Genomic DNA, 56753 nt, shown 5'->3' with positions numbered 1-56753 from the left:
GCTTCTTCAGAAGCGCACGATACATTGGGGGAACGCTACCGGCAGCGAGTGATGGCGGTGCCGTCGCGCATTCGATCGACGTGCGTTTCGCGGACCGGCAGACCCACTAGTTCGTGCACTAACTGTTGGGTATTCTCGATGAAATGAGCTCCGACACCGCCGCCCCGTACACCCCGACCCGCGCCGACGACCCGCTCGCGCTCGAGCGACAGGTGTGTTTCGCACTCGCCGTGGCCAATCGTGCCGTGCTCGCGGTCTACCGGCCGATCCTCGAACCACTCGGCCTGACCCACCCGCAATACCTGGTGATGCTCGTGTTGTGGGAGCGGGCACCGCTGTCCGTCAAGGAAATCGGCCAGGTCCTGCAACTGGATTCACCGACCTTGTCGCCGCTGCTCAAGCGCCTGCAGGCACTGGACCTGCTCACCCGCACCCGCAGCACCACCGACGAACGGCAACTGGTGGTCGACCTCACCGACAAGGGGCGTGCACTGCGGACCCGCGCAGAAGCCGTGCCCGGCACCGTCGTCGACACGCTCGGCGTGGACATCTCCGAACTCGAGGAACTGCACGACGTGCTGAGCCGCGTCAACGCGGCCGCGCTCGCGGCCGGAGCGCCGTCGCACCGCTGACGTCGGCGCCGCCACGTATCAGGCAGAACGCAGCGCGACGGACGCCTCGCCCGTGTACACGAGGAAGGTCAACGATTCCTGGAAGTACAACTGGACGGTCTCACTGTCGTGCGACAGGTATCCGATGGACAGGTCCTGACCGATCTGCAGATCGAAGTCACCACCGCGGGTGCTGAGCACACACGCGCCGTCGATCGCGGGCGCCCAGATGATGTCACCGTCGATGAGCCGGCGGATCTGCTCCCTGATCGAATAGCCGTGATCGGCGGTTTCGCTGACTTTGGTGAACTCGTCGGCGCCGAGCAGCACCGAGTACGGGCCGCCGACACCGGCGAGACGCAGCGCGGACAATGCCTGGCTGATCGCCTCCGGAATGTCGCGCGGATCCTCGGGCAGTTCCAGCGGCGGATTCGACGAGCTCGTCCGGATCCCGTCGATATCGGCTGCCGCGTAGCCCTCGAAGATCGCACGATCCTCGGCGAACGCGATCTTCTTCGCCGCCTCTTTCACCGGATCCCAATCGGAGTCCTGCGCACCGCGCTCGACATTGTCGATCTCTTCCCGCGACAGGGTGAACGGAACCCGCAACTCGACGAGCGGAGCAACTCGGTGCCGGCGGGACTGCACACCGTCGGCGGGTGCGGCGATCGCCTCGGTGCGCCCCAGCCCGACGGCCGCGAAATCGGCGCCGTGTGGCCCGGAGAAGTCCACGACCGTACGTCCGGCGACGTGCCGTTTGAACGTGCGGATCGCTTCCTCCTCGATCGACGCCCACGCGGCATCGGTGATCGGGGCGAGGTCGCGGTAGAGATTGTTCATGACGTCGAACTCCTTCTCAAGGTGCCGATGCCGAGCGATCCGTCGTCGACGGGTTCCGGCTCCGTTGCGGAATCGGCGGTCGGGGGCGGTACGGGAAGATCGTCCAGGAACTCGGCGGCCGGACAGAAGAACAGGCTTCCGGTGACCGCCGTGGAAAAATCGAGGATGCGATCGTAGTTGCCCGGCGGGTCGCCGAGGAACATGTTGCGCAGCATCTGCTCGGTGACGTCCGGCGACGCCGCGTATCCGATGAAATAGGTCCCGAATTCGCCGCTGCCGATGCTCCCGAACGCCATGTTGGCGCGGACGATCTGCCGTTCGTTCCCGTCCGCATCCGTGATGGTGTTCAGCGCGACATGCGAGTTCGACGGTTTGACCTCGTCGTCGAGTTCGATGTCGTCGAGTTTCGTCCGGCCGATGACGCGTTCCTGATCCTCGACCGTCAACGCGTTCCAGGAACCGACGTCGTGCAAATACTTCTGCACGATCACGTAACTGCCACCGGCGAAATCGGAGTCTTCGTCGCTCACGATGGTCGCGGTGACCGCGTCGTCGTCTTCGGGATTCTCCGTGCCGTCGACGAACCCGAGCAGGTCACGCCGATCGAAGTAGCGGAAGCCGTGCACCTCGTCGACGAACGTCACGACACCCCGCACGCGATCGTTGATCTTCGCCGAGAGTTCGAAACACAGGTCCTGCGACGAGGCCCGGATGTGGAACAACAGATCGCCGGGAGTGGACGGGGCGTGATGCTCGCCTCCGTCGAGTTCGACGAACTCGTGCAGTTCGGCCGGCCGTGGGCCGTCGAAGAGCCGATCCCACAGCCCGGAGCCGATGCCGACGACGCAGGACAGGCCGCCGTCGGGAATCCGGAATCCCACAGCCCGCCGGAGATCGGCGAGATCCGCGAGCAGGTCACGAACCTCGGATTCGCCACCCTCGTCGACGGTCGCGACGAGGAAGATCGCCGCTTCGGTGAGCGGCGTCAGAATCGGTTGCGCACGGGCCACAAGATCACCGTAGAGCACGGGAAGGTCGCGTCTACCCAAACCCACCCCGCCGGTGCGGCGCGTCGCACACTATCGCGCGAGCGCGTCCCGGATCCACTATCGCGCGAGCGCGTCCCGGATCGCAGCGGCTGTGCCGTCGAGAACCGTCCGGTTCGCGGACCGCGGCAGCGCGCGCAACCCGAATCCGTCACCGCGTCGGCGCGGAATCACATGCAGGTGCACGTGGAAGACCTCCTGGCCCGCGGCGGCACCGTCGGCCAAGAAGAGATTGACACCATCGGCGGGCACGACGCCGGAGCGCAGCGCGACGGCGATGCGCCTGCCCGCATCGAAGACGCGCGCCCCGTCCTCCGATGCGAGTCCGCCCAGCCCCGCCGCGTGACGCTTCGGGACGACGAGCAGATGCCCTGCGGTGAACGGACGGATGTCCATGAACGCGATCACATCGGGTTCGTCGAGCACCACGCTGGCCGGTGCCTCGCCCGCCACGATCGTGCAGAAGACGCAGTCGGTCACCGCGACGGATCGTCGGTCCGCGGGCCCGGCCCGCTCACGCGATGCCCTGCATCGTCAACGGAGGACGAACAACGCCGAGCAGACGAATGAGCTGAGCTTCGACCTCCGGACGATCCCGTAACGGGTCGTCGCTGTGCGCGAGATACAGCATCGCTTCCTCGATCGCAGCGAGCAGCAGGTGCGCGAGTACCGGCGAGGACGGTGGCGCAGAGCCGTCCGCGCGCGCGATCGCCGCCAGGGACCGCTCGACACGGGCGATCGTCGACTTGCGGTGCACCTCGCGCACCTCGGCCCACCCCAGCACCGCCGGGGCCTCGATCAACAGCAGCCTGCGGGTCGCCTGGTCGTACACCGTGTCCAGCGACGCGAACACCGCGTGGAGGAACATCTCCCACGGTGTGGCGTCGATCGCGGGTGTCCCCAGCGTCGCCTCCGCCTCGAGCTGAATCCTCTCGATGACACCGCGGAAGAGTTCCCGCTTGTTCGCGAAGTGGTGGTACAGCGCACCTCGGGTGACCCCGGCATGCACCACGATCTCCTCGGTCGCGGCGGCCGCATAGCCGTCCCTCAGGAAAATCTCCTGAGCGGCGTCGAGCAGTGCCGCGCGGGTACGCGCGGCGTCTCGAATCCGCCCGGATTGCTCATGTTTGTCGGACATCTTCTTTCCCCTGCTTCATTTCCGTTACCCGATCGAACATCCCCCCGGGGCGTGCGACGCGACGGCTCAGAGAATCGGAGCCGGCCTGTACTTCGCCGCCTCCGGATACCGCGCCACTACGCTCTCCACGGCGTCCACCACGGACGCCACCTGCGCTTCGGCCGCACCGACGAATGCGGAGCGGTCGGCCAACGCGACCTCGAGTGCCGCCCGGTCGAGCGGCAACCGGTCGTCGCCGGCGAGCCGGTCCAGCAGGTCCGGTTCGCGGCCCTGCTCGCGCATCGCAAGCGCCACCGCCACCGCGTGTTCCTTGATGACCTCATGGGCGGTTTCCCGCCCGACACCGGCCCGCACCGCTGCCATCAGCACCTTCGTGGTGGCGAGGAACGGCAGGTAGCGGTTCAGTTCCTTCTCGATCACCGCCGGGTAGGCACCGAACTCGGCGAGCACCGTCAGGAACGTCTCCATCTGACCGTCGATCGCGAAGAACGCATCGGGCAATGCGACACGACGCACCACCGAACAGAACACGTCACCTTCGTTCCACTGCGCCCCGGCCAGCTCGGCAGCCATCGACGCATAGCCGCGCAGCACCACCTGCAATCCGTTCACGCGCTCACACGAACGGGTGTTCATCTTGTGCGGCATCGCCGACGAACCGACCTGGCCGGGCTGGAAACCCTCGGTGACCAGCTCGTGCCCGGCCATCAGGCGGACGGTGTGCGCCAGCGACGACGGGCCCGCACCGACCTGCACGAGCGCGGACACCACGTCATGATCCAGCGACCGCGGATAGACCTGCCCGACACTGGTGAACACATGCGCGAAACCGAGATGCTCGGCGACCTTCTGCTCGAGTTGTGCGAGCTTGCCCGCGTCACCGTCGAGTAGATCGAGCATGTCCTGTGCGGTACCCATCGGGCCCTTGATGCCGCGCAGCGGATAGCGGTCGATGAGTTCGCGCAGCCGGGTCAGCGCGATGAGCAGCTCGTCGGCCGTCGACGCGAACCGCTTGCCGAGGGTGGTGGCCTGCGCCGCAACGTTGTGGGAACGCCCGGCCATCACCACCGTCGAGTACTCGGCGGCACGCTCGGCCAGGCGGGCCGCGATCGCGACACCGTGCGCGTGAATATGCTCGAGCGACCGCAGTATCTGCAGTTGCTCCACGTTCTCGGTGAGGTCGCGGCTGGTCATGCCCTTGTGCACGTGCTCATGTCCGGCGAGCGCGTTGAATTCTTCGATGCGGGCCTTCACGTCGTGGCGGGTGACGCGCTCGCGAGCCGCGATCGACTCGAGATCCACGTTCCCGAGAACCCGTTCGTAGTCGGCGAGGGCCTCGGCCGGAACGTTGATGCCCAGCTCCGCCTGCGCGGTCAGCACCGCGAGCCACAACTGCCGTTCGAGCACGATCTTGTGCTCCGGCGACCACAGTTCCCGAAGATCGGGGCTGGCATATCGGGTGGCAAGGACATTCGGAATAGCGGTCACAACCGCACAGTTTACGGGTCCGGCATTACGGATCGTGCTCGGTGGGCGGCGCGACACTCCCGACGACGTCGAGCAGGATGCCGCGTGCCAATCCACGCGGATCGGGGTCGAGCTCGCCCAGGGCACCGAGAACGGACCCGTCGACGGCCGCGACCAACCGGCGGATACCGGTCGGCTCAATCCGGCGGCCGCATCGCTCCAGTAGGTCGGCGAGCAGGTCGTCGACCGTCCGGCGGGCGTGCAACTGGACGTCGCGCAGCTCGGGGTGACGGGCGGTGGCGACGCAGCGCTCGTATCGGGAAATCAGTTGCTCACGCTCGAGCTCACCGGCGCGGCGTGGCCCCACCAGCAGGTCGACGATCAGCTCCGCGGTCGATTCGAGGCTGCGCTGGAGCGGAGCGACTTCCTCGACGCGCGCGCGCATCGAGTCCAGCTCCTGATGCGAGTTGTGCTCGAATGCACACACCACGAGCTCGTCCAGGGATTCGAAATAGTATGTCGTCGACGCGAGCGGCAGGCCCGCGCGGTTCGCGACCGCGCGGTGACGAACCGCGTCGATACCGCCCTCGAGGATGAGCTCGGCTGCCGATTCGACCAGCGCCTGCCGGCGCCGTTCGCCCTTCGGTGTGGCAGCGGTCGTCATCCTCACATCGTGACAGTCCGGCCGGTGCGGCTGGTGAAAACGGCCGGACGCACCACCACGCCACGCTGCAGGCGTACCGTCAGGCGGCGCGCAACCAGGCGCGCAGGCGTTCCAGGGCCACCTCGATGTCGGTGGTCGCGCCGGCGAACGACAACCGGACCGTCTCGTCGCCGCGGACTGTGTCGAAGTCGATGCCGGGGGCGAGCGCGACACCGGTGTCGTGCAGCAGTAGCGAACACCACTCGGTGGACGTCTCACCGGCGCGCAGCAGATGCGCGATGTCCGCGTACACGTAGAACGCGCCGTCGGCAGGGGCAAGTTTCGTGATGCCGAGAGCCGGGAGCCCGCGCAACAACACCTCCCGGTTCACGGCATAGCGCGCGACGTGCCCGTCGAGTTCGGTACGCGCCTCGGCACCGAATGCTTCGATCGCCGCGTATTGGGAGATCGCCGGTGGGCACACCGTCATGTTCGACGCGAGCCGCTGCAACGGCGGTTGCAGCGACCGCGGCACCAGGATCCAGCCGAGTCGCCACCCGGTCATCGAGAAGTACTTGGAGACCGATCCGACCACCACCGCGTCGCGGGACGTCGACCATGCGGTCGACGTGACCGGAGTGCCGGGAGTCGCGAATTCGATGCCGTGATAGATCTCGTCGGAGATGAGCAACGCGCCGTGGTCGTCGCACCATCGGGCGAGCGCGGCCAGCTCGTCCGGTTCGATCATGGTGCCGGTCGGGTTGGCGGGACTCGCGACGATCAGACCTGCCGGTGGACGATCGAGAGCGTCGAGCATCGCGACGGTCGGCTGGTAGCGGGTGTCCGGGCCGCAGTCCAACTCGACCACTGTGCATCCGAGTGCGGCGAGCGTGTTTCGGTAGGCCGGATAGCCGGGCCGTGCGACGACGACGGTGTCGCCGGGATCGAACGCGGCGAGGAACAGCAACGTGAACGCGCCCGACGATCCGGTGGTGACCACGACGTCGTCGGCGTCGACGTCGATCCCGTAGCGGTCGCGGTGGTAGCCGGCGATCGCCTCGCGCAGCGGCAGAATCCCGAAGGTTTCGGTGTAGCCGAGCAACTCCTCGTCGATCGCGCGGTGCGTCGCGCGCAGCACCGGCGCCGGTGCCGGCGTCGACGGTTGCCCGGCGGCGAGCGACAGGACGTCACCGTGCGTGCGCCGACGTTCGGCCGCGGCCTTCCACACGTCCATGACGTGAAAGGTTTCGATGTTCGATCGGCTGGATTCGTTGCGCATCCTGCCGACGGTAGTACGCGCCCGCCGGGTGGTGGCCCCGAGGTCAGACGGTGATCCGGCCCTCGACGGCGGCGAGCCCGATGTCGGTGCGGAAATGCCCGCCGGGCAACTTGATTCCGGCGAGCGTCGCGTACGCCTGATCGCGGGCCGCGCTCAGGTCGGCACCCACACCGACGACGCTGAGCACGCGGCCACCGGCCGAGAGCACCGCGTCACCGGCACCGAGCTTGGTTCCGGCGTGCAGCACACCGTCGGCGTTCGCTCCGGTGACGACATCACCCGTGCGGGGGCTGGCCGGGTAGTGCTCGGCGGCGAGCACCACCGTCACCGCGGCGCCGTCCCGCCACCGCAGCGGCGGCAGATCCGCGAGGGTGCCGGTGGCCGTCGCGTCCAGTGCCGCACCGAGCGGGGATTCGAGCAGGGCGAGCACGGCCTGCGTTTCGGGGTCGCCGAAACGACAGTTGAACTCGACGACGGCCGGACCGTCCGTGCCGATGGCCAGACCGGCGTACAGCAGGCCGGAGAAACCACAGCCGCGGTTCACCAATTCGGCGGCGACCGGTGCGACGACCTCCTCGACGATGGCGTCGACGGTCTCGGCGGGCAACCACGGCAGCGGCGTGTACGCGCCCATCCCACCGGTGTTGGGGCCGGTGTCACCGTCGCCGACCCGCTTGTGGTCCTGCGCCGGCAGCAGCGGTACGACGGTGTCGCCGTCGACGAGACAGAACAGCGATACCTCGGGTCCGTCGAGGAACGATTCGAGCAGGACCGGATGCCCGTTCTCGAGGATCTCGGCGGCGTGATCGCGCGCGGCGGCCCGGTCGGTGGTGACGACGACACCCTTGCCCGCGGCCAAGCCGTCGTCCTTGACGACCCAGGTCGGGCCGAAGCGGTCCAGCGCCGCGTCGAGCACGCCGGGTGAATCGACGACCTCGCTGTGCGCGGTCCGCACACCCGCGGTGTTCATGACGTCCTTGGCGAACGCCTTCGACCCCTCGATGCGGGCGGCGGCGGCGGACGGGCCGAAGCAGGCGATGCCTGCGGCACGCACGGCGTCCGCGACTCCGAGAACCAGGGGCACCTCGGGGCCGATGACCACGAGGTCGGCATTCTGTTCCCTCGCGAGGGCGACGACCTGGTCGCCGGAGGCCGCATCGACCGGGAACTGTTCGGCGATCCTGCCGATGCCGGCGTTGCCGGGCGCTGCGAGCACCGCGGTCACTCCGGGGTCTCGGGACAGAGCCAGGACGAGGGCATGTTCACGGGCACCGGAACCGATAACGAGTACGCGCACGCCGCACAGACTACGGGACCGCTCGGCGTCGCCGTCGGTGACCACGTCCGCATATCCTCCCGGTATGGCATCCGTGTTCAGCATGATCATCGCCGGCGATCTGCCGGGCCGCTTCGTGTGGCAGGACGACGACGTCGTCGCCTTCCTCACCATCAACCCGCTCAATCCGGGGCACGTGCTCGTCGTCCCCCGCGACGAGGTGGATCACTGGCAGAACGTCGACGACGCGCTCTGGGCGAAGGTCAACGACGTCGCCCGCATCATGGGCCGAGCCGTGTGCGCCGCGTACGAGTCCCCGCGCGCGGGTCTGCTCATCGCCGGCCTTGAAGTGCCGCACCTGCACCTGCATGTCTTCCCCGCCTACGACCTGGGTGACTTCGACATCTCGAAGGCCGAGCAGAACCCGTCGCCGGAGGCATTGGACGAGGCCCGCGACAAGGTGCGCACGGCACTTCGGGAGCTGGGCTACGGCACCAACGTCCCGGACTGAGGCCCCGAGATCGCGGATTCGAGAGTGCTCACAGGGCCGGGGGACTCCTCGTGCGGGTCGGCCAGGAACCGGGTCAGGTGCGCCCACGAGGTGGTGCGCGCAGCGGGTCCGGTGAGCAGGCCGAGATGACTGCCCGGCACGGTCTCGAATCGGACCGCGGCGTTCGGCAGGACGCCGCCGATCGCGCGGACCGCCGGAACCGGTGCGAGGACGTCCTCGGTACCGGCGAGGGCCAGCACCGGCACGGTGACCGCCGCGAGGTCGATGGTGCGGTCGCCGAACTGTGCCTTCCCGGAGGCCAGATCGTTGGCGACGGTCAGGCGCAGGCCCATCTCGCGGAACAACTGTCCGGGGTAGCCGTACATGCCCGACTGGAACCGATCGATCGATTCCATGCGGGCCAGCCGGTCCGCGTCGGTGATGTTGCGGGCGATGAACCACGGCCGCAACAGTTCCCGTTCCAGGGCGGTGGCCCGGTAGCCGATCTGCACGAGCGGCGCCGGGACACCGCCGAGGATCCGTGACAACCCACCCAGGAGCGGCTCTCCGATATACGGTCCGGCGATTCGCGCGAGCGCGATCAGCGGGATCTGCGCGTAGTCGATCGGGGTGCCGAACGCAGTGATCGACCGGATCGGGAGTTCCGGGTGCGCGGCGGCGGCGAGCAGGCCGATCGTGCCGCCGAGGCTCCACGCGACCAGATCGACGTCGCGATTGCCGCTGAGTTCGGCTACCCGGTGGATCGCTTCGGGCACGATGTCGTCGATCCACACCTCGAATCCGAGCACCCGGTCGTCGTAGTTCATCGGCCCGTAGTCGAGCACGTAGACGCTGCGGCCCTGATCCAGGAGGAACTGCACCAGACTTTGGTCGGCCATCAGGTCGTAGCAGCTCGACGGGGCGGCGAGGGGCGTGACGAGCAGGACCGGTTCGCCGCCGCGTTCCGGACCGAATCGTCGCAGGGTTCGGTGCGGGCCGTCGCCGACGATCACCGACGGGGTGCGGTGCTGCGGCGCGATCCCGCCGGACGCGAACAACGACCAGGTGTTGCGGGCCGCGTCGACCGCAATCCCGGTCGCACGGAAGGCCGTGTCGGTGATTCCCATTCTCGTTTCCTCCAGCGTGGTGCGACTGTGTCCGGAAACACCGTAGCCGAGAAACTTACCGGTGAGTCAGTTTGGTATTCGGGGCAGCAGCACCCGGAAGGTCGCGCTCCGGCCGACGTCGCTGTCCACCTCGACGGTGCCGCCGTGCGCCGCGACCAGCGCCGCAACGATCGACAGGCCGAGGCCACTGCCGCCGGACGCGCGGGCGCGCGAGCTGTCCACCCGGTAGAACCGTTCGAACACCCGTTCCCGATCCTGTTCGGAGAGGCCGGGTCCGGTGTCCACTACTTCGAGCACCGCGTCGTCGCCGACGGTGCCCACCCGCACAGTGACCGACGCATCCGCCGGTGTGTGGGTGATCGCGTTGGCGACGAGATTGTCGACGACCTGCCGGAGCCGCACCGCGTCACCGAGTACCTCGGGCGTCCCCGGACCGTCGATGATCTCGAGGCCGATCGTGCGTTCCGTCGCGACCGCTCGGGCGCCGTGCACCGCATCGGCCGCGAGCGTGAGAAGATCCACCACGGTCTGTTCGAGCGGCCGCTGCGCATCGAGCCGGGCCAGCATGAGCAGATCCTCGACGAGGATTCCCATCCGGCGCGACTCGTTCTCGATCCGGCTCATCAGCAGGTCCGTGTCGCGGCTGGCACCCTGCCGGTACAGCTCCGCGAAACCGCGGATCGTGGTCAGCGGAGTGCGCAGTTCGTGCCCGGCGTCGGCGACGAAACGACGCATCTTCTCTTCCGAGCGTCGCGCCGCATCCTCCGACGCGGCGCTCGCCGCGAACGCCGACTGAATCTGCGTGAGCATCGTGTTCAGAGCCACCGACAGTCGTCCCACCTCGGTCCGCGGATCCCGCTCCGGCACCCGTTCGTGCAGATCACCGTCCGCGATCGTGACCGCGGTACGCTCCACTTCCCGTAGCGGGCGGAGACTGCGTCGGACCACGAAATACCCGGCGACACCGAGCAGCACCAGCACACCGGCGCCGATCCCCAACTGCAGCACGACAAGTCGCGCCACGATGTCGTTCGTCTCGTCGAGACTCACTGCGACGGTGGTGGTGCCCCCGTCCGGGTTGCCGGTGGTCAGCAACCTCCACCGGGTGGCGGGGTCGTCGACGGAACCGACGGTCACCGGGCCCGACGTCGGGCCCGCCGGCACCGCCGGCGAGTCCGACCGGTCGTTGATCGTCACCCGCGCTGTTCCGTCCGGCTCCGCGATCCTGACGTAGAACGGGCTCGGTGGCCGGTCCGGCCCCGCCTCCGGTGGCGGCATCTCCGGGCGGGCACCGAGCGGTTTGGCCCAGCCGTGCGCCGCGTCGTGCAGGTCCCGGTCGATCCGGCTGAACAACGACCCCTGCAGCGCGGACGTCACCGCGATCCCGGATGCCAGCAGGCCGAGACCCGACAACGTCAGCAGCGCGGCGACGAGGGTGAACCGCAGCGGCAGAGCGGGCAGGCGGCGCATCTACTTCGGCTCACGCATCACGTACCCGACGCCGCGCAGCGTGTGGATCAGTGGTGTGTCGCCGGTGTCGACCTTGCGCCGCAGATAGGACACATACGATTCGACGACACCCACCTCGCCCCCGAAGTCGTAGTTCCAGACGTGATCGAGGATGCGCGGCTTGCTGAGCACCGTGCCCGCGTTGACCATGAAGTACCGCAACAGCGTGAACTCGGTGGGCGAGAGCGCTACCGGATTCCCGGATTTCCACACCTCGTGGGTGTCGTCGTCGAGTTCGATGTCGGCGAAGGTGATCCGCGACGAACGTTCCGCAGTGGACAGTTTCCCCGCGCGACGCAGGATCGTCCGGAGCCGCGCGATGACCTCCTCGAGGCTGAACGGTTTGGTGACATAGTCGTCGGCACCGAGCGTCAACCCCGACACCTTGTCGTCGACGGTGTCCTTCGCGGTGAGGAACAGCACCGGTGCATCTGAGCCGTCCGCGCGCAGACGGCGCAGCATCCCGAACCCGTCCATGCCGGGCATCATCACGTCGAGTATCACCGCGTCGGGACGGAAGGCCCGGGCACGATCGAGACCCTCGGCGCCGTCGGAGGCGGTCGCGACGTCGAATCCCTGGAACTTCAGGCTCACCGACAACAATTCGACGATGTTCGGCTCGTCGTCGACGATGAGCACGCGTGCTTCGGGAACAGTCACGTCGACCATTGTCTCGGTACCGGCTGGACTGTCGCTGGTTGTTTCCTGTGAAGTCGCTGGCAGTCGGCGGATCGGGTCGGCGGCGCACTCCCAGAAAGTTCGCTAACCTACATACCGTCGATCGACACCCGGACGAGCGCACCGTACCCGGCCAGGACAAGACGGTGCACAGGAGTTCGTGATGGCATGGATCGTTCTCGTAATCTCCGGCGTCCTCGAGGCGGTGTGGGCGACCGCGCTCGGCCGCTCGGCCGGATTCAGCAGGCTCGGGCCGTCCGTCCTCTTCGTCGTCGCGCTGCTGCTGAGCATGGCCGGGCTCGCCTACGCGATGCGTACCTTGCCGGTGGGTACGTCGTACGCGGTGTGGGTGGGGATCGGCGCCGCGCTGACCGTCGGATTCGCGATGGTCACCGGCGCCGAACCCGCATCGCTCGTCAAGGTGCTGCTCATCATCGGCATCGTCGCGTGCGTCATCGGGCTGAAAGTTCTCCATTAGTCCGTCCGCGGGTGGTCGGCAGCTTCTCGTGTGTCGCACGGTTACAGTGAGCCCATGAATCTGGCGTCCGCGCTCGCATTCCCGATCCGGGTCGGCCTGACCGCGGCGGACACCGCCCTCGGGATCGCGGAGTCCGTCATCGGCACGGTCCGCGTGGCGGTCTCCCCCACCACCTATTCGACGCTCGGCGCGGTCGGTCTCACCGACACCCGCGGAACGCTCGGCCTGCTGCAACAGGTGTCGGCGCTGGCATCCGACGATCGGCCGCTCGGGCATGCGTTGCGCGAGGGTGGCCCCCTCGACCGGTTGCTCGCGCCCGGCGGCGCCGTCGACCGGCTCACCGCGCCCGGCGGCCCACTCGAACGGCTTCTCGAGCCGGGCGGAGCACTCGACCGCGTGACCGCGCCGGGTGGCCCGCTGGACCGGGTCCTCGCCGACGACGGCGCGCTGGACCGGTTACTCTCCGAAGGCGGCCTGCTCGATCGGCTCACCGCAACGGACGGTCCGCTCGAGCGACTGCTCGCCCAGGAAGGTGCGGTCGAACGACTGACGGCGCCGGGCGGCATCGTCGACGTCGCGATCAAACCCGGTGGCGTTGTGGAACGCGCGCTCGCCGAGGGCGGAGTCCTCGACACGCTGTTGTCCGAACGCGGAGCACTCGAACGGCTGCTCGCGGAGGGCGGCCCGCTCGACCAGATCGTGTCACTGTCGGAGACTCTCGCCCATTTGGCCCCCAACATCCAGCAGATGGGGACGAGCATCGACCTGCTGCAGGAAACGGCCGAACTGCTCCGCGGCGCGGTGGGACCGCTCGGCGATCTCGCCGGAAGACTGCCGGGCCGCTGGTTGCGCAGCGGCGGCAAGGGCGAATTGCCCCCGCCTCTCTGACCATCCCGATCGAGGTACTCGAGTGACACCGGAGGATCGCACCGTGCCGAAGGCTCTTCTGATCACCGCCCTGGCCGTCCTTCTCGCCGTGGCCGTGGCCGTGTTCCGAATCCGGTCCGGCGCTGGTGTCGGCACCGACGCCTGGCGATCCGATCCGATCGGCCCCGACGACCTCGCCGGCTGAGACCGCGGGCGGCGCGCCGTGGAGCCCCCTGTCGGGATTGAACCGACGACCTTTCGCTTACAAGGCGAGTGCTCTACCACTGAGCTAAGGAGGCAGTGAAGCGCGCTCATCATATGGCATCGGCAGATCCCACGCGTCACCGCCCGGTGTGGTTACGGTGGGGATCATGATCTACCCCGCGCACCTTCTTCCACGACGCACCGGAGACGCGCGCCGGTGAGTGTGCTGAGTACGGTTCTCGGAAAACTTGTTCTGGATCGCCGCGCGACGGTCGACTCCGTCACCGAAGCGCCTGCGCCGCTGCAGCCGATCGATCTGACCGACGATGCGACGGTCGCCGAGGCCCTCGATGTGGCAGTGCGGGTCGGTGAGGTGCTGCTCGCCGCCGGTACCGGCGCGATCGACACTTCGGATCAGGTGCAGTTCGTTGCCGCGACGTACGGGCTGGCGCGGTGCGACGTCGACGTGACGTACAACTCGATCGTGCTGTCCGCGTATCGGGGGCCGACGATGCCGCCTGCGAGCACGATGCGGATCGTCCACTACCGGTCGATGGACTTCACCCGTCTCGCGGCGGTGGACCGGCTGACCCGCAGGATCCGCCGGGACGCGATCTCCCCCGCCCAGGCACGCGAGGAATTGCTCGCGATCACGTCGGCGCCACACCCCTACCACCGGTGGGTCGCGACGTTGGCGTGGTCGGGGATGGCCGCGTCCATCGCGGTACTGCTCGGCGGTGGAGTGATCGTCGCGTCGGTCGCGTTCGCATCGACCCTGGTGATCGACCGGGTGAACCGCCATCTCAACGGGCTCGGCCTGCCGTTCTTCTTTCAGCACCTGATCGGCGGCATCATCGCTACCGCCCCGGCGATCACGCTCTACGGATTTCGGGAACAGCTGGGGGTGTCGGTGTCGCCGGGACTGATCATCGCGGCCGGGGTGACGGTGCTGTTGTCCGGTCTCTCGCTCGTCGGTTCGGTGCAGGATGCGATCACGGGGGCACCCATCACCGCGTCTGCCCGCTTCTTCGAATTGGTCATGATGACCGGCGGGATCATCGCGGGCGTTGCGACGACGATGCGGATCGCCGCGGTGCTGGGTTCGGAGTTGCCCGTCATCAGCTATGTCGCGCCGCCGGATCTGACCCAGTTGCCGACGAAGGTCGCCGCGGGTGCCGCTGCGTCGGTGTTCTTCGCGCTGGCCTGCTACGCCGAGCGTCGGGCACTGACCGCGGCTGCGCTGGGCGGCGCGACCGGCGCCCTCGTGTTCCAGCTCGCGTTGGAGCTGAGCGTGGGGCCGATCATCGCGTCGGCGATCGCGGCGACGGTTGTCGGCTTCGCCGGTGGTCTGATGGCCCGCCGGGCCTACACGCCGCCGTTGGTGGTTGCCGTCGCGGGTATCACGCCGTTGCTGCCCGGCTTGGCGTTGTACCGCGGCCTGTACGCGATCCTGCAGTCCGAACTGCTGGTCGGGCTGACCGCACTGTTCGCCGCGTTCGGGATAGGTTGCGGCTTGGCCGCCGGGGTCACCCTCGGCGAATGGATGGCGCGGACCGCGCGCTACCCGCGTAGCATGCGGCGATCGAACGCGCCGCATCGGCCGTCGCTGCGCCGTCCTTCACTTCGCCGGACGGGACCACGACAGGAGGACCCGGCTGCGCCGGAGACGACGTCGGCACCGGAAGCGACGTCTACACCGGAAGCGACGTCTGCACCGGGAAAAGAGAAAGTCACGCCGCGCTTCGTTCGTTTGCGGCGTGACTTCCGTAGACGCTGAAGGTCCGGGACGCTGAGGATCAGGCGTTGCCCTGACGAGCCTTCTCGTCGGCTTCCATGGCGTCGCGCAGGCTCTTCGGACGCATATCGGTCCAGTTCTGTTCGACGTACTCGACGCACGCGGGGCGCGATTCCTCGCCGAACACGACCCGCCATCCCTGCGGGACCTCAGCGAAGGTCGGCCACAGCGAGTACTGCTCCTCGTCGTTCACGAGGACGTAGAAACGGCCGTCTTCGTCGTCAAATGGATTCGTGCTCATCTCGCCTCACTTGTTGCGTAGGTGTGCTGGTCGGAAATCCTACCAAGGAGAGGCGCCTGCCCCTGCGCACCGGGCGCGTTCGCGGTGCGCCGGTCCAGTACCGCGGCGAGGATCTCGCCGGCCCGGACAGCCGAGTTCGACAGCAGTGACGCTGTGATGCCGTGGGTCTTCTCGGTGCCGCCTTGCAGATAAATTCCGCCGCCCACGTCGGCGGATGTGGGCAGCCGGTAGTCGCGGTCGACGTGCCGCAGCGGCGTGTCGGCGGGCGCGAGGTCGCCGAGCAACGGCGCCACAGGTGCCGCCGCGAATCCGGTGGCGAGGACGACCGCGTCGCACACGAGGGTGTCGGTGAGTCCGTCGAGCCCGCTCCGGACCTGCACCTCGATCCCGGTCGCCGTCTCGTCGACGCCGACTACCTCCGACGCTCGACGCATGAACAGCCGACGCCTGCCCGTGACGCGCTCTCGGTATTCGGTGGCGTAGATTTCGGCGATCAGGTCGGGGTCGACAACCGAGTAGTTCGTGCCGCGGTGCAGTTCGAGGAGCCGCTCGCGTTCCTCCCGGGGAGCGGCATGGAGTTCGTCGACCGTGCCCGGATCGAAAATCCTGTTCGCGTACGGACTGTCGTCTGCGGGGCTGTATCCGAACCGGCCGAAGACGTTGTGTACCTCGGCGGCCGGGTACTTGCCGTGCAGATACTGCACGACTTCGGCGGCGGACTGACCGGCACCGACCACGACGAATCGCTGGTGTGTCGGCGCGGGCATCTCGGCGAGATGGAACAGGAACTGGTGATTGTGGAAGCACCGCACGGATTCGGTGGCCCATTCGGGGATCCGGGCTTGCAGGCCGATGCCGAGCACGATGTTGCGGGCATAGACCACGTCGCCGTCGGCGGTACGGACCGCGAACAAGTCCGCGGGGCCGATCCCGTCGCGCACGGCGTCGACCTTGGCGATCTCGGTGCCGTACCGGACGTCGGCCTCGACGCGTCCGGCTGCCCACTGCAGGTAGTCCTGGAATTCGTGCCGGGTCGGGAAGAAGGTCTGATGATTGACGAAATCGACGAGACGACCGCGATCGTGAAGGTAGGAGAAGAAGCTGTAGCTGCTGGTCGGATTCCGGAACGTGACAAGGTCTTTCGGGAAGGCAATCTGCATGGTGGCACCTTCGAGGAGCATCCCCGGGTGCCAGGAGAACGACTGCTGCTTCTCGAAGAAGCGCGCCCGGACCGGTGAACCCGGCTCAGCCGCATTGTGCTCTTCGATCGCGATGCTCAACGCCAGGTTGGCCGGACCGAACCCGATGCCGACGATGTCGAGGACATCGCCGGGCACGATGTCCGGAACCCCCGAAGCTTCGGGGGCGGTGCTGAATCGATCGGTCATCTGATGTTCGGCGCGGATGCTCCCGCGTTCCCGAGGGAGCACAAGCGCCGTCCTCCTTCCGGGGCGGTGTCGGCGAGATGTCGGTGGGATCGGTTTCGGTGCCGGGTATGGGACCGGGTGGTGCGCTACAACTACTGGAGAGGCGTCGACGCTCACCTCTCGTGCTCGGGGCCACAGACGCAGGCGGGTTCGACCGGTTCACAAAGATAGCTCAGGCTACCCTTGGTTCGGTGAGCCTACCAATACTTGTGCGTGCGATGTGACGCTCCGGTCCGCGACCGGTCCGCCGCGGTACCCACCCCGAAAACGAGTCGAGCGCGGCAGGATCCGTTCGATCCCACCGCGCCCGGTCTCCGACGCTGTGCTCAGTCGGCCAGAAAGTCCAGCACGACCTTGTTCACAGCCTCCGGCCGCTCGAGGTATCCGTAGTGTCCGACATCCGGGACTTCCTCGTAGGCTGCTCCCGGGATCGCGTCGGCGACCTCCTTCGACAGGTAGGCCGGGATCATCCGGTCGTCGGCGAATCCGACGGCCAAGCACGGCACGGTCACGGACCGATATGCCGCCCGCCGATCGAACTCACGGTCCATCGACAGTTGTGCCCGCACACCGGCCGAGGTCTTGCCGCCGGTGAACTCGAAGACGTCGAGCCAATCGCGTGCGGTGTTCACATCCGCGAGCGAGGCCGGCGACAGGTTCATCACCGCGGTGACCGCGGCACGGTACTTGGCGGGCAGTTCGACACCGCTGTCGAACAACTGACGTTCGCCCTCGGTCAGCGTGAGCTGAAACTGATCCATCCGCGCGTGGCCGGCGAGGAACACGGCCTTGCGCACGAGATCCGGCCGGGCCAGCGCGAGTTCCTGCGCGACCCGGGCACCCATCGACGTGCCGACGACGTGCGCCGGCCCGCCGAGAAATTCGATCAGACCGGCCGTGTCGGCGACGAGATCGTCGATCGTCATCCCCTCGAGGCCCTCCCCCGACGGCGCGATTCCGCGATTGTCGAAGGTGGCAACCCGGTAGCCTGCGTTGACCAGCGCCGGCACCTGATGCAGGTCCCACACACGACCAGGGCTTCCCGTACCCATGACGAGTACCACGAGGTCACCGGTCCCCTTGACCTGGTAATTCAGCGGGATTCCGTTGATCGTCGCGATGGGCATGAAGACCTTCCTCGAAAAGTGTCACCGTGAGACGGCCTCGTCGGCACAAGCGCGCGGGCCCCGTCCACCGTACCGCGCAACCGCCAACCCCGAACACGCCGCGAAGCGCATACCGAAGGCCCGCAGGTGGGCGTCCCCTGATCGATACAGACGCCGTACCGGTGCCCACCTACAGGTCGTGGCTGGCGTGCGACTGTTCCGTTCTCCTAGAGTCGAACTACGAATGACCTGCTCGAGCCGAGCAGAACCCCTGGGAGGAACATCATGGCCGCCGACGTGACCACCGACAACGATATCGCCGACGAGGACCTCGAGCCCGTAGCCGAGCAGACCGCCCGACAGGCGCAGCGGGTCGTCGCGGCCTATGCCGAGGACGCCGACGAGTGCCGCATGCTGCTGTCGATGCTCGGCATCGGGCCGACCGTCAAATCACACTGACCGTCAAATCACACTGACCGTCAACTCACGCTGACCGTCCGATCCGGCAAACGCTGATCGTCCGATCCGACAACCACACAGGAGGACACGTGCCCGCAGCCGATCCGACGACCTTCACCGAATCCGACTTCGTTGTGGTCGCCAATCGGCTGCCCGTCGACCTCGAACGCCTTCCGGACGGCACGACCCGATGGAAGCGCAGTCCCGGTGGCCTCGTCACCGCACTCGAGCCGATCCTGCGCACCCACCGCGGTGCATGGGTCGGCTGGGCCGGGGTACCCGACGCCGATCTCGACCCGCTGGTCGACGACGACCTGGTGATGCATCCCGTGCCGCTCAGCGCCCAGGAGATCGCCGACTACTACGAAGGCTTCTCCAATGCCACGTTGTGGCCGCTGTACCACGACGTCATCGTTCGTCCCGAGTACCGCCGCGAATGGTGGAACGCGTATGTCGAGGTGAACCGCCGGTTCGCCGAGGCGGCGGCGAAGGCGTCCGCGAAGGGCGCGACCGTCTGGATCCAGGACTATCAACTGCAGCTCGTGCCGAAGATGCTGAGGATGCTCCGCCCGGACCTGACGATCGGCTTCTTCCTGCACATTCCGTTTCCTCCGGTCGAACTGTTCATGCAGATGCCGTGGCGCACCGAGATCGTCGACGGTTTGCTCGGCGCCGATCTCATCGGCTTCCATCTGCCCGGCGGGGCCCAGAACTTCCTGTACCTCGCGCGGCGGCTGGCCGGGCATCAGACCTCCCGCGGTACCGTCGGTATCCGATCGAAACTCGGTGTCGTGCAGGTCGGGTTCCGTTCTGTCCGGGTCGGTGCGTTCCCCATCTCGATCGCCTCGGGTGAGCTCGACGAGCAGTCGCGCCGCAGGTCGATCCGCGACCGCGCCAAGCAGATCCGGAAAGAGCTCGGAAACCCGAAGCGGATCATGCTCGGAGTCGACCGGCTCGACTACACCAAGGGCATCGACGTTCGGCTCGACGCGCTGCGCGAGCTGATCGGCGAGGGTCGGGTCGACCCGACCGAGACGGTGATGGTGCAGCTCGCGACACCCAGTCGCGAACGAGTCGAGTCGTACGTCCATATGCGCGGCGAGATCGAGAAGGTGGTCAGCCGCATCAACGGCGAGTACGCCGAGGTCGGCAAACCGGTGGTGCACTACATTCACCGCCCGGTCCCCCGCGACGAACTCATCGCGTTCTTCGTCGCCGCGGACGTCATGCTGGTGACCCCGCTGCGCGACGGCATGAACCTCGTCGCCAAGGAGTACGTGGCGTGCCGCAGCGATCTGGGTGGTGCCCTGGTTCTCAGCGAATTCACTGGCGCCGCAGCCGAATTGCGTCAGTCGTTCCTGTGCAATCCGCACGATCTGGACAACGTGAAGGACCAGATGGAAGCCGCGTTGTCACAGTCCCGCGAGGACGGCAGGCGGCACATGCGAGCCTTACGGAGGCAGGTTCTCACACACGACGTGGACCGGTGGGCCCGTGCCTTCCTCGACGCGCTTGCGCACGGCGGTGCCGCCGGTCCCGCATTGCTGGCCCCCGCCGAGAGCACCGAAATGTAGCAACGGCAGGGCGAACCGTGGCGACGCAGGGCGCGGTCGTTGCGCCGGGCGGTCAGATCGGCGTCAGCCGGCTCACCAGCCAGCGACCGTCCTGGTTCTCCAGTTCGACCCGAACCCGGCTGCCGCTGCTGACCGCTTCCGGGTTCTCCGAACTGGTGGTGATCTGATTGAGGAAGAGCAGCGCCACCACCCGGTCGGGTTCGGCCGAGACGACCGACGACCCCTGAACCGCGACCTGGACACTGATCTGCTTCTCTTTCGCACCCGGCGCAATGATGTTGTTCATCAGACTCAGGTATTCCTCGCGGAAGTCGCCGGTCAGGCCGTCCGCGGCGGACGCGAGTTGTTCGTCGACGCTGCCGTAGTCGTAGGCGAGCATCGCGACGGACTGCTCCTCGGCGACCTTCAGCGCATCGGTGCGGGCCGCCTCCGAGGCGCTGTCCTGCATCTTTCCGTATGCCAGCGAGCCGACGAGAACAACAAGGACGGCGGCGACGGCCACGAGTGCACCCGCGACGACCGGCGGAATTCCCTTCTTCCCGGCAGGTGAAGGCACGCTTGCGCCCACCTCCGGCGTCGGCTTGTTGTCAGCTGTGCCTGCCTCGGCCGTGCCTGCATCGGCCGTACCTGCCTCGGTCGTACCCGCCCCGGTCGCGTCCACTCCGGGCGCGTCCGCCGCTTGCTCACCGCCGGGCTTCTCGAGGTTCACGGCCCCATCCGTGCTGTCGTTCTTCGCGGTCCGGTTCTCGTCGCTCACGGTACGAACTCCACCTTCGATGCCAGCAATTGGCCGTTCTCGTCGCAGATCGTCACGCGCAGACGGAAATCACGCGGCGACGGGTCGGGTTGGTCGGCGTTGGACACCATTGCACGCGCGGCCACCAGCGAGGACATGCACGAACCGTCTTCGGTCTGGATGCCTGCCTCCAGCACCTCACCGGTGGTGTCGACCCCGGCCTTCTGGACGACCTCAACGAACGGGCCTTCCCTGCCCTCGAATTCGGCCTTGAAGTCACCGGTGGATCCGGCCAGCAAGCGTTCGACGTCCGCGTCGGCGGTGTCACGGTGGATCGTGGTCAGGTTCAGCACCGTCTGCCGCGCGGCCTGCAGGTATGCCTCACGCTGTTCGTCGCGATCGTTGCTCGACTGTCGGTCGATCAGCAGCCACACCCCGGATGCGATCAGGACGACGATGAGGATCGTCGCGCCGATCGAGACGGGCAGTGTCCACGCCGGACGCGCCGACGTTCCTTCGGGTGTCTTGTTCTCGTCCGCCATCAGCCTTGCTGTGCCTTCATATACGTCTCCAAGCTCGCATCTCCGCCCGTGTCGGCATCACGGTAAACGGTGCCGTCCGGACCAATGTACGTGCCGGTCGCCGGATCGATCCGGCGTGCGGTGACGCCGGCGGGCGCGGCAGCATCGGAACCGTTGGAATACGATGCCGGCTGGGGAACGTCGTTCGCCGACTCAACCGGGGTGGGCGGTCCGTTCCACGGGTTGTCGGTGTACTCGGGCACGTATCCGGTGCGGCACTCGTCCGGTGTCGGGGCGCGCCTGCCCGGGAACTCCATGCACGGGGCGTTGCGGGCGCCGCGCACCGCATTCGGGTCCGACTGCGGCAGTTTGCAGAACAGGTCTTCGGTTGTGACAACCATCGACTCGTCGGCGGGGCTGCGCCACTGGTCCGGCGGCAGGAAGCCGGACAGGCACGGCGGCGGATCGTTCAGTTGGAGATGGAAGTCGACCACCGCACCGTCCTCGGCGGGACCGCCGCCTGCGGCGGTGATCAGCGCGGTCGTCATCGGCGGGTACAGCACCAGGATCTGTTCGATGCCCGCGTTGTAGATGACCCCGACCTCTCCGACACTGACGAGGTTCGCGAGCAGCAGCGGCACCGTGGGACGCAACCCCTGCAGCAACTGTTCGGCCTCGGCTGCGGCGCCGGGCCCCTTCTCCATCAGTGCCCGCAGGTCCGGGTCGCTGACCCGTAGCTGATCGGTGAAGGTCACCATGTTCCGCGTCCAGGAACGGATCGCGTCGCTCGTGACCACCTGGGTGTCGAGCAGCGGTCCGAGTTCGTCGAGCAACTGCTTCGTCGGACCGCTGTTGGCGTTGGCTTCCTGCACGAACAGCCGGGTCGAGTCGATCAGGTGCTGCAGGTCGGGGCCGGACCCGTTGAACGCGTTGAACGCTTCGTCCACGACCGTCTGCAGGCGCGTGTCACTGATGCTCGCGAGCAACACGTCGGCCTGGTCGAGCAGCGCCCCGACCTCCTGCGGCACGGTGGCCCGGTCGACGGGGATCACGTCGCCGTTCACGAGATGCGCGTCGCCGGAGGCATTCTCGTGCGGAACCAGGTCGATGAACTGCTCACCGACAGCGGACACGCTGCGCACAGCGACATCGACATCGGCGGGAATGTCGTAGTCCTTGTCGATCGACATCTCGGCGGCCACCCCCGTCGGAGTCAACGAAACCGACTCGACCACACCGACGTTCGTTCCACGAAAGGTGACGTTGGAATGCCGGTACAGACCACCGGTCGACGGGAGTTCGGCGGTGACCGTGTACCGGCCGATACCGAACAACTGTGGCAGCCGGACGTACTGGGCCGACATCACGACCAAGCCGATCACGGTAAGGATCGCGAAGATCACCAATTGGATCCGGACGAACTTCGACAGCATCATGGCGCAGGAACCCCCAGCGGCAGTTCGGGAATCGTGAACTCGCCGAGCCCGGGGACGGTCACCGTCGCCGGGCCGGGCGCGGTCCGCGGGGCCGGTGGCGGCTGCAGCGGAGCCTGGAACGGGTCGGCGGCCTGCGCCGCGAGGCCCGCGTCCCGACCGAGAATCCCTTCGGGACCGGCGAGCCGGCCCCCGAGCGGAGTACCGGTCAGGAAGTTCAGGTCGAGTCTCTCGTTGGTCAGGTCGATGGTCATGGCGAGGTTCGCGTAGTCACCGCGAATGATGTTGTTGAGCCCGGCCTGCGGGAACGGGTAGGTGAGCAGCACACCGAGCACCTGGGTGAGGGAACTACCCGAATCGGCGAGGGCACGCAGGGTCGGGGTCAGCGCCTCGAGGTTCGTGTCGAGGTCTTCGCCCGCATTCTCGATGAGCCTGCTCGCAACGGCACTCATTTCACCGACCGAGGTCAGTGCGGCGGTCAGGTTCGACCGCTGATCGGCCAGCACTCCGACCGCCTCCGGCAGGTCGTCGAGGGCGCGTTCGAGCACGTCCGTCTGATCGTTGACCGTCGATGCCAGCCGGTCCATTCCTTCCATCGCGGAAATGATGTCGGTGCGCTGCTGGTCGAGGGTGCCGACCAGTTCGTCGAGCCGCGGCATCAGGTTCCGCAACGAGTCTTCACGTCCGACGACCGCCGCGTTCAACTCGGTGGTGATGTCGTTGATCTGAGCGAGCCCACCACCGTTGAGCACCACCGACAGTGACGACAACGTCTGCTCGGTGGTCGGATAGGCACCGGCCCGGTCGAGTGGAATGACATCGCCGTCCTCGAGTCTGCCCTCCGGCTGCTCGTCGGTCGGCGCGGCGAGTTCGAGATGCTGTGATCCGAGCAGGCTGGTCTGGCCGATTCGGGCGGTGGCGTTCGCGGGGAGTTGCACATCGCCGTTCAGTGCGACGGTCACCAGTGCATGCCAGTCCACGACCTCGATGTTCGCGATGCTTCCCACCGTGACGTCGTCGACGCGCACCGGCGAGTTCTGGGACAGCGTAGTGACATTCGGCATCTCCACCTGAATGCGGTAGGCATCGTCGCCACGGCCGGCTGTCCCCGGCATGGACACCGAGTTCAGTCCGTTCCATTCGCAACCGGACAGTGTCACGGCAGCGACGGTCAGGGTCACGGCGGCGGTGAGCCGCCTGGTTCGCATGGTCATCGGCCGCCTCCCGGCTGCAGCAGGGATCCCAGGTCACCGGGCACCGAGATTGTCGGCATTCCCGACAGCAGTCCGGCGGCCGGGCTCGGAGCGGGCGCCGCGTCCGGGGCGACTCCCCGCTCTGCCGAGGCACCCTCGAGCCACGGTTCGGTGTAGTGGATCTGGTCGGGGAATGCCTGCACGCCGGCGATCGGGTTGATCAGATACGGCAGGTAGTTGCTCGACAACGACGTGAGAACCGGTCCGAGTTGCTGACGGCACAGTTCTTCGCTGCGGTCGGACGTCGCGTTGGCCACGGCACCCACGGAACCACACATCCATTCGATCGGGTTGCGTCCGTTGCTGACCGCAAGGGCACCGGTCAACGATCCCTGCGCGGGCTTGTAGATGTTGTAGAAGTTCGCCAGTGCCGTCGGACCCGAGTGCAGGACGCGTTCGATCTCGGGTCGCTTGCGGGCGAGCACCTCGGTCGCATCGGCGAGTCGCTCGACGGACTCGGTGAGGCCGTCACGGTTGTCCTGGATGAACCGCTGTACATCGCCGATCGCGATGTTCAGGTCGGTGAGCGAGGTCCCGAGTTGATCGGAACTCGAGGCCAGTACATCGGACACGGACGCGAGCCTGCCTCCGAACTGCACGATCTGCTCGTTGCTCGTGGACAGGACGGAGACGAACGCCTGCAGGTTGCGGACGGTGGAGAACAGGTCGGTGCGGCCGTCGGAGAGCGTCCGCATCGTCTCGGACAGTTCGCGCAGCGCGTCGCGCACCGTGGTGCCGTTGCCGTCGAGGTTCTCGGCAGCGGTGTCGATGAACCGGCCGAGCGATCCCTGCGGGTCCAGGTCCTCCGGGCCGAGTGCCTCGGACAGGCGCATCAGTTCGGTCTTGATCTCGTCCCATTCGACGGGTGAGGCGGTGCGCGACACCGGAATCGTGGCGTCGTCGCCGATCGCGTCCCCACCGGAGAACACCGGGGTGAGCTGGATGAACCGGGCCGAGACGAGACTCTGGGCGATGATCACCGCCTGGGCGTCGGCGGGGACGTCGACCGAGTCGTCGACCTCCATCGTCACCCGGGACATGTCGTTGCCGGGTTCGATGGAGGTGATGCGGCCGACCGGGACACCGAGGACCCGAACGTCGTCGCCTTCGTACAGTCCTGTGGTGGAAACGAATTCGGCGTGAATCGTGCGCTTGCCCCAGCCGGGCAGTACGAGCACGACGAGTCCGGCGATCACGACCGCGACCACCGCCGCAGCGATCGCCGGGATCAGCCATGTCGGCCGGCCCGGCACTGTCCCGTTGTCCATGCTGTCCTCGCTCATTCGCCATCCTTCTTGATCGACGGCGGATCCTTCGGAATCATGTCCTGCAGGTCCTGCGGCAGGAGGTCAGGGGCGACGAAGCCGTCGACGACCGCCTTCCACCACGGCGCGGGCAGGATGTTCGAGACGTACGCGTTGAAGAACGGCCCGCTCGCCACGGATTCACCGAGGGAGGTGATGTAGGGACCGAGCCCGTCGAGCGCTTCGGCGATATTTTCCTTGTTCGCCTGCAGATTCGCGGTGACCCGGTTGAGCACGTCGAGGGTCGGTGCCATCTGTGCCTGGTTGTCCTGCACGAAACCGGTCAACTGCCGCGACACCGACGAGATGTTCGTGATCAGTTGGGTGATGGCGTCGCGGCGCAGGCTCAGTTCCCCGAACAGGTCGTTGGCGTCGAGGATCAGTTCGTTGATGCGGTCGCTGCGGTCGGCGAGGATTCCGGTCACGTTCTCGGCGCGGCCGAGCAGCTCCTGCAGCGATTCGTCCCGCGAGTTGATGGACTCGGAAAGCCGCCGCATACCGTCGAGTGCACCGCCGATCTCGGGCGGTGTGTCCTCCAGCGCGCCGGACAGCGCGTCGAGCGAATCGTTGATGCCGTCGGTGTCGAGTTCGGACACGCTGGTGGTCAGGTCGCCGAGCGCATCGGGCAGCGAGTACGGCGCGTTGGTGCGTTCGACCGGAATCGTCGTCCCGGGCCGCAGCACACCGTCACCGAACGGCCGCACGGCGAGCGACTTGCGGCCGAGGACCGTGTTGGTCTTGATGTCGGCTCCGGTAGCGGAGCCGAGGGCGATGCCGTCGCGGACGGTGAAGGTCACCAGCACCTGTGCTCCGTCGAGTTCGACATCGGTGACGGTGCCGACGTTGACGCCGGCGAGGTTGACGTCGTCACCGGGGATGAGACCACCCGCGTCGGTGAAGTGCGCCGAGTAGTTCAGTCCTCCTGAGATGAAGGGAAGTTGGTCGTACTGCAATCCCGCGACCACGATCGCGGTGCACACGCTGAGGCCGATGACACCGACCTGGACCTGGCTGCGTTCACGAGTAGGGCTCATTCGACCTTTGCGCACCTTCCGGTCATCTGCTCCGCCGACGTGTATCGCACCGTCGTCCCGTCCGGTCCGGAGAATTTGAACGTGTTGGCGCACAGGAAGAACTGGAAGAAGTTTCCGTACGAGCCGACACGAATGAGCTTCTGGTAGTCCGAGGGCAGCCGTTCGAGGGAGCGGTTGATGTCGTCCTCACCGAGGTCGAGTTGCGTCATGGTGCGGTCGGTTTCGGCGATCACCGACTGCAAGTCGGGCCGGGTGTTCTGCAGCAACGACGCGAGATCTGCTGTGCCTGCAGCGATCTGCGGGATCGCGGCACCGATGGAGTCGCGGTCGTCGGCGAGGCCGCCGACGAGGGTATGCAGCCTGTCGATGGTGTCGGTGAACTGCTGGTCGCGTTCGTCGATGGTACCGAGAACGGTGTTGAGATTGTCGATGACGTCCCCGATGAGCTGGTCCCGATCGGCGAGGGAGTTGGTGAACGAGTTGGTGTTGCCGAGCAGCGACACCAGCGTGCCGCCCTGACCCTGGAACACCTGCAACAACGCCCCCGACAATTCGTTGATCTGTTGCGAATCCAGGCCCTTGAGCAGCGGCTTGAATCCCCCGAGCAGCAGATCGAGATCGAGTGCCGGCGCAGTCCGATCGAGCGGGATGCTCTCGCCCGGCCGCAACTTCTCCCCGGTACTGCCGGGACCTTCGAGCAGTTCCAGATAGCGGTCGCCCACCAGATTCTCGTAGCGAACGGTCGCGCGGGTGCTCTGGAGCAGCGTGTACTTCGAGTCGACGTCGAAGTCGATTTCGGCGACGTTGCCGTCACCGATGTCGACGCTGCCGACCGAACCCACCTGGACGCCGGCGATGCGCACCTTGTCGCCGGGCTTCAGGCCGGACACATCGGTGAAACTCGCCCGGTATCCCTCGGTCCCGGTGAACCTGGCCTGGCTGAACACCACGGCGAGGCCTGCGAAGATCAGAATCATCGTGACGGTGAATGCCGTGAACTTGATTGTTGTCGGTCTCATGGTCACTGCCCTGCCGAAAGGTCGTCGCCGAACAGGTCTCGGAAAATCGTCGGGTACCGAACCCAGGTCTCGGTGGACGGCTTGTACGGCACCTCGGCGGTGTTCGTGACCGCGAACTGGGCATGCTCGGCCTTGGGGTCGAAATTCGGCAGCCCGTAGCAGTTGGGTCCACCACTGGCACCGACGACAGGCAGATCCTGTTCCTGGTTGTAGATCGTGGCACCACCCATGAAGCTGGTACTGAGCATCAGCGACGCGTACTTGCCGGTGCCGGTCATCGGCTCGAATGCGATACGCGCATCGTTGAGACCGACGATGAAGCACGTCAGTTCGGGCGAGTACTCGCCGAGGAGCGTCGTCGTGTGGGTCAAAAGGTCCAGCGCGGTGGTCAACTGGGCTTCGTTCTCGACGAGCACGTCGCGGCCGGTCGTTGCCAGACCCGTGACGTTCATCAGCAGCAGGTCGAGGTTGGCCTGCTCGTCGACGATTGTGTTGCCGACGTCGGTGACGTTGCCGAGCGTGGCCATCAGATCCGGTGCGGTGTCGGCGTAGACGCCGGCCACCTCGGCGGCGACATCGAGGTCGTACTGCAGTTGCGGCAACGACGGGTTCATCGTCGCGAGGTAGCCGTCGAGTTCGACCATCGCCGCACCGAGTTCATCCCCGCGACCACGCAGGCCCTCGGAGATCGCACCGAGTGTGGCATTGAGCTTTTCCGGTTGCACCTGCGCGAGTACGTCGTTCAGGTGTTCGAAGACAGAGTTGAACTCGACCGTGACGTTCTCGGCGGCGATGACCGCGCCCTCCTGTAGCGGTACCGGCGATGGGTCGGCCGGGACGACCAGGTTGACGAACTTCGCACCGAACACGGTGGTCGATTCGATCGTCACCTGGGCGTTCGACGGAATCAGATGTAGTTGTCCCGGATTCATCGCCAGACCGAGCACCGCACCGTCCGGGGTGTATCGGATCGACGAGACGCGTCCGACTTCGACGCCACGCAGTTTCACCTTGGCATCGGTTTCCATCACCAGGCCCGACCGTGCGGAGGTGACCGTCACCGGAACCGAATCCGTGAAGCCGCCGACGAACTGGGTCAGCGCCGCGACGACGAGCAGCACGAGACCGCCGACCATCCCGAAGGCGGCGAGTTTCTTCTTCCACGATGGACTGTCCATGTATGCCGCCTATCCCGACAGGTTGAAGTTGCCGGACATCCCGTAGACCGCGAGCGAGATGAGGAGGGTGACGGTGACGACGGCGATGAGGGAGGCGCGCACCGCGTTACCGACGGCGACACCGACTCCGACGGGCCCTCCACTCGCATTGAAGCCGTAGTAGGTGTGGATCAACATCACCGCGATGGCCATGACGATGGCCTGCACGAACGACCACAGGATGTCGGTGGGGATGAGGAACGTTTGAAAATAGTGGTCGTACACGCCGCCGGACTGACCGTAGAGCACGACTGTCGCGAAACGGCTGGCGATGAACGAGGCGATCACGGCGAGCGAGTACAGCGGAATGATCGCGATCATGCCTGCCATCACTCGTGTACTCACCAGGTAGGGGACGGACGGGATCGCCATCACCTCGAGCGCGTCGATCTCCTCGGAGACACGCATCGCGCCGAGCTGGGCGGTGGAACCGGCCCCGATGGTCGCCGCGAGGCCGATGCCCGCGATGGTCGGGGCGGCAATACGCACGTTGATGAACGCTGCGAAGAAGCCGGTGAGCGCCTCGACACCGATGTTGCCGAGGGAACTGAAGCCCTGCACCGCGATGATGCCGCCGGTGAACAAGGTCAGGAAGCCGACGATCACGACGGTGCCGCCGATGACGGCGAGCGCACCGGTGCCCATGCTGATCTCGGCGACGAGCCGAACGGTCTCCTTCGGATAGTGCATCAGTGCACGCGGCGCGGAGCCGAGCGCCCGACCGAAGAACAGGGCCTGCTCTCCGATGCTGTCCATCGAATTCGATGCGGTCCGGAAACGTCGGCGCACGCGGGGGAAGCGCCCGGTTATCACTGCCATCTACTCCACCACCGAGCCGCTCATCCGGCCGTCAGCTTGATGCCGACGGCCGTGACGAGAAGGTTGACAACGAACAGTGCCATGAACGAGAACACCACGGTCTGATTGACGGCGTCGCCGACACTCTTGGCTCCGCCTCTGACATTGAGCCCGAGGTAGGCGGCGACGAGTCCGGCGATCATGCCGAACAGGCCCGCCTTGATCTGAGAGATCATCAGCTCACCGAAACCGGTGAGCAGTGTGATGCCGTTGACGAAGGCACCCGGATTGACGTCCTGCAGGAACACCGAGAATCCGAAGCCACCGAGGATGCCGATCGTGCACACCAGCCCGTTGAGGAGCAGCGCCACAACCGTGGATGCGAGCACGCGGGGCACGACGAGGCGGTGGATCGGATTGATGCCGAGCACCTTCATCGCGTCGATCTCTTCGCGGATGGTTCGGGCGGCGAGATCCGCGCAGATCGCGGTGGCGCCGGCGCCGGCGACGATGAGCACGGTGACCATCGGCCCGACCTGGGTGACCGCGCCGAGTGCCGCGCCCGCACCGCTGAGGTCGGCGGCGCCGATCTCCCGGAGCAGGATGTTGAGGGTGAAGCTGACCAGAACCGTGAACGGCACCGCCACAAGGATGGTCGGAAGAAGCGACACCCGTGCGACGAACCATGCCTGGTCGATGAATTCGCGCCGCTGAAAGGGCCGGGAGAAGGCTGCGCGGGCGGTTTCTCCGGTCATGGCGAAGAGACCGCCGACTGCTCGCAACGGGACCTCGAGGAGGTCTACCAACGTCTCCCCTCCGTTCGGTGGTTGAGTGGCCAGGAACCAACAACGGGTCACGCTGTGACCCGCGTCATACTAACTAGAACGTGTTCACCCTGTCAAAGTTGCGCAATATCGGCGGCAACGACGCCTGCGCCCGACGACCGCGACGCGCGCATTGGGCACACAACACGCATCGGAATAAGTGGGTTTACGTGGAACTTCACAAGCCCTGCACCCATCGGCCCGATGCCCGCCGCACCGGGAATCTCCTCATCGGCAGCGCAGGTCCCGGTCCGAAAAGCAGAACGTGTTTCACAAATTGAGAACCGAAGCGCCGGACGGCGGTTCGCGTCCGAGAAAGCCGCCGACCCGTCCGGGCCGACGGCAGACTGCGGAATCGCATCCGAGCGGAGTGGTGTCTGTCACGGGGAGTTACGGAAATTCTTGCTCGCCCCCGGATCCGGCCCCTCCCGCGACGTCAGAGCTTCAGGAGCTCGGATGCCGAGAACATCCTCGCCGGATCACGATCCTCGAAGTAGCCACCGAGTTCCTGCGCGAGCGTCTCCGGAGTCCACTGCGCCTCGGCATCGAAACGCTGTTCGACGACAGGCGCCGCCATCAAGGCGACCATCGGCCCGTAGACGACGAAGACCTGACCGTTGACGCGCTCGGCTGCCGGCGACGCCAGATACGACACGAGCGTGCCGACGTGCTCGGGCGACAGTGGATCGACCTCGGTGGCGGGTGCCGCGCCGAACACCGACTCGGTCATCGCGGTCCGGCCACGAGGGCAGATCGCGTTGGCTCGCACGCCGTACCGCGACAGACCGCGCGCAGCGGACAGCGTGAGCGAGATGATGCCTGCCTTGGCGGCGCCGTAGTTGGCCTGCCCCTCGGGACCGAGCAGGCCCGCCTCGGAGGCGGTGTTGACGATACGCGCGTAGACCGGCGCCCCGACCTCCTTCGACTTGGCGCGCCAGTATGCGGCCGCGTTGCGGCACAACAGGAAGTGCCCGCGCAGATGCACGGCGACCACGGTGTCCCATTCCTCGTCGGACATGTTGGGCAGCATCCGGTCCCGCACGACGCCTGCGTTGTTGACGACGATGTCGAGGCTGCCGAACCGATCCTGCGCGGTGGAGACCAGCGCATCGGCCGTCGCACGCTCGGCGACGCTGCCCGCCACGAACGCGACGTCGCCGCCGATCGCACGAATCTGCTCGAGCGTGTCCTGAACATCGTCGGTCTCGGCGAGGTCGTTGACGATCACCGTCGCACCGGCCTGTGCGAGCGCCACCGCCTCGGCGCGACCGAGGCCCGCGCCGGCGCCGGTCACCACCGCGACCTTGCCGGTGAGATCGATCCCTTCGGGACCGGTGACGTTCTCGGAATCGGCAGTTCTGCCGTCAACACTCATGAACCCGCACTCCTCGCGACCTCGGCGAACCCTTCCGGTCCGCCTGTTCGTATCCGGCCCTTCGGCCACCGCATCGGGCGCGCCCGGCGCCCGGGGCTCCGGCAAACGAAACCGGAGACCGTCGGAATGTAGAACGCGTTCTCATTCCTGGCAAGAGCGGGTCGTCAGACCTCCGTGAGCGCAGCGCGCGGGCACTGACTGATCGCCTCACGCGCGTCGGCTTCACGACCCTCGGGAACCGGGTGCGCGACGGTCAGTTCGTCGTCGTCGTTCAGGTCGAACAGGTCCGGCGCGATTCCCACACACACGCCGTTCGCCTCGCATCGATCGAAGTCGACCTTGATATCCATTATTCGAACCCTCGCTCTCCATGTGCACCGACCCTGCCGGGGCGCCCACCCCGGACGGCACCTTGCCGGTAAGGCTAGAACGCGTTCCAGTTCTGTGCAATGATTCGGACACATTGCGCGACCCGTCCCCCATGGCGACGATTGGAGCGGTTCGTTGAATATCACCTATACCCCGCAGCAGCAGAAGCTGCGCGAGGAACTGCGCGCGTACTTCGCCGATCTGATGACGCCGGAGCGGCGCGCCGCCCTGTCTGCGACGACCGGCGAATACGGCGCGGGCAACGTGTACCGCGAGGTGGTCCAGCAGATGGGCAAGGACGGCCTGCTCACCCTCGGCTGGCCCGAGGAGTACGGCGGACAGAACCGTTCCGCCCTGGAACAGTTGATCTTCACCGATGAGGCCGCCGTCGCCGGCGCGCCGGTCCCGTTCCTCACCATCAACTCGGTGGCGCCGACGATCATGCACTACGGCACCCGCGAACAGAAGGACTTCTTCCTGCCGAAGATCTCCGCGGGGGAACTGCACTTCGCCATCGGCTATTCCGAGCCCGGCGCAGGCACCGACCTGGCGTCACTGCGGACCACCGCGGTTCGCGACGGCGACGAGTGGGTCGTCAACGGCCAGAAGATGTGGACCAGCCTCATCGCCTACGCCGACTATGTGTGGCTCGCGTGCCGGACCAACCAGGATGTCAAGAAGCACAAGGGGATCAGTGTCCTCATCGTGCCCACCACCGCGGCAGGCTTCTCGTACACCCCCGTGCACACGATGGCGGGGCCGGACACCAGCGCCACCTACTACCAGGACGTGCGGGTATCGGCGTCGGCGCTCGTCGGCGAGGAGAACGGCGGGTGGGCGCTCGTGACCAACCAGCTCAACCACGAACGCGTGGCGCTGACCTCTGCCGGACCCATCCTCACCGCGCTGCACGAGGTCCGCGTCTGGGCGCAGAACACCACCCTGCCGGACGGCCGACGTGTCATCGACCAGGAGTGGGTCCAGATCAACCTGGCGCGAGTACACGCCAAGGCGGACTACCTCAAGCTCATGAACTGGGAAATCGCTTCGGGCACCGACCCCTTGGGACCCGCGCCCGCATCGGCGAACAAGGTCTACGGCACCGAGTTCGCCACCGAGGCCTACCGCCTGCTCATGGAGACGCTCGGCCCCGCCGCGACACTCCGGCAGAACACGCCCGGCGTACTGCTGCGCGGCCGCCTCGAACGCATGCACCGCAGTTCGCTGATCCTGACCTTCGGCGGCGGCACCAACGAGGTGCAGCGCGACATCATCGCCATGTCCGCCCTCGCGCAGCCCCCATCGAAGCGCTGACCATACCGTCACACCACGAGAGCACACCACGAGAGCACACCACGAGAGGATCGCCGCAGTGGACTTCACGCTCACCGAGGCACAGCAGGATCTGGCGGGCCTCACCCGCAGCATCGTGACGGACATCGTCACCAACGAACACCTGCGCGAACTCGACGTCGCCGACGACCGGATCGACCATGCGCTGTGGGATGCGCTCGCGTCGTCCGGTGTGCTCGGTGCCGCTCTCCCCGAATCGGTCGGGGGCGACGATTTCGGTCCGCTCGAGCAGATCAGCATCTGCACCGAACTCGGCCGTGGTGTCGCGGCCGTTCCCTACCTGACCTCCATCGTGGCGTGCGCCTCGACCGTGGCCGAGTTCGGTACCGACGTCCAGCGGGCCGAGTGGGGTGAGCGGGCAGCGAGCGGTGAGATCGTCCTCGCCGCCGCCCTCACCGAGGAATTGAACGAGGACCCGACCACGCCCGCGACCCGCGCCGAGGCAGACGATGCGGGCTGGACCCTGACCGGAACCAAGATCGTCGTCGATGCGGCGCCGATCGCGGACGCGTTCCTGGTGCCGGCCGTCACCGAGGCGGGGGACGTCGTGGTCCTGGTCGTGGATGCCGGTACGCCGGGTGTGACGGTGACTCGCCAGTCCACCACCGACTTCGGCAGCACCGGCATCGTCGCGTTCGACGGAGTGCGGGTCGCCGCCGACCGGGCGCTCGGAACGACCGGCGCCGAGGTTGCCGCCCGGCTGCGCGACCGGACCCTGCTGGGCTCGGCCGCCTATCAGTACGGCGTGCTCGAACGCGCACTCGAACTCACCGCCGAGTACGCCCGCGAGCGAGTCCAGTTCGATCGCCCCATCGGCAGTTTTCAGGCCGTCGCACAGCGACTCGCCGACGCCTACATCGACGTCAAGGCAGTGCGACTGACCCTGTGGCAGGCCGCTTTCCGGATCGCTGAGAGACTTCCCGACACCGGCGAACTGCGCACCGCGGCATTCTGGGCCGCCGACGCCGGCCACCGCGTCGCGCACACCGCGGTGCACGTGCACGGCGGTGTCGGGCTCGACGAGGACCACCCCGTCCACCGATACTTCCTGGCCGCCAAGCACCACGAGTTCCTGCTCGGTTCGGCGACGACGCAACTGCGGTCCCTCGGCGCCGAACTCGCGTCGACACCCGCCTGACCCGGTCCCGCTCGTCGAGATGCCGCCTGTACTCCTGCTCCGGCCTGCCCCGAGGATGGACCCATGACGGAAATACCCACGGTGGCCGCACTGCTCACCGCGATGTCCGAGGTCGACGACCGGGGCCTGCGATTCGAGGACCTGTCGGTGTCGTGGCGCGAGCACGTGCAGCGCAGCCACGACCGCGCGGCGCTGCTGCGTGTGTTGCTCGATGCGGACCGGCCTCGACACTTCGGCATCCTCATGGACAACATCCCCGAGTTCTCGCTGCTGTTGGGTGGGGCCGCGTTCTCCGGGTCCGTCGTCGCGGGCCTGAACACGACCCGGCGCGGCGATGCGCTCGCCCGCGACATCACGCTCGCGGACTGTCAGGTGGTGTTCACCGAACGGGCACACGCGAACCTGCTCGACGGCCTCGATCTCGGTGACGTCCGGGTGATCGTGGTCGACTCACCCGAATGGGCCGACCTCCTCGAGCCGCACCATGATTCGGCGCCCGAGGCCGCCGAAGTCTCCCCCGACGATCTGTTCATGCTGATCTTCACGTCCGGCACCAGTGGTGATCCCAAGGCCGTGCGGTGCACCCATGCGAAAATCACCGCACCCGGCCGGATGCTCGCGGAGCGGTTCGGGCTCGGCGCCGACGATGTGGTGTACCTGTCGATGCCGATGTTCCACTCGAACGCCATGATGGCGGGCTGGGCGGTCGCACTGGCCGGCGGATGCTCGGCCGCTATGCGCCGCAAGTTTTCCGCATCCGGGTTCCTCCCCGACCTGCGCCGGTTCGGGATCACCTACGCCCACTACGTGGGCAAGCCGCTGTCGTACATCGTCGCGACTCCGGAGACGCCGCAGGACGGCGACAACACGCTGAAGATCATGTACGGCAACGAGGGAACCGCGCCCGCGATCGCGGAGTTCCGTCGGAGATTCGACGCGGTGGTGGTCGACGGGTTCGGCTCCACCGAGGGTGGGATCTCGATCGCGGCGACCCCGGGAGCACCGGCCGGTTCACTCGGCGCACTGCCCGACGACGTCGAAATTCTGGACCCGGAAACCGGCGCCGCCTGCCCGCCCGCCCAGTTCGACGACCAGGGGCGGATCGTCAACGCCGACGCGGCCACCGGAGAACTCGTCAATGTGCGCGGGGCGGGGCAGTTCGCCGGCTACTACAACAATCCCGAAGCGGATGCCGAACGCGTCCGGAACGGCCGATACCACAGTGGTGACCTCGGGTTCCGGGACGCGGACGGTTTCGTCTACTTCGCGGGCCGAAGTTCGGGGTGGCTGCGCGTGGACGGTGAGAACATCGGCGCGGCGCCCATCGAACGAGTGCTGCTCCGCTATCGCGGATTCGCGCAGGCGACGGTGTACGCGGTGCCCGATCGGTATGTGGGCGATCGGGTGATGGCCGCGGTGATCCCGTCCGCGGACACACCGTTCGACCCGGTGGCGTTCGCGCGGTTTCTCGATTCGCAACCCGATCTCGGACCCAAGCAGATGCCGACCCTGATGCGAGTGTGCGAGGACTTCCCGCGCACCGCGACGTTCAAGGTGCTCACGCGATCGTTGAGCGCCGAACGCTGGCACTGCCCCGACCCGGTCTGGCTGCGCGAGCGCGGTGACCGCGAATTCTCGCTGTTGACAGACGAACTGGCCGACACTCTCGAATCGGTGTCGCCGACCGTCGGGTGACGCCGACCGTCGGGTGACGCCGTGCGGCGGATCAGATCGTGCCGGCTTCCTTCAGGGACGCCTGCTGCCGGTCGGTGAGGCCGAGCAGGCCACCCCACACCGCGGCATTGTCGTATCCGGCGACCGGCGCACCGGCACGACGAACACCGCCGGGGGTCCCGGCGAGCACGGGGACGACCCCGGGACCGAGAACGTCGACGCCTGTTCGCTCGTCGTGGTGGCCCACGAGCATGCCGCGCGCCCGGAATTGCTTGTCGGCCACGACTTCGGAAACCGTGTTGACCGGTCCCGCAACCACTCCCGATTCCGAGAGATGCCCGAGTAGGTCGGCGAGTGTCCACCCGAGCGCCCACCCGCCGATGAGGTCGTCGAGTTCGTCCTGATGCACACCGCGCGCGAGATGATCGGCGAAGCGCGCGTCGTCGGCCAACTCCGGCCGGTCCATCGCGGCGCACAGCCGTCGGAAGACGGTGTCCTGATTGGCGGCGATGACGATCCACATGTCATCGCCGGTGCGGTACAGATTCGACGGGGCGATGCCCTCCAGCCTGGTGCCGGACGGACCACGGACCACGCCGGCGGCGTCGTAGTCGGGAATCACCGATTCCTGGACGGCCAAGCAGGATTCGGTGAGCGCGACGTCGACGACCTGCCCTCGTCCGGTGCGTTCACGAGCGAGGAGCGCGGCGAGGATGCCCTGGACGGCGAACATTCCGCCCAACGAATCACCCAGGGACAGGGCGAGTCGCGGCGGGGCCTGACCCGGATAGCCGTTGAGGTGGCGCAGACCGGACTCCGCCTCGGCGACCGACGCATAGCCGGCACGGCCCGCTTTGGGGCCGGTCTGTCCGTAGCCGGACACCCGCGCGAGGACGATCCGCGGGTTCACTGCGGCGAGATCGTCGTATCCGAGGCCCCACCCTTCGAGGGTTCCCGGCCGGAAGTTCTCCACCACCACATCGGATTCCGCGACGAGGCGGCGGAACAGATCCTGCCCCTGCGCCGACCGCAGGTCGAGGGTCACACACCGCTTGTTGCGGGCGTGCACCGTCCAGAAGAACCGGTGTCCGTCCTTCTCGCCCTGCCCCCAGGTGCGCAGTGGGTCGGGCCGCTTCGGGTCCTCGATCTTGATGACGTCGGCGCCCATGTCGCCGAGCAACCGGCCGGCAAACGGCCCGGCGATCAGGGTGCCCAGTTCGAGCACCCTGATCCCGTCCAGCGCACCCGCCCCGACCGATGTCCCGGCATCCTGCTGTGCACCATCCCGCTGTGCCCCGTCGTGCTGTGTCACTGCCGCAGTCCGTTCGTCACGCGGCTCGTGTCGGGCACGACCCGGCCGTCGACCCACACGGTACCCACCCGCGCGCGGCCCGACGCCGACACCGCCTGCGGATCACACCCTGGTCAGCCGCAGCCGCCATGCTTCGGGTCCGCGCTCCTCGTAGTCGACACCGAGACGGCCGCCCGCACGGTCGGCGAGTTGGCGCAGCAACGGAAGCGGATCGTGCGGGGCCACGAGCACGAGCGTCCCGCCGATCGGAACAGCATCGAACGCGCCGAACACCGTTGCGTGCCGGATCGCGTGCGGGATGTCCCGCACGTCGAGTACCGGATCCGGTTCGTCCTGCTCGCCGCATGTGCAGGAGTGGCCGCCACAGGCCCCGTCCGCACCGGCCCCGTCCGCACCGGCCTCGCCGTGCGCGCCGAGCAGGTCGTGCATGCCTGCGACGATGCCGGCGAGCGAGACGTCCGGGTCCGCGGCGACCAGGGGCAGGATCCGGTCGTTCTCGTCGACGAGGTGCGCGTCGAGCAGGATCCGTAGCGCGTATCCGGCTGCCGCCGCACGCGTCGGGGAAGTCTCACGCTCCACGCGATCGACGAGCGTCGCGAGTACCCGATGCACCGCGATCATCGATTCGACGAGTGCCTTGGCTTCGGGTCGCCGGGCCGCGGCGGGATAGAGGGTCTGCTCCTCTGCGATCGCATGGGGCAGCAGGGTGCCGGTGAGATAGCCGGCCGCGGCGCGGCGCGCGGCGTCGGCACCCTGGTTGCTTTCCGCCGCGTCGAGCAGCGCATTCGTGAGAATCGCGATTCTGCCGGCGATTTCGGCGTGGTGATTCTTGATGGCGTCGACGGCGTGCGCGTCCTCCGCGGTGGTCGCGACGACAACGTTGTCGGTGGTCATTTTCCGCTCTCCTTGTGCAGGTGGCCGATCACCACACAATTTACTACAGTTATTTCCGTGGAAAATAGTGATCTCCTTCTCGGTCCCCGGCCGACGCCCACACCGGCGTCGCTCCCGGCCCTGTCGCCACAGCGGATCACCGTCCTCGACGACGTCCGCGGCCACGGCCCCACCCGCATCAACGACATCGCCGAACGCCTCGGCCTGCACCCCAACACGGTGCGCGAACACCTCGAAGCACTCGTCGACGAAGGACTCGCCGAAGCCACCACCGAACCGGCACACGGTCGCGGTCGCCCCGCCAAACTGTTCCGGACCACCCCCGCAGCCGATCCGTCCCCGGCGAGTCGCGAATACGCCGGACTCGCCACCGCCCTCGCCGGACACATCGCCCGCACCAGCGTCGACCCGGCAGCCGACGCCCGCACCGCCGGCCGAGATTGGGGTCACGAGCTGGCACGCGAATACGACTGCAGCCCAGACGATCCACCCGGTGCGATTCTCGACCTGCTCACCCGCCTCGGATTCGATCCGAGCAACGGAGGCCGCGCCCGCGGCATCGCACTGCGCCAATGTCCACTGCTCGGCGCCGCGCGCCGCTACCCCGGCGTCGTGTGCCAGGTGCACCTGGGCATCATCGAAGGGGTGCTCGACGAGCTCGGTGCCGCGACCACACCCGGTCTCGATCTGCTGCCGTTCGCCGAACCCGGAGCCTGCCGGTTGTTCCTACCCGATCCCCCGATCCCCCAGCGCCCAGCCCCCGACACCGACACCGACACCGACACCGACCGGAGCCCACGGTGAAACCCGTCCCGCGCCGCGCCGTACTGCTCGTCCCCGGCGGCCTCGCCCTCCTCGGGGGTCTCGACGCTGCCCTGCTGCTGCTCGGCCTCCCCGCCCCCATCGACGCCGCACGACTGCCCGAAGTCCACGGAATCCTGTTGGTACTCGGGTTCGTCGGCACCCTCGTCGCGCTCGAACGTGCGGTCGCGCTGGGCCGGCGCAGCGGATATCTCTCGCCCATCCTGCTCGGCGCCGGCGGAATCCTGACCATGTCCCCTGCACCGCAATCACTTTCCGCAACCCTGCTGGTCGCGGGCATGGCGGGTCTCGTCGCGATCTATGTGCCGCTGTGGCAGCGCTCCACCGACACCGCGGTCCTCGTGCAGGCAGCCGGCGCCGCACTCGGAGCCGGAGCCGCACTGCTGTGGCTCGCCCACGTCCCGGTACCGGACCTGCTGCCCTGGTTGTGCACCTTCCTCATTCTCACCATCGCGGGCGAACGGCTCGAACTCGCCCGGATCGCGACCTTCGGAACCCGCGCCGAACCACTGCTGCTCACCATCGCGTGCGCGATCGTCGCCGGCACCGTCGCGGCCCTGCTGTGGCCGACGGCCGGCTACGCACTGCTCGGCGCCGCACTACTCGGGCTCGTCGCGTGGCTCGTGCGATTCGACGTCGCACGCCGCACGGTCCGCGCCACCGGCCTCACCCGATACATGGCCGTGTGCCTGCTCGCCGGCTACTGCTGGCTGGCGGTCCCCGCTCTGACCTGGCTGCTCGTCGGCCCGATCACCGGCGTCGGGAACATCGCGGTGCCGGGCGCCTACGACGCGATCGTGCATTCGGTGATGCTCGGGTTCGTGATCTCGATGATCATGGCGCACGCCCCGGTGATCCTGCCCGCAGTGGTGCGCCGGCCACTGCCGTACACCCCGCTCATGTACGGACCGGCGGTGCTGCTGCACGCGTCGCTGCTGCTGCGTATCGCGGTCGGGGACGTGCGCGGCGTGGAGTGGGCCGTCACCGTCGGCGGCGTCCTCGGCATCGTCGCGATCCTCGCGTTCGTCGTCGTCGCGGCCGCGTCTGCGCTGCGCCCCGCCCGCCAGGAGGTGTCGGCATGAACGAGCGCGGAAGCTGGCACCTGCGTGCCGGATCGATCGTCGTCGCATGGTTGGCCGCACTGGTCGTGGTGTCCGTCGGGCACCGGTGGATCCCGCAGTCCGGATGGCTGCTCGTGCACGTGCTCGGACTCGGCGCGGTGAGCAATGCGATCCTGGTCTGGAGTGGACACTTCACCGACGCGCTGCTGCGACGCCCCGCCGGGTCGCGCCGCGCCGAGACCGCACGGCTGGCGGTGTTCAATGCCGGTGCCGTCGCCGTGGTCGCCGGGATGATCTGCGAATGGTGGCCGGCGGTGCTGATCGGCGGGTGCGTCGTCGCCGCAGTTGCCCTGTGGCACAGCTGGACCCTGCTCCATCGCGTGCGTTCGGCACTGCCCTCACGTTTCGGTCACACCGTGCGCTACTACATCGCTGCGGCGGCACTCCTACCTATCGGTGCGGGAATCGGTGTCGCAATGGCCAATTCGGGGTTGTCCAGCGAACTACACGAACGGCTGATCCTCGCGCACGCAGGCATCAACGTGCTCGGCTGGGTTGGTCTGACCGTGCTCGGAACCCTCGTCACCCTGTGGCCGACGATGCTGCGTACCCGCATGGCGCACCGCGTCGAGGATGCGGCACGCCGCGGCCTGCCCGCGCTGCTGGCCGCGCTCACCGTCGGGGTGGCGGGTGCGGTAGTCGGACAACCGATCGTCACGGCAGCCGGCGTACTCGGCTATCTCGCCGCCGCCGGCTACGTACTCGAACCGCACATCGGCGAGATCCGCCGCAAACATCCGAGCGACTTCGCCACCCTGTCGGTACTGGCCGGTGTGCTGTGGCTGTTCGGTGTGCTGCTCTACCTGGCGATCGGGCTGGCGACCGCCGCGACACCGTTCGAGGCGACGGAAGTTGCGGGCGCGGTGACCGCGGCATTGCTCGCCGGCTTCGTCGCGCAGGTGCTGCTCGGCGCCCTCACGTACCTGATTCCCGTGGTCATCGGTGGTCGGGCCGCGATGCAGAGCGCGATGACCGAACTCGAACGCGGTGCGCCCTGGCGGTTGTCGGTCGCCAACGCCGGCCTGCTGCTGTGCGTGCTGCCGGTGCCGAGCCTCGTGCGGGTGGTGTGTTCGGTGCTGGTGTTGGTGGCGTTCGCTGCGTTCCTGCCGCTGGTCGTGCGTGCGGTGCTCGTGGCCCGCCGCATGCGAGGCGTACCGTCCACTCCGGGACAACGCGAGTCGGTACCTGCCGCGCGCCGACTGGGTATCGCGGCGGCAGGCGTCGGGGTGGTGGTGTTCGCAGCAGCCGGAGGTGTCGCGGCAGATCCTGCGGCCGTGGGCATTTCGAGTGTCCGTGCGGTCGAGGTAGCGGAAACGGGAAATACCACCGAAGTGCAGGTGCGGGTGGAGGGTATGCGATTCGTACCCGATGTGATCGACGTCCCGGCAGGCGACCGCCTGGTGATCGACTTCGTCAATTCCGGTACGGACCGGCACGATCTGGTCCTGGCCAACGGAAAACGCACCGACCGGATCGCACCGGGAGAATCCGCGGTCCTCGATGCCGGAGTGATCGGCGGCGCAGTCGATGGCTGGTGCTCCGTGGCCGGGCATCGTCAGATGGGCATGACGTTGCAGGTCCGTGCCGCAGGCGCCGCACCCATGACGCACACCGGTCATGATGCCGCGACGTCCGCGAGTTCGGTCGACGTGTCGCACAGCCTCATGATCGACCCCGGCCCCGGGTTCGTCCCGTACGACGCGACCGCACCGTCCCCGCAGGCTGACCACCGGATCACACTGCCGGTCTCGGAGGTGCAACGCGAGGTGGCACCAGGAATCTCGCAGACGCTGTGGACATTCGGCGGTACCGCTCCCGGCCCGACCCTGCGCGGACGGATCGGTGACGTCTTCGAGATCACCCTCGTCAACGACGGGACGATCGGACATTCGATCGACTTCCACGCGGGTGCGCTCGCCCCGGACGGTCCGATGCGGACGATCGCGCCGGGCGAGTCACTGGTCTACCGATTCACCGCCACTCGCGCCGGAATGTGGCTGTACCACTGTTCGACGATGCCGATGTCGGTGCACATCGCCAACGGCATGTTCGGTGCGGTGATCATCGATCCGCCGGATCTGCCGCCGGTGGACCGCGAGTACGTCCTCGTGCAATCGGAGTTCTACCTCGGCGACGAGGGCGCGGAGGTAGATGCGGCGAAGGTCGCGGCAGGCACCCCGGACCTGGTGGTGTTCAACGGCTATGCGAACCAGTACGATCACGCGCCGTTGCAGGCGAGAGTCGATGAGCGGGTTCGCATCTGGGTACTGCCCGCAGGGCCGGACCGCGGCACGTCGTTCCACGTCGTCGGCGGGCAGTTCGACACGGTGTGGTCCGAAGGCGACTACCGCCTGAGGCCGGGTGCCGGTGGAGCACAGACACTCGGGTTGTTTCCCGCACAGGGTGGATTCGTGGAACTGTCGTTCCCGGAACCGGGCCGCTACCCGTTCGTCACGCATGCGATGACGGACGCGGAGAGGGGTGCGCACGGCGTCGTCGAGGTTCTTCCACATCCCTGATTGCCCTGCCGCCCACGGCGGGAAGGACGGCAAGCGCCCGGGACGGATTGCTCCGCCCCGGGCGCCTCACCCTCCCCCGGGTCTGCTATCGAGCGGCGTCGAGCCGATCGACAGTCCGGTCGTACTCCGCCACCAGTTCGGCGATAATCTCGGCGACCGGACGGATCTCGTTCATACGACCGACGATCTGTCCCGCCGGCATCGCGACGACCTCGGCGTCGCTGCCCGCCGAAATACGTTGGTGTGCTTCGCTGACCAGAATATTCTGCAACGGCATCGGCAGCGGTGACGGCGCGTCCGCCTGCTCCCACGCATCGGTCCACTTGGTCTTGAGCAACCGGGCCGGCTTACCGGAGTAGATCCGTGAGCGCACTGTGTCCGCGGAGGTCGCACCGAGTAGCGCGCGCTGGATTGCGGTGGGGCCCTTGTCTGCTCCACCGAGCTTGTACTCGGAGGTGGTCAGCCAGTACGAACCCATCCACACGCCGGACGTGCCGAGCGCCAGCGCAGCGGCGACCTGACGACCCGATCCGATACCGCCGGCCGCGAGCACCGACGCGGAATCGCCGAGCGCATCGACGATTTCGGGCCACAGGACCATCGAGGCGATCTCACCGGTGTGACCACCGGCCTCGTATCCCTGCGCGATGACGATGTCGACACCGTTCTCGACGTGCCGCCTCGCATGATCAACGGCACCGGCGAGCGCCGCCACCGGAACGCCATGTTCGTGCGCGAGATCGATGACGTCTTTCGGTGGGGAGCCGAGCGCGTTGGCGATCAGCGCCGGGCGGTGCGCCAGGGCGACGTCGACGTGCGAGCGCGCCACCGAGTGCAGCCAGCCCAGCACACCGGTGGCACGTTCGGCGTCGTCGCCGAGTGGCGGAACGCCCAGTTCGGCGAGGGTGCGTTCGACGAACGTGCGGTGCTCGGCGGGAATGAGCTTGTCGAGATCGACCGCGGCACCCTCGGTGGGCACCTTCGCGGGCATCACGATGTCGACCCCGTACGGTTTACCGTCGTTGTTCTCGTCCATCCAGGTCAGTGTCTTGTCGAGCTCGTCCGGATCGTTGAACCGCACGCACCCGAGCACCCCGAGCCCCCCGGCGCGGCTGATGGCCGCGGCCACATGCTCGGATGGGGTGAACCCGAAGATCGGGTAGTCGATTCCGAATTTCCTGCTCAGATCGGTCTGCATCGGTCTGTCCCCTATCCGGCCACTGCGGCGGAGTTGTTCGTACGGCTGTCGTCCGCGGGACGCGACTTGGTCTGCTCGTGCGCCCACCGGACAGTCGGGTGTGCCGGCTCGACGAGATCTGCGATGTTCGGGGCCACGCCATCAAAGTAGAACGTGTTACCGTCCATCGCAAGAGCTGAATGAGATCCAATTCACAACACCCAGGAGTCCCTGTGTCCGCTACCGCGCCTCCCGGCACCACCGAAACTTCGGATATTCCGGATCGCGCGCCGCACTGCCTCGTCGAGCAACGCGGCCACGTGCTCGTTGTGACCATGAACCGCCCCGAAGTCCGCAATGCCCTGTCCGGCGAGATGATGGCGATCATGACCGAGGCGTGGGACCGGGTCGACAACGATCCCGACATCCGCGTCGCCATCCTGACCGGTGCGGGCGGCGCGTTCTGCGCGGGCGCCGACCTCAAGGGCATGAACAAGTCCGCACCCGGCGACAAGTTCGGGCGAGGCGACGGGAAGGGCAACGGCGGCGACTGGGATCTGTCGAAGCTGCCCGCTCTACTCAAGGGTCGCCGCCTCCGCAAGCCGCTCATCGCCGCCGTCGAAGGACCCGCCATCGCAGGCGGAACCGAAATCCTTCAAGGCACCGACATTCGCGTCGCCGGTGAGAGCGCCAAATTCGGTGTGTCCGAAGCCAAATGGGGATTGTTCCCGCTCGGCGGTTCCGCGGTTCGGCTGGTCCGCCAGATCCCGTACACGATCGCTGCGGACATCCTCCTCACCGGCCGCCACCTGAAGGCACCCGAAGCGAAGGACATCGGGCTGATCGGTCACGTCGTCCCCGACGGTCAAGCCCTCGAAAAAGCACTCGAGATCGCCGAAACCATCGCCGCCAACGGCCCCCTCGCCGTCCAAGCGATACTCACGACGATCCGCGACACCGAGGGCATGCACGAGGAAGACGCCTTCCGTATCGACGCCGAACTCGGCGCGGCGGTGTTCAAGAGCGCCGACGCCAAGGAAGGCCCCCGTGCCTTCGTCGAGAAGCGGACACCGAAGTTCACCGGCACCTGACCACCCTCACCCTCACCCCGCTGTCCGCCTCCCGCTGTCCGCCTCCCGCTGTCCGCCTCCGGCGGATCGAGCGAATGTATCGCTCGCCTCACTGGATCGACTGGGTGTACCACTCGCTCAGGGGCGGCCGGTCGGAAGAAACGCCGGTGCGCGACAGTTGTCCACAGGCGTGCGTTCTATCCACAATTTCGGCGATTGCGGTGGATTCGGCGACTCGTTGTCGGCACGTCGTCGCACGATCGGTCCATGAGACGAGGGGAATGGGGCGAAGACCCCGGGACATTGGACCGAATCGCGAACCGGGGGATCGTCGCGGACGCGACACTGCGGCGGGTCGGCGTGTCGGGTTCGGCAATTCACCACAGGTGCAAACCCGGCGGTCCGTGGGAACGTGTGCTCCCGGGCATCATCCACCTTCGGAACGGACGGCTCACGGGTCGCCAGCGGTCCGTCGCGGCGTTGATGTACGGTGGCGACACGGCAATTCTGACCGGGCGTGCCGCGCTGCGCGAGTACGGATTCGACAGCAACGGTCAGGACGCCCACATTCTGCTTCCAGTCGAACAGCGCATCCAGTCGACGGGCTTCGTTCAGGTGGAACGCACGCGTCGCATGCCGGAACAGGTGAGCCGCCAGGGAATTCGCTGCGCTCCGCTCGTTCGCGCCGTTCTCGATGCCGCTCGTCGGTGCTCGACCCTCGATATGACCCGTGCGTTGATCGCAGAGGTCGTACAGCGTGGAGCCGTGTCGGTTCCCGAACTGTCGGAGGAACTCGAGGCAGGAAGTGGTCGAGGTTCGGCCTTCCCGAGAAAGGTGCTGCACGAGGTCGCGGCAAATGTGCATTCCGTGCCGGAAGCACACGCTCGGAAGCTGTGGCTTCGCAGTGGGCTGCCGGAGATGGTGTTCAACCGCGACGTCGTCGATGCCGACGGTGTCTTCGTCGCGCGTCCGGACGGTTGGATCGACGAGGTCGCGCTGGCGTGGGAGATCGACTCGCTCGCATGGCATCTCTCGCCGGCCGACTACCGGACGACGATGGAGCGGCGGACTCGGATGCAGAGTCTCGGCATCATCGTCCTGGCGACCGCGCCCAGCGAACTTCGGGATGGTCCGGGTCGGGTTTCAGATCAACTGGTCCGGCACTTCGAACTGGCGCGGTCGCGTCCCCGGCCGAACGTCCGAGTGGTTGTTCCCCGCGAGTGAACCGTGGACTGGCGCCGCGACACCGACTCCCGCCGGTGAGCGAGTGGTACACCCGGTCGATCCAGTGAGGCGAGCGATACATTCGCTCGATCCGCCGGAGGCGGACAGTGGCCGGTGGGAGGGAGTGGTGAGTTCAGCCGAGCACGACGTCGGCCAGCGACCGCACGTGCTCGTCGTCGCGGCAGGCGACGAGCAGCATCGTCACCCCTGACTCCTCCCACCTGCGCACGCCCTCGCGCACTTCGTCCCGATTGCCGACGATCATCGTCTCTGCCACCATGTCGTCGGGAATCACCGCTGCCGCTTCGTCTTTGCGTCCGGTTCGGAACAGTGTGGTCACTTCGTCGACGACAGCGCCGTAGCCCATGCGCCGATACACCTGTGCGTGGAAGTTCAGTTCGGGAGCGCCCATCCCACCGATGTACAGTGCCATGGTCGGCTTCTGCGCCGCCAGAGTGCCGGCCTTGTCATCGGTCACCACGACCTGGCAGGTTGCAGCGACCTCGAAGTTCTCGCGGGTGCTTCGGGCGCCGGGTCGGGCGAAGCCCTCGTCGAGCCACTGGTTGTACATGGGGGCGAGGCGCGGCGAGTAGTAGATCGCGAGCCAGCCGTCGGCGATCTCGGCGGTGAGCGCCACGTTCTTCGGCCCTTCGGCGCCGAGCCAGATCGGGATGTCGGCGCGCAGTGGGTGGGTGATCGACTTGAGCGCTTTGCCGAGCTCACTGGCGCCTTCCCCGGTGTAGGGCATCGGGTAGTGCGGCCCGTCGCTCGACACCGGCTCCTTGCGTTCCAGCACCTTCCGCACGATATCGACGTATTCGCGGGTGCGAGCGAGCGGCTTGGCGAACGGTTGGCCGTACCAGCCTTCGACGACCTGCGGCCCGGACACCCCGAGCCCGAGAATGTGCCGGCCGCCGCTGAGATGATCGAGCGTCAACGACGCCATCGCGGTCGCCGTCGGTGTGCGCGCCGACACTTGAACGACGGACGTGCCCAACCGCAATCGTTCGGTTCCCGATCCCCACCAGGCGAGCGGGGTGTACGCGTCCGATCCCCACGATTCCGCGGTGAACACTGCGTCGTATCCGGCGGATTCGGCAGCAGCAACAAGTTCCGGTGCGTTCGCGGGCGGCTGCGCGCCCCAGTACCCGAGCTGCAATCCCAGTTTCATCTGACACCTTTCGCAATGGTTGCCGGTGCACAGCCGGCCTGGTCGGACGCTACCCTTGCCTCACTCCCTAGAACCTGTTCTACTCGAACTTGTGACCTTGGGAAAGAGCGCGGTCGTCGAACCACCGCTGAGCGCACCGCTGAATCTGACGTTCGACTACACCCGATCGACCGGACCGACCGTGGGAGCGTTCGTCACGGGCCTGCGCGACGGGCGGATCGTCGGGGCGCGCGGATCGGACGGGCGCGTTCTCGTTCCGCCGCCGGAATACGACCCGGTCACCCATGAGCCACTGCTGGATTTCGTCGAAGTCGGGCAGACCGGAACGGTCGTCAGTTGGACGTGGAACGCTCTTCCGCTTCCGGGCCAGCCGTTCGACCGTCCGTTCGCGTGGGCGTTCATCCGGGTGGACGGCGCCGACTCGTCGATCCTCCATGCCGTCGACGTGGCCTCCCCCGACAACATCGAGACGGGCATGCGGGTGCGGGCACGCTGGGCCACCGAACGTGTCGGCAGCATCCGCGACATCACGGCGTTCGAACCCGGTGAGGCTGCCGCGGCCACACCGGCCGACGAGGGCGATCCGGTCACGATGATCACCACCCCGATCGACCTGCATTACCAGCACAGCGCCTCCGCGGAGGAGTCGTATTATCTGCGCGGGCTGGCCGAGGGCAAGCTGATCGGCGGACGCACGGGCCCCGGCGACCCGGTCTACATCCCGCCCCGCGGGTCGAGTCCGACCGACGGCATCCCGACGAAGGAGCAGGTGGAACTGCCCGACACAGGCACCGTCACCACGTTCTGCATCGTCAACGTCCCATTTCTGGGCCAACAGATCACACCGCCCTACGTCGCGGCGTACGTACTGCTCGACGGCGCCGACATTCCGTTCCTGCATCTGATCCTCGAATGCGACGCCGCCGATGTGCGGATGGGTATGCGGGTTCAAGCCAAGTGGCGACCGCGCGACGAGTGGGGCCACACCTTGCGCAACATCGAATACTTCCGTCCCACGGGCGAACCCGATGCGGACTACGACACTTTCAAACACCACCTCTAGGGAGCGCCGGGAACCATGACAGACATCGCAGTCGTCGGCTTCACCCATGCGCCCCATGTGCGTGAAACCACCGGCACCACCAACGGCGTCGAAATGCTGATTCCGTGCTTTCGAGAATTGTACAAGAATCTTGGAATCACCAAGTCCGACATCGGATTCTGGTGCTCCGGCTCATCCGACTATCTGGCCGGCCGGGCGTTTTCCTTCATCTCGGCGATCGATGCGATCGGCGCCGTACCGCCCATCAACGAATCGCACGTCGAGATGGACGCAGCCTGGGCCTTGTACGAGGCATGGGTCAAGCTCGTCACCGGCGAGGTCGACACGGCACTGGTGTACGGCTTCGGTAAATCCTCCGCGGGCACTTTGCGTCGCACCCTCACCATGCAGCTCGACCCGTACCTCGTCGCACCGCTCGGTATCGACTCGCTCTCCCTCGCCGGCCTGCAGGCGCGCTCCGGAATCGAATCCGGCAAGTGGACCGAGCGACAGATGGCCGAGGTCGCGGTCCGCAGTCACGCTGCCGCCGAGAACAACCCGAAGGCGCAACTGCGCGGCGACCTCGACGTCGACGAACTGCTCACACGACCGTTCATCGCCGATCCGCTGCGCAGGCACGACTGCGCGCCGATCACCGACGGTGCCGCCGCGATCGTTCTCGCATCCGGCGACCGTGCCCGCGAACTGTGTGAGAACCCGGCCTGGATCACCGGCATCGAGCATCGCATCGACTCGCCGAACCTCGGCGCCCGCGACCTCACCGTCGCCCCGTCGGCGCGGGCCGCAGCACGTGCGGCCACCGGCGGCGACACCGTCTTCGACATCGCAGAATTGCACGCTCCGTTCACCCACCAGGACATCATCCTGCGCGAGGCGATCGGTCTCGCCGACACCACGGTGATCAATCCGTCGGGTGGCCCGCTGACCGGTAACCCGATGTTCTCCGGCGGACTCGAACGCATCGGCTACGCCGCACAGGCGATCATCGACGGACGTGCCGGCAGGGCACTCGCGCACGCGACGAGCGGCCCTGTGCTGCAACAAAATTTGGTAGCCGTTCTGGAGGGACGCAACTGACATGGCCAAACAACCGGCAGCAGTCCTCGGAACGGGACAAACCCACTACGTCGCCAAGCGGCACGACGTCTCCATGTCGGGTCTGGTGCGCGAGGCCATCGACCGCGCCATGATCGACGCACGGGTCGACTGGGACGACATCGACGCCGTCGTGATCGGCAAGGCACCGGACCTGTTCGAGGGCTCGATGATGCCCGAGCTGGCGATGGTCGACGCGATCGGCGCGACGGGCAAACCGATGCTGCGCGTGCACACCGCCGGCTCGGTCGGCGGTTCCACCGCCAACGTCGCCGCCAGTCTCGTACAGTCCGGCGTGCACCGTCGCGTGCTGGCCGTCTCGTGGGAGAAGCAGTCCGAGTCGAACGCGATGTGGGCGCTGTCCACGCCCGTTCCGTTCACGATGCCCGTCGGCGCGGGCGCCGGCGGCTACTTTGCCCCGCACGTGCGCTCCTACATCCGGCGGTCCGGCGCTCCGGAACACATCGGCGCGATGGTCGCGGTCAAGGATCGCCTCAACGGCGCGAAGAACCCGTACGCGCATCTGAAGCAACCCGACATCACCCTCGAATCAGTGCAAGCCTCCCAGATGTTGTGGGATCCGATCCGGTACGACGAGACGTGCCCCTCCTCGGACGGGGCGTGCGCCGTCATCATCGGCGACGCGGATTCCGCTGCGGCCCAAGAATCCTCAGGTTACCGCGTCGCGTGGATCCATGCGACCGCAATGCGTACCGAACCCACGACCTATTCCGGTCGCGATCAAGTGAACCCACACGCAGGGCGCGCCGCAGCCGCCGCGCTGTGGAAGGACGCGGGTATCGTCGATCCGCTCACCGAGATCGACTGCGCCGAAATCTATGTCCCGTTCTCGTGGTTCGAGCCGATGTGGCTCGAAAACCTCGGGTTCGCGGAGGAAGGCTCCGGTTGGAAGCTCACCGAGGGTGGGGACACCGCGATCGGAGGCCGTATCCCGCTGAACATGTCGGGAGGCGTTCTCTCGTCGAACCCGATCGGCGCATCCGGCATGATCCGCTTCGCGGAAGCCGCGATTCAGGTGATGGGCAAGGCCGGCGACCATCAGGTCGACGGTGCACGTAAGGCGCTCGGGCACGCGTACGGTGGTGGCTCCCAATATTTCTCGATGTGGGTTGTCGCTTCCGAGCGTCCGACGCACTAGAAGGGACAGGCAGATCGTGAAGTTCTCTGTCGGCGTCGCGATGACGCCGCTCGACCAACTCCCCGCGCTGGCGCAAACCGCCGAGGAATGTGGGTTCTCCTCGATCGCGCTGCCGGACTCCTTGTTCTACATGGAGAAGCAGACGGTCGATTACCCGTACACCCCGGACGGGTCTCGAATGTGGACCGAGGATACCCCCTGGGCCGATCCGCTCATCGCGGCTGCCGCGATGGGTGCGGTGACCACGAAGATCGAGTTCTACACCCAGGTACTGAAATTGGGTTCGAGGAATCCGGTCCTGCTGGCCAGGCAGGTCGGTTCGGTTGCCAATCTCACCGGTAACCGGTTCGGGTTCGGCGTCGGAATCGGTTGGGCACCCGAAGAGTTCGAATGGTGCGGCGCTCCGTACGCACGGCGAGGCAAGCGCGTCGACGAGATGATCGACGTCATCCGACTGATCCTCGGCGGCGGCATGGTCGAACACCACGGCGAGTTCTTCGACTTCGACCGTTTGCAGATGAGCCCGGCCCCGAGCAAGCCGGTGCCGCTCTACATCGGTGGGCACACCGATGTGGCGCTGCGGCGCGCGGCCCGCGTCGGTGACGGGTGGACATCCGCGATGATCAAGTTCGACGATCTGGTGGCCGTGATCGACCGACTGCGGGTGCTGCGTGTCGAATACGGTCGCGGCGACCTTCCGTTCGAGATCCAGGTCGTGTCCGTCGACCGGTTCGGATCGTCCGGATATGCGCAACTCGCGGACGCAGGCGTTACCGACAACATCGTGGTGCCCTGGATTTTCGACGGCCACGGTTTCGATTCCCCGCTCGAGGCGAAACAGGAGTCGCTGCTCCGGTTCGCAGACAAGTACATTCATGGGAAGGACGCGGTATGAGTGAGGAACACCCGGCCCGGATCGCGGCGCGCGCGTCGCAGGCCGCAGCCTCCGGCAGGCACAAGAACGAGTGGCTGGCGCTGTTCGCCGAGAACGGCTGCGTGGAGGACCCGGTCGGTCCGTCCGGTTTCGATCCGGAGGGCAAGGGCCATCACGGCCGGGACGCTATCGCGGCGTTCTACGACATGACGATTGCGAACACCGAGACGCTCGAGTTCCTCGTCGACGACGTGCTGGTATGCGGCGACGAATGCGTCAACATCGGCACGATCCGTACGACCCTGGCGGGCACGATCATCGACGCTGAAGGTGTGTTCGTGTACCGGGTCGACGCTGACGGCAAGATCGTGTCGCTGCGTGCGTTCTGGGAGGTCGACCGGGCGATGAAGACGGCGCGCCCCGTCGGGTAGCCGGTATCCTCGGCTTCATGACGGTGGCCGGGATCGTTCTTGCCGCAGGGGACGGCTCGCGGTTGGGTGGGTGCGCGAAAGCGCTTCTGCCCCATCGCGGCCGTTCCCTGCTGCATACCGTCACCGATGCCCTCCACGGCGGCGGCTGCGACGAGATCGTGGTGGTCGTCGGCGCATACGGCGATGCGGTGGCCGCGGCCTGCGATGCAACGCTAACCGTGGTGACCAATCCCGAATGGTCCGAAGGCATGTCGACGTCCTTGCGCGTCGGCATCGACGCGGCAGGCAATCGCGATACGGTGGCGGTAACCGTGGTCGACTTCCCGGGGATCACGTCCGGCCTCGTGCACGCGGTGCTGTCGGCACACGAGCGGGGACGCATGACCGTCCCGGTGTTCGACGGCCGGCCCGGCCATCCGGTCGTGTTCGACCATGTCGATGCGGTCGCTGCTGCCGCGCGGGCTACCGGCGACGAGGGCGCCCGTGCATTTCTGGCCGAGCACAGTGACCGCGTGCACCGAGTGGATTGCACTGCCCTGGCCGACGCCGCGGACATCGACACCCCCCGGGACCTCTACCGCCTCACCCTCCCCCGAAACGGGTGATGGGAACCTTCATCCGGTCAGATCGAATGAAGGTTCCCATCGCCAGGGGCGGCCGACGTCAGTGCTTGACGGGGCAGCCACCTTCGGTCTTGTAGTCGACCTGGAATTCCTTGATGCCGTTGAGCCACGCCGAGCGAAGACGCTTGGGATCGCCGAGCTTGGTGATGTCCGGAACGAGGTCGGCGATCGCGTTGAAGATGATCTCGAGCTCCATCCGGGCAAGGTTCGCGCCGAGGCAGAAGTGCGCGCCGGTACCGCCGAAGGACAAGTGCGGGTTCGGATCCCGCAGGATGTCGAACTCGCGCGGATTCTCGAAGACGTCTTCGTCGTAGTTTGCCGACGCGTAGAGCATGACCACGCGGTCGCCCTTGGCGATCTTCTGGCCACCGAGCTCGGTGTCCTCGAGGGCGGTGCGCTGGAACGACGTGACCGGCGTGGCCCAGCGGATGATCTCGTCGATCGCGGTCTTCGGCCGGTCGCGCTTGAACATCTCCCACTGCTCGGGGTGCTCGAGGAACGCCAGCATGCCGTGTGTAGTGGCGTTACGGGTGGTCTCGTTGCCCGCGACCGCGAGGACGATGAAGAAGAACCCGAATTCCTCGGGCAACAGCTCGTCGCCGTCGATGTCGGCTTCGATGAGCGTGGTGACGATATCGTCGGCCGGGCATTCCTTACGGGCAGCGGCCATCTGGTACGCGTACCCGAGCACCTCCATCGACGCGGCGGCCGGATCGGCGGTGTTCTCCGGATCGTCGTAGCCGGTCATCTGATTGGACCACTCGAAGATCTTGGCGCGGTCCTCCTGCGGGACGCCGATCAGGTCGGCGATCGCCTGCAGCGGCAGTTCGGCCGCGACCTGGGTGACGAAGTCGCCCTCGCCTTCCGCTGCGGCATCGGTGACGATCTTGTTCGCTCGCGCCTCGAGTTCCTCACGCAGTCCGGCGATCGCGCGCGGCGTGAAGCCGCGGGCCACCAGTTTGCGCAGCTTGGTGTGCTCCGGGGCGTCCTTGTTGAGCAGGATGTGGCGCTGCAGTTCGATGGCTTCGCGCGGAATGTCGTCGCTGAAGCGCGGGACCGCGGTGTTCTCCCAGTTGGAGAACACGTCGCTGCGACGGGAGACCTCGCGAACCTCCTCGTGCCGGGACACGACCCAGAAACCCTCGTCGTGGAAACCACCCACGTCGGGGGACTTCTTGTTCCACCACACCGGCGCCGTGCGGCGCAACTCTGCGAACTCTTCGAACGGCATTCGTTCCGCGAAAAGATCGGGGTCGGTGAAGTCGATGTCATCGGGGATATTGGGCTGCGCCACCACTGAACTTTCTCCTGCCCTTGCCGGTAGACCACTGTCGTGATGTGGAACACGTTCTACTTCTATTCAAACACAGGAGTGCCGACAGACCAAGGAATCCGTGGTTCCCACCTATTCGGACACGCCTTGTCGAACTCGGCAACCTGTTCTATTTTGCGAAGACAGGAGCAGAAAGGAGCCCGCCGTGGGCACACCAGTCATCGTCGAGGCGGCACGAACCCCGATCGGCAAGCGCGGCGGCTGGCTCGCCGGCCTGCATGCCGCCGAAATCCTCGGGGCTGCACAGAGCGGACTCGTCGAACGCGCCGGCATCGACCCGGTTCTCGTAGAGCAGGTCATCGGCGGCTGCGTCACCCAGGCAGGCGCACAGTCCAACAACATCACTCGCACGGCATGGCTGCATGCCGGCCTGCCCTGGCAGGTGGGCGCAACCACCATCGATTGTCAGTGTGGTTCCGCGCAGCAGGCCAATCACCTCATTGCTGGTCTCATCGCGACCGGCACCATCGACGTCGGCATCGCCTGCGGCATCGAAGCCATGACGCAGGTTCCGTTGGGCGCCAATGTCGGTGAGCACGCCGGCCCGCGTCGCCCGGCGTCGTGGAACATCGACATGCCGGACCAGTTCGGTGCCGCCGAACGAATCGCACGCCGCCGCGGCATCACCCGCGAGGACGTCGACGCACTCGGTGTGCGTTCCCAGGCACTGGCCAAGCAGGCATGGGCGGAAGGCCGGTTCGACCGCGAGGTGCTGCAGGTCGTCGCACCCGTCGTCGACAAGGAGGGCAACCTCACCGGTGAGAAGCAGACCGTGACCCGCGACCAGGGCCTGCGCGACACCACCGCCGAGTCCCTCGCGAAGCTCAAGCCGGTCGCCGACGGCGGCATCCACACCGCAGGAACGTCTTCGCAGATCTCCGACGGCGCTGCCGCTGTGCTGCTCATGGATGAGGACAAGGCGAAGGCTCTCGGCTTGAAACCACGTGCCCGCATCGTGTCGCAGGCACTCGTCGGTGCCGAACCCGAGTTCCACTTGGACGGACCGGTGCAGGCCACTGCGAAGGTCCTCGAGAAGTCCGGCATGAGCATCGGCGATCTCGACTTGTTCGAGGTCAACGAGGCATTCGCGTCGGTGCTGCTGTCATGGGCGCAGGTGCACGGCCCGGACATGGACAAGGTCAACGTCAACGGCGGTGCGATCGCACTCGGACATCCGGTCGGTTCGACCGGTTCACGGCTGATCACCACGGCACTGCACGAACTCGAGCGGCGTGACGGGTCGACGGCGTTGATCACGATGTGCGCCGGCGGCGCACTCGCGACCGGCACGATCATCGAACGAATCTGACAATGGGCACCCCACCCGCCGCACCGCCGGGTCTCGACTCGAAGTGGACCGTCTCGATCATCAAGTGGATGTCGCGAGCGAACGTGGTGTCGTATCGTGCCACCGGAGGCCGGATCGGTGGAAAGTGGCGGGTGGGCAGTGCCTTTCCGTGGGGAATCCCGGTGTGTCTGTTGACGACGACGGGCCGGAAGACAGGGCGGCCACGCACGCTGCCGCTGCTGTTCCTCGAAGACGGTGAGCGCGTGGTGCTGGTCGCCTCCCAGGGCGGACTACCCAAACACCCGCTGTGGTTCCGGAACATCACGGCGAACCCCGAGGTGACCGTTCAGATCCGGTCGCGGGTACGGACGATGCGCGCTCGCGTCGCGACCCCGGAGGAGCGAGCCGAATACTGGCCGCGACTGCTCGCGCTGTACCCCGATTTCGACAATTACCAGGCGTGGACGGACCGGACGATCCCCGTCGTCCTCTGCGATTGACCTTCTCCTCTCCCGATCGTCACCGAAACGGGGAATACTGGGTTCGGTTCTGCCAGCTTTCGGAAAGGATGTCGCACCGTGACAACCACGAATCATGATCAAGTACTCGATCGCCGCGAGATCGCCGCGGCACTGCTGCGCGCGCTCGAACGCCGCCACGAGGTACTCGATGCCATCGTCGAGAGCAACGACCGGGCCGAGGCGATCACCACGATCGCCGGGCTGCTCGACACGAACGAACTGTGCGCCGAAGCGGTGCTGAACCTGCCGTTCCGGCGTCTGACGAAGGCCGAACGCAAGAAGATCCGCGAAGAACTCGAAGACCTCGACGCGGTGCTCACCTGGACTCCCGCGGAACGGTCCTACGCAACCGGGGCACACTTCCGGCTTCGCCCGTTCACGCACAGCGACGAGGACCGCGCGCTGTTCGCCGAGCGGTGCGCCGAAACGCTCGGCGACGACAGCAACCCGAAAGTCGATGCCGAGCGGGAATCCGGTGAGGCCCGGATCGACGACGAATCCGCCGTGTGGCTGGTGGCCGAAGATCTGTCCGGTGCCGAGCCGAAGAGCATCGGCTTCGCGTTCGGAGAGCTCAACGGCTCCGAAGTCGACGTCGCGATCTGGGTGCGTGCGAACCTGCGCAAGCAGGGTTACGGCACGGCAACTCTCAAGCAGGCGCGCACCGAGTTGGCCGCGTACTTCCCCGGCTCGACGCTGATCATCCGCACCCCCGCATAACTCTCGTGCGCGGTCCGGTAGCACCGGCTACCGGAC

Annotated in this window: 58 protein-coding genes, 1 tRNA gene and 1 riboswitch (1 of these 60 running past the window's edge); of the genes, 25 read left to right on the top strand and 34 right to left on the bottom strand. The window is 67.0% G+C overall.

All coding sequences use genetic code 11. The annotated features are described in order from the left end of the window. Positions 1-25: the 5' end (the start) of a hypothetical protein gene (locus WAX14_RS17045; RefSeq protein ID WP_422629235.1), read on the bottom strand. Its footprint begins 650 nt before the window's first position; the window shows 25 of its 675 coding nt (coding positions 1-25); its start codon is at positions 23-25; the stop codon falls past the left edge of the window. Positions 26-143: 118 nt separating this feature from the next. Between WAX14_RS17045 and WAX14_RS17040 the strand changes: the two genes are divergently transcribed. Continuing rightward, positions 144-632 (top strand): MarR family winged helix-turn-helix transcriptional regulator, encoded by a 489-nt coding sequence (locus tag WAX14_RS17040; protein ID WP_422629234.1) that lies wholly within the window; start codon positions 144-146, stop codon positions 630-632. Positions 633-650: 18 nt separating this feature from the next. Here WAX14_RS17040 and WAX14_RS17035 read toward each other — a convergent pair whose 3' ends face one another. The 8 genes from WAX14_RS17035 to purD form a co-directional block, all read right to left on the bottom strand. Further along, complete coding sequence (locus tag WAX14_RS17035; protein ID WP_422629233.1) at positions 651-1451, bottom strand: family 1 encapsulin nanocompartment shell protein; 801 nt, start codon at positions 1449-1451, stop codon at positions 651-653. Beyond that, the gene (locus tag WAX14_RS17030) at positions 1448-2461 is read right to left on the bottom strand and encodes a Dyp-type peroxidase (RefSeq protein WP_422629232.1); all 1014 of its coding nucleotides are present in this window, start codon (positions 2459-2461) and stop codon (positions 1448-1450) included. Before WAX14_RS17030 ends, WAX14_RS17035 begins: the two co-directional genes overlap by 4 nt. A 96-nt stretch (positions 2462-2557) precedes the next feature. Then, entirely contained in the window at positions 2558-2977 is a 420-nt protein-coding gene (locus tag WAX14_RS17025) for an HIT family protein (RefSeq protein ID WP_422629231.1), read from the bottom strand. Between the two features lie 34 nt (positions 2978-3011). Beyond that, positions 3012-3635 (bottom strand): TetR/AcrR family transcriptional regulator, encoded by a 624-nt coding sequence (locus tag WAX14_RS17020; protein WP_422629230.1) that lies wholly within the window; start codon positions 3633-3635, stop codon positions 3012-3014. 66 nt (positions 3636-3701) lie between these two features. Next, on the bottom strand, positions 3702-5123 hold the full coding sequence (gene purB, locus WAX14_RS17015; RefSeq protein ID WP_422629229.1) for an adenylosuccinate lyase: 1422 nt from the start codon (positions 5121-5123) through the stop codon (positions 3702-3704). Positions 5124-5148: 25 nt separating this feature from the next. Further along, positions 5149-5766, bottom strand: coding sequence for a TetR/AcrR family transcriptional regulator (locus WAX14_RS17010; protein ID WP_422629228.1), 618 nt, complete (start codon positions 5764-5766; stop codon positions 5149-5151). A 79-nt stretch (positions 5767-5845) separates the two neighbouring features. After that, positions 5846-7024, bottom strand: a complete 1179-nt coding sequence (locus WAX14_RS17005) for a pyridoxal phosphate-dependent aminotransferase (RefSeq protein WP_422629227.1) — start codon at positions 7022-7024, stop codon at positions 5846-5848. Positions 7025-7067: 43 nt separating this feature from the next. Further along, positions 7068-8321, bottom strand: a complete 1254-nt coding sequence (purD, locus tag WAX14_RS17000; RefSeq protein WP_422629226.1) for a phosphoribosylamine--glycine ligase — start codon at positions 8319-8321, stop codon at positions 7068-7070. A gap of 64 nt (positions 8322-8385) precedes the next feature. Here purD and WAX14_RS16995 point away from each other — a divergent pair, with 64 nt between their 5' ends. Continuing rightward, a complete protein-coding gene (locus WAX14_RS16995) occupies positions 8386-8811 on the top strand; it encodes an HIT family protein (RefSeq protein WP_422629225.1) in 426 nt (141 codons plus the stop codon). Here WAX14_RS16995 and WAX14_RS16990 read toward each other — a convergent pair. The 3 genes from WAX14_RS16990 to WAX14_RS16980 all read right to left on the bottom strand — a co-directional run bounded on the left by WAX14_RS16990 (position 8787) and on the right by WAX14_RS16980 (position 12095). Beyond that, a complete protein-coding gene (locus WAX14_RS16990; RefSeq protein ID WP_422629224.1) occupies positions 8787-9917 on the bottom strand; it encodes an alpha/beta fold hydrolase in 1131 nt (376 codons plus the stop codon). The genes WAX14_RS16995 and WAX14_RS16990 overlap by 25 nt on opposite strands. Positions 9918-9983: 66 nt before the next feature. Next, complete coding sequence (locus tag WAX14_RS16985; RefSeq protein ID WP_422629223.1) at positions 9984-11387, bottom strand: sensor histidine kinase; 1404 nt, start codon at positions 11385-11387, stop codon at positions 9984-9986. Further along, complete coding sequence (locus WAX14_RS16980; RefSeq protein ID WP_422629222.1) at positions 11388-12095, bottom strand: response regulator transcription factor; 708 nt, start codon at positions 12093-12095, stop codon at positions 11388-11390. Between the two features lie 102 nt (positions 12096-12197). Next, positions 12198-12257: riboswitch (guanidine-III (ykkC-III) riboswitch) on the top strand. 10 nt (positions 12258-12267) lie between these two features. On the opposite strand from WAX14_RS16980, the gene WAX14_RS16975 reads away from it, so the two are divergent. From WAX14_RS16975 to WAX14_RS16965, 3 genes are read left to right on the top strand one after another with little or no spacing between them, the layout of a single operon-like run. Beyond that, the gene (locus WAX14_RS16975) at positions 12268-12582 is read left to right on the top strand and encodes a DMT family transporter (RefSeq protein WP_422629221.1); all 315 of its coding nucleotides are present in this window, start codon (positions 12268-12270) and stop codon (positions 12580-12582) included. 54 nt (positions 12583-12636) lie between these two features. Next, a complete protein-coding gene (locus WAX14_RS16970; RefSeq protein ID WP_422629220.1) occupies positions 12637-13470 on the top strand; it encodes an ABC transporter in 834 nt (277 codons plus the stop codon). A gap of 43 nt (positions 13471-13513) precedes the next feature. After that, positions 13514-13654 carry a hypothetical protein gene (locus tag WAX14_RS16965; protein WP_422629219.1) on the top strand — a complete coding sequence of 47 codons (141 nt, stop codon included), beginning with the start codon at positions 13514-13516 and terminating at the stop codon, positions 13652-13654. 19 nt (positions 13655-13673) lie between these two features. Here the strand turns inward: WAX14_RS16965 and WAX14_RS16960 are convergent. Further along, a tRNA-Thr gene (locus tag WAX14_RS16960) sits at positions 13674-13748 on the bottom strand. A 122-nt stretch (positions 13749-13870) separates the two neighbouring features. Between WAX14_RS16960 and WAX14_RS16955 the strand changes: the two genes are divergently transcribed. Beyond that, a complete protein-coding gene (locus tag WAX14_RS16955) occupies positions 13871-15430 on the top strand; it encodes a threonine/serine ThrE exporter family protein (RefSeq protein WP_422629218.1) in 1560 nt (519 codons plus the stop codon). A gap of 19 nt (positions 15431-15449) precedes the next feature. Here the strand turns inward: WAX14_RS16955 and WAX14_RS16950 are convergent, their stop codons facing one another. The 3 genes from WAX14_RS16950 to WAX14_RS16940 form a co-directional block, all read right to left on the bottom strand. Continuing rightward, positions 15450-15689 (bottom strand): MbtH family protein, encoded by a 240-nt coding sequence (locus tag WAX14_RS16950; protein WP_422629217.1) that lies wholly within the window; start codon positions 15687-15689, stop codon positions 15450-15452. Further along, on the bottom strand, positions 15686-17077 hold the full coding sequence (locus WAX14_RS16945; RefSeq protein WP_422629216.1) for a lysine N(6)-hydroxylase/L-ornithine N(5)-oxygenase family protein: 1392 nt from the start codon (positions 17075-17077) through the stop codon (positions 15686-15688). The genes WAX14_RS16950 and WAX14_RS16945 overlap by 4 nt, the downstream gene beginning before the upstream one ends. A 365-nt stretch (positions 17078-17442) precedes the next feature. Continuing rightward, complete coding sequence (locus tag WAX14_RS16940; RefSeq protein ID WP_422629215.1) at positions 17443-18243, bottom strand: alpha/beta fold hydrolase; 801 nt, start codon at positions 18241-18243, stop codon at positions 17443-17445. Positions 18244-18507: 264 nt separating this feature from the next. Here WAX14_RS16940 and WAX14_RS16935 point away from each other — a divergent pair, with 264 nt between their 5' ends. Both WAX14_RS16935 and WAX14_RS16930 read left to right on the top strand, forming a co-directional pair. Then, a complete protein-coding gene (locus WAX14_RS16935) occupies positions 18508-18681 on the top strand; it encodes a hypothetical protein (protein WP_422629214.1) in 174 nt (57 codons plus the stop codon). Between the two features lie 89 nt (positions 18682-18770). Beyond that, positions 18771-20255: an alpha,alpha-trehalose-phosphate synthase (UDP-forming) gene (locus WAX14_RS16930; RefSeq protein WP_422629213.1), complete on the top strand. Its 1485-nt coding sequence runs from the start codon at positions 18771-18773 to the stop codon at positions 20253-20255. 52 nt (positions 20256-20307) lie between these two features. Here the strand turns inward: WAX14_RS16930 and WAX14_RS16925 are convergent, their stop codons facing one another. From WAX14_RS16925 to WAX14_RS16870, 12 genes are all read right to left on the bottom strand, one after another. Continuing rightward, the gene (locus tag WAX14_RS16925; RefSeq protein ID WP_422629238.1) at positions 20308-20811 is read right to left on the bottom strand and encodes a twin-arginine translocation pathway signal; all 504 of its coding nucleotides are present in this window, start codon (positions 20809-20811) and stop codon (positions 20308-20310) included. A 197-nt stretch (positions 20812-21008) separates the two neighbouring features. Beyond that, a complete protein-coding gene (locus WAX14_RS16920) occupies positions 21009-21533 on the bottom strand; it encodes a hypothetical protein (RefSeq protein ID WP_422629212.1) in 525 nt (174 codons plus the stop codon). Next, positions 21533-22948 (bottom strand): MCE family protein, encoded by a 1416-nt coding sequence (locus WAX14_RS16915; protein WP_422629211.1) that lies wholly within the window; start codon positions 22946-22948, stop codon positions 21533-21535. Before WAX14_RS16915 ends, WAX14_RS16920 begins: the two co-directional genes overlap by 1 nt. Further along, positions 22945-24159, bottom strand: coding sequence for an MCE family protein (locus tag WAX14_RS16910; protein ID WP_422629210.1), 1215 nt, complete (start codon positions 24157-24159; stop codon positions 22945-22947). Before WAX14_RS16910 ends, WAX14_RS16915 begins: the two co-directional genes overlap by 4 nt. Next, entirely contained in the window at positions 24156-25481 is a 1326-nt protein-coding gene (locus WAX14_RS16905) for an MCE family protein (RefSeq protein WP_422629209.1), read from the bottom strand. Before WAX14_RS16905 ends, WAX14_RS16910 begins: the two co-directional genes overlap by 4 nt. After that, entirely contained in the window at positions 25478-26536 is a 1059-nt protein-coding gene (locus WAX14_RS16900; RefSeq protein WP_422629208.1) for an MCE family protein, read from the bottom strand. Before WAX14_RS16900 ends, WAX14_RS16905 begins: the two co-directional genes overlap by 4 nt. After that, positions 26533-27555, bottom strand: coding sequence for an MCE family protein (locus tag WAX14_RS16895; protein WP_422629207.1), 1023 nt, complete (start codon positions 27553-27555; stop codon positions 26533-26535). The genes WAX14_RS16900 and WAX14_RS16895 overlap by 4 nt, the downstream gene beginning before the upstream one ends. Before the next feature lie 2 nt (positions 27556-27557). Then, entirely contained in the window at positions 27558-28733 is a 1176-nt protein-coding gene (locus WAX14_RS16890; protein WP_422629206.1) for an MCE family protein, read from the bottom strand. A 9-nt stretch (positions 28734-28742) separates the two neighbouring features. Beyond that, positions 28743-29591, bottom strand: coding sequence for an MlaE family ABC transporter permease (locus tag WAX14_RS16885; protein WP_422629205.1), 849 nt, complete (start codon positions 29589-29591; stop codon positions 28743-28745). 20 nt (positions 29592-29611) lie between these two features. After that, positions 29612-30376, bottom strand: coding sequence for an MlaE family ABC transporter permease (locus WAX14_RS16880; protein ID WP_422629204.1), 765 nt, complete (start codon positions 30374-30376; stop codon positions 29612-29614). A 454-nt stretch (positions 30377-30830) separates the two neighbouring features. After that, positions 30831-31769: a 3-oxoacyl-ACP reductase gene (locus WAX14_RS16875; protein ID WP_422629203.1), complete on the bottom strand. Its 939-nt coding sequence runs from the start codon at positions 31767-31769 to the stop codon at positions 30831-30833. Between the two features lie 164 nt (positions 31770-31933). Beyond that, complete coding sequence (locus WAX14_RS16870; protein WP_422629202.1) at positions 31934-32119, bottom strand: ferredoxin; 186 nt, start codon at positions 32117-32119, stop codon at positions 31934-31936. A gap of 154 nt (positions 32120-32273) precedes the next feature. On the opposite strand from WAX14_RS16870, the gene WAX14_RS16865 reads away from it, so the two are divergent. The 3 genes from WAX14_RS16865 (at position 32274) to WAX14_RS16855 (ending at position 36324) form a co-directional block, all read left to right on the top strand. Continuing rightward, positions 32274-33452, top strand: coding sequence for an acyl-CoA dehydrogenase family protein (locus WAX14_RS16865; protein ID WP_422629201.1), 1179 nt, complete (start codon positions 32274-32276; stop codon positions 33450-33452). 58 nt (positions 33453-33510) lie between these two features. Next, positions 33511-34629 carry an acyl-CoA dehydrogenase family protein gene (locus tag WAX14_RS16860; RefSeq protein WP_422629200.1) on the top strand — a complete coding sequence of 373 codons (1119 nt, stop codon included), beginning with the start codon at positions 33511-33513 and terminating at the stop codon, positions 34627-34629. 63 nt (positions 34630-34692) lie between these two features. Then, entirely contained in the window at positions 34693-36324 is a 1632-nt protein-coding gene (locus tag WAX14_RS16855) for a long-chain-fatty-acid--CoA ligase (RefSeq protein WP_422629199.1), read from the top strand. A gap of 31 nt (positions 36325-36355) precedes the next feature. Here WAX14_RS16855 and WAX14_RS16850 read toward each other — a convergent pair whose 3' ends face one another. Together WAX14_RS16850 and WAX14_RS16845 are read right to left on the bottom strand one after the other, a co-directional pair. Further along, a complete protein-coding gene (locus WAX14_RS16850; RefSeq protein WP_422629237.1) occupies positions 36356-37534 on the bottom strand; it encodes a CaiB/BaiF CoA transferase family protein in 1179 nt (392 codons plus the stop codon). A 183-nt stretch (positions 37535-37717) separates the two neighbouring features. Continuing rightward, positions 37718-38509 carry a DUF2249 domain-containing protein gene (locus WAX14_RS16845; protein WP_422629198.1) on the bottom strand — a complete coding sequence of 264 codons (792 nt, stop codon included), beginning with the start codon at positions 38507-38509 and terminating at the stop codon, positions 37718-37720. A gap of 57 nt (positions 38510-38566) precedes the next feature. Between WAX14_RS16845 and WAX14_RS16840 the strand changes: the two genes are divergently transcribed. Genes WAX14_RS16840 through WAX14_RS16830 form a run of 3 tightly spaced genes read left to right on the top strand, consistent with a single transcriptional unit; the run spans position 38567 to position 42971 of the window. Continuing rightward, positions 38567-39313 carry a helix-turn-helix transcriptional regulator gene (locus tag WAX14_RS16840; protein WP_422629197.1) on the top strand — a complete coding sequence of 249 codons (747 nt, stop codon included), beginning with the start codon at positions 38567-38569 and terminating at the stop codon, positions 39311-39313. Further along, on the top strand, positions 39310-40413 hold the full coding sequence (locus WAX14_RS16835; RefSeq protein ID WP_422629196.1) for a hypothetical protein: 1104 nt from the start codon (positions 39310-39312) through the stop codon (positions 40411-40413). Before WAX14_RS16840 ends, WAX14_RS16835 begins: the two co-directional genes overlap by 4 nt. Continuing rightward, positions 40410-42971, top strand: coding sequence for a multicopper oxidase domain-containing protein (locus WAX14_RS16830; RefSeq protein WP_422629195.1), 2562 nt, complete (start codon positions 40410-40412; stop codon positions 42969-42971). The genes WAX14_RS16835 and WAX14_RS16830 overlap by 4 nt, the downstream gene beginning before the upstream one ends. An 85-nt stretch (positions 42972-43056) precedes the next feature. On the opposite strand, the gene WAX14_RS16825 is transcribed toward WAX14_RS16830, so the two are convergent. After that, on the bottom strand, positions 43057-44169 hold the full coding sequence (locus WAX14_RS16825) for an NAD(P)H-dependent flavin oxidoreductase (RefSeq protein ID WP_422629194.1): 1113 nt from the start codon (positions 44167-44169) through the stop codon (positions 43057-43059). Between the two features lie 11 nt (positions 44170-44180). Beyond that, positions 44181-44306, bottom strand: a complete 126-nt coding sequence (locus WAX14_RS16820) for a hypothetical protein (RefSeq protein ID WP_422629193.1) — start codon at positions 44304-44306, stop codon at positions 44181-44183. Positions 44307-44348: 42 nt separating this feature from the next. Between WAX14_RS16820 and WAX14_RS16815 the strand changes: the two genes are divergently transcribed. Continuing rightward, entirely contained in the window at positions 44349-45239 is an 891-nt protein-coding gene (locus tag WAX14_RS16815; RefSeq protein WP_422629192.1) for a crotonase/enoyl-CoA hydratase family protein, read from the top strand. 246 nt (positions 45240-45485) lie between these two features. After that, on the top strand, positions 45486-46442 hold the full coding sequence (locus WAX14_RS16810) for a hypothetical protein (RefSeq protein ID WP_422629191.1): 957 nt from the start codon (positions 45486-45488) through the stop codon (positions 46440-46442). 133 nt (positions 46443-46575) lie between these two features. Here the strand turns inward: WAX14_RS16810 and WAX14_RS16805 are convergent, their stop codons facing one another. Continuing rightward, positions 46576-47613, bottom strand: coding sequence for an LLM class F420-dependent oxidoreductase (locus WAX14_RS16805; protein ID WP_422629190.1), 1038 nt, complete (start codon positions 47611-47613; stop codon positions 46576-46578). Positions 47614-47704: 91 nt separating this feature from the next. Here WAX14_RS16805 and WAX14_RS16800 point away from each other — a divergent pair, with 91 nt between their 5' ends. The 6 genes from WAX14_RS16800 to WAX14_RS16775 are packed head-to-tail and all read left to right on the top strand — an operon-like array spanning position 47705 to position 52840. Further along, positions 47705-48676 carry a Zn-ribbon domain-containing OB-fold protein gene (locus tag WAX14_RS16800; RefSeq protein ID WP_422629189.1) on the top strand — a complete coding sequence of 324 codons (972 nt, stop codon included), beginning with the start codon at positions 47705-47707 and terminating at the stop codon, positions 48674-48676. Between the two features lie 15 nt (positions 48677-48691). Further along, entirely contained in the window at positions 48692-49753 is a 1062-nt protein-coding gene (locus WAX14_RS16795; protein ID WP_422629188.1) for a thiolase domain-containing protein, read from the top strand. 1 nt (position 49754) lies between these two features. Continuing rightward, positions 49755-50930, top strand: coding sequence for a thiolase domain-containing protein (locus WAX14_RS16790; RefSeq protein WP_422629187.1), 1176 nt, complete (start codon positions 49755-49757; stop codon positions 50928-50930). Positions 50931-50946: 16 nt separating this feature from the next. Beyond that, positions 50947-51825, top strand: a complete 879-nt coding sequence (locus WAX14_RS16785; protein ID WP_422629186.1) for a TIGR03619 family F420-dependent LLM class oxidoreductase — start codon at positions 50947-50949, stop codon at positions 51823-51825. Then, positions 51822-52235 (top strand): nuclear transport factor 2 family protein, encoded by a 414-nt coding sequence (locus WAX14_RS16780; RefSeq protein ID WP_422629185.1) that lies wholly within the window; start codon positions 51822-51824, stop codon positions 52233-52235. The genes WAX14_RS16785 and WAX14_RS16780 overlap by 4 nt, the downstream gene beginning before the upstream one ends. Before the next feature lie 17 nt (positions 52236-52252). Beyond that, complete coding sequence (locus WAX14_RS16775; protein WP_422629184.1) at positions 52253-52840, top strand: nucleotidyltransferase family protein; 588 nt, start codon at positions 52253-52255, stop codon at positions 52838-52840. 58 nt (positions 52841-52898) lie between these two features. Here the strand turns inward: WAX14_RS16775 and WAX14_RS16770 are convergent, their stop codons facing one another. Continuing rightward, on the bottom strand, positions 52899-54152 hold the full coding sequence (locus tag WAX14_RS16770; RefSeq protein WP_422629183.1) for a cytochrome P450: 1254 nt from the start codon (positions 54150-54152) through the stop codon (positions 52899-52901). A 184-nt stretch (positions 54153-54336) separates the two neighbouring features. On the opposite strand from WAX14_RS16770, the gene WAX14_RS16765 reads away from it, so the two are divergent. From WAX14_RS16765 to WAX14_RS16755, 3 genes are all read left to right on the top strand, one after another. Continuing rightward, positions 54337-55500, top strand: a complete 1164-nt coding sequence (locus WAX14_RS16765) for a steroid 3-ketoacyl-CoA thiolase (protein WP_422629182.1) — start codon at positions 54337-54339, stop codon at positions 55498-55500. Positions 55501-55502: 2 nt separating this feature from the next. Then, entirely contained in the window at positions 55503-55979 is a 477-nt protein-coding gene (locus WAX14_RS16760) for a nitroreductase family deazaflavin-dependent oxidoreductase (RefSeq protein ID WP_422629181.1), read from the top strand. Between the two features lie 78 nt (positions 55980-56057). Next, positions 56058-56717 carry a GNAT family N-acetyltransferase gene (locus WAX14_RS16755; protein WP_422629180.1) on the top strand — a complete coding sequence of 220 codons (660 nt, stop codon included), beginning with the start codon at positions 56058-56060 and terminating at the stop codon, positions 56715-56717. The last annotated feature ends 36 nt before the right edge of the window (positions 56718-56753 follow it).

The sequence above is a fragment of the Rhodococcus sp. (in: high G+C Gram-positive bacteria) genome, from assembly GCF_049299235.1.
GTDB lineage: Bacteria > Actinomycetota > Actinomycetes > Mycobacteriales > Mycobacteriaceae > Rhodococcus.
Note: the sequence above shows the minus strand (reverse complement) of the source record. Positions and strands in the feature narration are given on the sequence as shown.

Bases quoted from the DNA above. Each gene is read 5' to 3' on its own strand.
- WAX14_RS17040 (WP_422629234.1), top strand. From the start codon at position 144: ATGAGCTCCGACACCGCCGCCCCGTACACCCCGACCCGCGCCGACGAC.
- WAX14_RS17035 (WP_422629233.1), bottom strand. From the start codon at position 1,451: ATGAACAATCTCTACCGCGACCTCGCCCCGATCACCGATGCCGCGTGG.
- WAX14_RS17020 (WP_422629230.1), bottom strand. From the start codon at position 3,635: ATGTCCGACAAACATGAGCAATCCGGGCGGATTCGAGACGCCGCGCGT.
- WAX14_RS17010 (WP_422629228.1), bottom strand. From the start codon at position 5,766: ATGACGACCGCTGCCACACCGAAGGGCGAACGGCGCCGGCAGGCGCTG.
- WAX14_RS17005 (WP_422629227.1), bottom strand. From the start codon at position 7,024: ATGCGCAACGAATCCAGCCGATCGAACATCGAAACCTTTCACGTCATG.
- WAX14_RS16995 (WP_422629225.1), top strand. From the start codon at position 8,386: ATGGCATCCGTGTTCAGCATGATCATCGCCGGCGATCTGCCGGGCCGC.
- WAX14_RS16990 (WP_422629224.1), bottom strand. From the start codon at position 9,917: ATGGGAATCACCGACACGGCCTTCCGTGCGACCGGGATTGCGGTCGAC.
- WAX14_RS16985 (WP_422629223.1), bottom strand. From the start codon at position 11,387: ATGCGCCGCCTGCCCGCTCTGCCGCTGCGGTTCACCCTCGTCGCCGCG.
- WAX14_RS16980 (WP_422629222.1), bottom strand. From the start codon at position 12,095: ATGGTCGACGTGACTGTTCCCGAAGCACGCGTGCTCATCGTCGACGAC.
- WAX14_RS16975 (WP_422629221.1), top strand. From the start codon at position 12,268: ATGGCATGGATCGTTCTCGTAATCTCCGGCGTCCTCGAGGCGGTGTGG.
- WAX14_RS16970 (WP_422629220.1), top strand. From the start codon at position 12,637: ATGAATCTGGCGTCCGCGCTCGCATTCCCGATCCGGGTCGGCCTGACC.
- WAX14_RS16950 (WP_422629217.1), bottom strand. From the start codon at position 15,689: ATGAGCACGAATCCATTTGACGACGAAGACGGCCGTTTCTACGTCCTC.
- WAX14_RS16945 (WP_422629216.1), bottom strand. From the start codon at position 17,077: ATGACCGATCGATTCAGCACCGCCCCCGAAGCTTCGGGGGTTCCGGAC.
- WAX14_RS16940 (WP_422629215.1), bottom strand. From the start codon at position 18,243: ATGCCCATCGCGACGATCAACGGAATCCCGCTGAATTACCAGGTCAAG.
- WAX14_RS16935 (WP_422629214.1), top strand. From the start codon at position 18,508: ATGGCCGCCGACGTGACCACCGACAACGATATCGCCGACGAGGACCTC.
- WAX14_RS16920 (WP_422629212.1), bottom strand. From the start codon at position 21,533: ATGGCGGACGAGAACAAGACACCCGAAGGAACGTCGGCGCGTCCGGCG.
- WAX14_RS16915 (WP_422629211.1), bottom strand. From the start codon at position 22,948: ATGATGCTGTCGAAGTTCGTCCGGATCCAATTGGTGATCTTCGCGATC.
- WAX14_RS16910 (WP_422629210.1), bottom strand. From the start codon at position 24,159: ATGACCATGCGAACCAGGCGGCTCACCGCCGCCGTGACCCTGACCGTC.
- WAX14_RS16905 (WP_422629209.1), bottom strand. From the start codon at position 25,481: ATGAGCGAGGACAGCATGGACAACGGGACAGTGCCGGGCCGGCCGACA.
- WAX14_RS16900 (WP_422629208.1), bottom strand. From the start codon at position 26,536: ATGAGCCCTACTCGTGAACGCAGCCAGGTCCAGGTCGGTGTCATCGGC.
- WAX14_RS16895 (WP_422629207.1), bottom strand. From the start codon at position 27,555: ATGAGACCGACAACAATCAAGTTCACGGCATTCACCGTCACGATGATT.
- WAX14_RS16890 (WP_422629206.1), bottom strand. From the start codon at position 28,733: ATGGACAGTCCATCGTGGAAGAAGAAACTCGCCGCCTTCGGGATGGTC.
- WAX14_RS16885 (WP_422629205.1), bottom strand. From the start codon at position 29,591: ATGGCAGTGATAACCGGGCGCTTCCCCCGCGTGCGCCGACGTTTCCGG.
- WAX14_RS16875 (WP_422629203.1), bottom strand. From the start codon at position 31,769: ATGAGTGTTGACGGCAGAACTGCCGATTCCGAGAACGTCACCGGTCCC.
- WAX14_RS16870 (WP_422629202.1), bottom strand. From the start codon at position 32,119: ATGGATATCAAGGTCGACTTCGATCGATGCGAGGCGAACGGCGTGTGT.
- WAX14_RS16855 (WP_422629199.1), top strand. From the start codon at position 34,693: ATGACGGAAATACCCACGGTGGCCGCACTGCTCACCGCGATGTCCGAG.
- WAX14_RS16845 (WP_422629198.1), bottom strand. From the start codon at position 38,509: ATGACCACCGACAACGTTGTCGTCGCGACCACCGCGGAGGACGCGCAC.
- WAX14_RS16830 (WP_422629195.1), top strand. From the start codon at position 40,410: ATGAACGAGCGCGGAAGCTGGCACCTGCGTGCCGGATCGATCGTCGTC.
- WAX14_RS16825 (WP_422629194.1), bottom strand. From the start codon at position 44,169: ATGCAGACCGATCTGAGCAGGAAATTCGGAATCGACTACCCGATCTTC.
- WAX14_RS16815 (WP_422629192.1), top strand. From the start codon at position 44,349: ATGAGATCCAATTCACAACACCCAGGAGTCCCTGTGTCCGCTACCGCG.
- WAX14_RS16810 (WP_422629191.1), top strand. From the start codon at position 45,486: ATGAGACGAGGGGAATGGGGCGAAGACCCCGGGACATTGGACCGAATC.
- WAX14_RS16805 (WP_422629190.1), bottom strand. From the start codon at position 47,613: ATGAAACTGGGATTGCAGCTCGGGTACTGGGGCGCGCAGCCGCCCGCG.
- WAX14_RS16795 (WP_422629188.1), top strand. From the start codon at position 48,692: ATGACAGACATCGCAGTCGTCGGCTTCACCCATGCGCCCCATGTGCGT.
- WAX14_RS16790 (WP_422629187.1), top strand. From the start codon at position 49,755: ATGGCCAAACAACCGGCAGCAGTCCTCGGAACGGGACAAACCCACTAC.
- WAX14_RS16780 (WP_422629185.1), top strand. From the start codon at position 51,822: ATGAGTGAGGAACACCCGGCCCGGATCGCGGCGCGCGCGTCGCAGGCC.
- WAX14_RS16775 (WP_422629184.1), top strand. From the start codon at position 52,253: ATGACGGTGGCCGGGATCGTTCTTGCCGCAGGGGACGGCTCGCGGTTG.
- WAX14_RS16760 (WP_422629181.1), top strand. From the start codon at position 55,503: ATGGGCACCCCACCCGCCGCACCGCCGGGTCTCGACTCGAAGTGGACC.